Genomic DNA, 57,671 nt, shown 5'->3' with positions numbered 1-57,671 from the left:
CTCATCAAGCCCCATGCCCCGAGCGATAATCTCGGAAACCTTGCTCATGCGTATTACATGGTTACCGGTTTCATTGTCCCGGAATTCCCCTGCCCTGCCAAGCCTGCGCACCACCTCAAGCTGAGTTTCATACAATTCTCTGGTTCTGGTCCTAACCTCGGCTTCCAGGGTTTCCGCCCTTAAAATCTGCCGTTTATAATAATATCTGGTTTCCAGCATATTGCGGATACGAAGAATAATTTCCCAGAAATTAAACGGCTTGGTCAGAAAATCCTTTGCTCCGGCCTGCAGAGCTTCCTGCCTCGTTTTCTGATCCGTCTGCGCGGTAAGAACCAGAATGGGGATGTAATCATCCTGTATCCGGTCGTGCAGCATTCTCATCAATTCAATACCGTTAATATGAGGCATGCGGATATCCAGAAGAAGCAGGTCAAAATCTTCGGCATCATATAAGGCAGGCACTTCGCGCGGATCAACTGTGGAGGTATAATTGGTGTACCCTTCACGCTCCAGCACATTTTCAAGCAGGACTATATTGGTAGGATTATCATCAACAATCAGAATATTGGATTTGCTGAGTTCCTTTTGGTCAACCATGTTTGCTTCCCCAAAAATTATCTATTATTTCCAAAAGGTTATCAGGATTAAAATTTTTAGTCAAACTCGGTACCCCGTCAGCAGGCCCGGTATCACCGTCGGAACGGAGAACCGCAAGGGGCAATGAGGACAGAACGTCTTTCCAATCATCTCCCCATCCTCCATAAAATCGGTCAGTTAAAATACAGATATCCGGCTTCATAAGCTGCACAGCCTTGAGTCCGCTTTCAATATTTCTGCGCACAACCAAAGTGCATGATCCAAAGCCGGTTGTAAGCTTGCGCATTTCCGCAATAGAGTCCTGATCATCATCAATGTAAACAATTGTCAGCCCGTCGTGTTCCTTCTCCACACCATATTGCCCCTCTTCCTCAGAAACTGACGAAACGGGAAGAGACAAAGAAAAGACCGACCCGGCACCTTCCCGGCTCTCAACCCGGATAGATCCGTTCATGGACTCAACCAGTTGTTTTGTTATGGCCAGCCCTACCCCTGTTCCCTCTATGGCAGAGGCTTCATCAATCAACCGGGTAAAGGGATCGAATATTTCATCCAACCGACTCTCAGGAATGCCTATTCCGGTATCCTCCACCTGTAACATGACAAAACCGGAGGACAGCTTTCCGCACACACGAACATCTCCGCCTGCTTTATTGTATTTAACAGCGTTGGACATGAGGTTTAAGACAACCTGCTTCAGACAGGTGCGGTCGGCTTCTACAGACGGAAGTCCGGCCAGTCCGCTGTCAATTGAAACAGAAACATCGCTCTGCACAGCGAACTGTTCCAGCAGAACCATGCATTCCGAAACTATTCCATGGATGGAAACCGGTTCGATACTTACAATCATGTTCCCGGATTCAATTTTGGAAAAATCCAGAACCTTTGTAATCATCTGCATGAGGTGCAGCCCGGCAACCTTGATATGCTCCACTTGAGCGTACTGGTGGCTGCTCAGAAATTTGTCTTTATCGTCGAGCAACAACTCGGAAAACCCGACAATGGCATTGAGCGGAGTCCGCAACTCATGACTCATACGCGACAGAAACTCGGACTTGGCCCGGCTGGCCTTGTCCGCTGCCGCAAGAGCGGTTTTAAGCTGTTCTTCAACATCTACGCGTTCGGTAATATCAACGAAATTTTCAAGCAGATAAAGTTCACCGCCGCGTTGAAGCGGCACAACACTCTTAAGAACGGATTTTCCGTTGGCCAGACGGCGCACAGCATGATCAACAGTATGCCCTAAATCTGTCACCGGACAACGCCCAAGCTCGGCAGGGCATATATACTTATGACAGACAGCCCCGATCGCCTCGCTCCTTTCAACCCCTATAAGCCTTGCCGCAGCTTCATTCATATCTACAATGGTATGGCTGGCGGCATGGATGACAACCACACCTGCCTGCACGCCCTGCAGGACAGCGTTGACATACATCTGCTCTTCTTGAAGCCTGTTCTCCATCTCCAGCCGGGGAGAAATATCCATAAAAGCCTCAAGAACCAAACGCTCTCCGGCAAAACTGATGTGAGTGGCATTTTTAAGAACAGTAATCTCCCGTCCCCGGCAGGTCTTAACCTTTATCTCGGCCACATGATTGGGACTGAGGTCCGCTTCAAAGGGACAGAGCTCCGATTCCGCGGAAAGACAGAAAAGATTGCTGCATTTCCTATGCAGGACGTCATCCGGTCCCTTTGCTTCAAAAAGACGCAGGGCCTCGGAGTTGGTACGAACGACTTCTTTATCGCTATTCACGATAACAACACCTACCGGAATGGAATCCAGTATGGTCTCAATTGTCTGCTTTGTTTCCTCAAGGTTTCTGGTCTTATGCTCCCGGTCATTAAGAATATTCCGCAACTGATGGAATATGCGGAAAAACAGCAGGCCGCCGATTAAAAGGGTAAACCCGAGAAGACCGAAACGGATCATGGAAAAACGCTGAAAGGCTTCCTGTCTGAGATGGGTTAGCTGCTTGATTTCCAGTTGAGTATCGTAAAAAATCTTGCTTGCCGACTCGCGAGCACGCAGGATAAGGGCCTCCACAGTCATCATTTTTATGCTTATGCGGTCCTCAAGTTCTCTGGCATCGGGACCGTTTCCGGCATCTATGAGTTCTCTTTTTCTGGAAGCAATCCACTCCACTTCATCTTTCAAATCAATAATCTTGGGAGTGAGGTCAATAACCTCCATCACGTATCCGTCTTCCGACCCTCGGCTGAAATTGATTTTCTCATCAACATGATCGACGTTATAAAAATTGGCCGGACGGGAATTGACGAATGTTCCGCCGTTATGAAGTATTTTCAGCACTTCAGAGATGCTTTTGATATAATCAAAGACTGCGTCCTGAATTATATCAACGGTACGCACATCTTCCGCTTCGCCGAGCTTGCGCAGGTCCAGTTCTATCATCAGCAGTCTGGAAAGAAGGGCTTTACCGAGTGAAGCTCGGGCCTGCTGATTCTCAATCCGCTCCTGAAAACCGGATACAGCCTTAAAATGAAGATTTTCAACGGCAAAAAAGACCACGAAAGACAACAGGAAAGTAAGACTGAGGTAGACTACTTTCCGTATTACCGTCTTTTCAAACAGGCTCGGCAATCTGCTATTTGACATCATAAAGGCCGTATTTGTTAAATATCTCACGCCCTTTCTCAAGAGTGGCGTATTTCATAAAAGCTTTTGCGATATCCGGGTGCTTTGAAAATCTCAGCAATCCCAACATCAATTTCTTCTTTTGCGCATATCGATCATCAATAGGCAGCACAGACACCGAATCTCTGTTTTCCGGCCATGTGGACGTGGCATACCAGTTGATGACCAGATCGGCCTCTTTATCCTTCAATACACGGATAAGGTCTTTTGAATCAGTTGTCAGTTGCTTGGCATTGCCTACGACCTGCTCAAACAAGCCTCTTTTCACCAGTATCTTCTTTGTCTCGCGCCCTATGCTGCCGCTATCCGGATCACCTATCACCACATAATAGCGGGGATCAGCCAGACTTTCCAACGCGGCAGGGATATTCTTGGGATTGCCTTCCCGTGTCATCATGGCAGCCTTGTTGAACCCGACATGGACAGCCTCGGTAACCAACCCTTCCTGGATGCATGTTTTTATATATGAATCAGAGCCCGGCAGATAAAGATCCCCAAGCTGGTTGGCCTTCAATGACTTGAGAAGATTTCCGGACCCGCCTTTGGTGATATGTATTTTGCAGTTGTATTCTTCCTCAATTATTTTAGCTATTTCAGTCATCGGTTTTATCATGGTGATACCGCAATAAATCAACAGTTCACGTTTATGCGCAGGTTCATTTCCCGCACACGAAACCAGCACCGTCAACAGCACAGCTGCCAAAACGGCTAAAATTGCAATATGTTCACGACAACCGGACAACCTCATTCTCCCTCCCGGGTTTCAACAGCCAAAAAACGGACCTCAACTGGAGGTGCAAATCATTAATAATAAATTTCGCATCCATCAGCAAGAAACACCACCGTGCATGAAGACACAATTCTTTAAATTTCATGAAAGACATCTTCTGTTGCCTTGGTAAACATAAAACATGAACAACATTTTGCGACAGCATTATTGACAAGATACCCAAGTCCGGAGATACTACCGAAAACGTTTGCGGTTTCGTTTGCAGAAACTGATTCATGAACCGGGACAGGAAACGCACTTATGACAAAAGAGCTTCAGGAACACCCTCACAAAAGATTCAATCCCCTTACCGGGGAATGGGTGCTGGTCTCTCCGCACAGGACAAAACGACCCTGGCAGGGCCGTCAGGAAAAGACGACCGGTCCGGAAAAACCGGAATACGATCCGGATTGTTACCTGTGCCCCGGCAATGTTCGCAATACCGGCGACACAAATCCTTCCTACGAAGATATTTTTGTATTCGACAACGATTTCCCCGCCCTGCTGGCCGACTCCATAAACGGTTTTTCCGATGAAGACGGATTGCTTCGCGCGGAACCTGAAAACGGAATATGCCGGGTGGTCTGTTTTTCTCCCCGCCACGACCTGACTCTTTCCCGTATGCAGCCCAAAAACGTCCGCAGGGTTGTCGATGCGTGGTGCGCACAGTTCCGGGAGTTGGGAGCGCGGGATGACATCGGCTATGTCCAGATTTTCGAAAACCGCGGGGATATAATGGGTTGCTCCAATCCCCACCCGCACGGGCAGATCTGGGCTACAGGTTCTGTTCCGGTAATTCCGGCAGCAGAAGATTCAAGACAGCGTGAGTTCATGGAAAACCGCGGCAAGTGTATGCTCTGCCGCTATCTGGAAAAGGAACTGGAATCCGGCGAGCGTATAATTTTCGAGAACGGATCATTTGCGGCACTGGTCCCCTTCTGGGCGGTCTGGCCGTTCGAGACCATGATTCTGCCCAAAACGCATATGGGAACGCTGACCGACATGGACGACCGGCAAAAGGACGACCTTGCCGAAGCTCTCGTACGCATGGGCATACGGTTCGACAATCTGTTTGAAACCTCATTCCCCTACTCCATGGGAATACACCAAAGCCCTGTTGACGGCAGAAACGGAGATCACTGGCACTGGCACATCCACTATTATCCTCCGTTGCTGCGCTCGGCCACTGTGCGCAAATTCATGGTCGGTTTCGAAATGCTGGGCATGCCGCAACGGGATATAACCGCTGAGCAGAGCGCAAAACGCCTGCGCGAAATGCCGGAAACTCATTTCATGGATGGGGAAAACTGATATGCTGCCGGTTGATATTCTGCGCGCACAGCTTGAACAGGGAGACTTCGACCGTGAGTTGTCTCTCATCCATTCCGGTTCAAGGCTCAAGAAATCCGGAAACCGTCTGGAGCGCCTGCTCAAACGCATGGCTGAGACCTTCAGTCCGCAAAAGGCCGGAATCGCCAGTGCTCCAGGCAGAACAGAAATGGGCGGAAATCATACCGACCACAATCATGGCAGGGTGCTTGCTGCCGCAATAAATCTGGACTGTCTGGCTGTTTTCTCGGAAGCCAATTCCTCAGACAAAGACACGGTGACCATCCTTTCCGAAAATTACGAAAGACCCATCATTGTAAATCTTTCGGACACTTCCCCGAGGGAGGAAGAAAAAGAAACCAGCGAGGCCATCGTCCGCGGTGTGGCCGACGGGTTCCGCCGGTCCGGGTTCAAAATTTCCGGATTCAATGCCTGTGTCTCCAGTACGATTCCGGCAGGAACGGGCCTCAGCTCCTCGGCCGCTTTCGAAGTCCTTGTCGGACGTATCTTCAATCATCTTTTCAACAACAGCAGTATCGGCCCTCTGGATATAGCCAGAATTGCCAAACGGGCTGAAAACATCCACTTCGGCAAGCCGTGCGGGTTCATGGATCAGATGGCCTGCTCCTTCGAAGGCATCCTGAGCATAGATTTCAAGAACCCGGATAACCCCGGCATAAAAAGGGTGACACCCGGATTCGGTCAGCATGACTGTACCAACGATTTTTACGGAACAGGCTACCGGCTGTGCGTTCTGAATACAGGGGGCAGCCATGCCGATCTGACCCCGGATTACGCGGCAATCCCCTCTGAGATGACTGCGGCGGCAAACAGCCTTGGGCATACTGAAGCCAGAGGGATCACCACAGCCGAAGTGTTGGACAACATAGACATCATTCGCAAGCAGGCCGGTGACAGGGCTCTGTTACGACTGTTCCATTTCATCGGCGAAGATGAGCGGGCAGTATTACAGGCCGAAGCCCTGCTGTCCGGAGATATGACCGGTTTCCTTCGGCTCGTTGAGGAGTCCGGCAATTCTTCCAGCCACCTGTTGCAGAACTGCTACAGCACTACGGACCCGTCAGCACAACCCATCCCGCTTGCCCTGCATCTGACCGGACTGCTGCTTGATTCCAAGGGAGTAGCCAGAATTCACGGCGGGGGATTTGCGGGAACCATACAGGCATATGTTCACGAATCCTGTTTTGATAAATATCGCAGGACCATGGAAAAAATTTTCGGGACTGGTTCCTTGATTGAACTGATGATTCGACAGCCGGGACATGAATTCCTGACTGCCGGACCGAAGGCAGGCAGATAAGGATGCCACAGATGACCCTGAAAGACCTGGCCAGAAAACTGGGCATATCGCCATCGACAGTTTCGCGGGCCCTGCACAATCATCCTGACATCAGCGACAGGACCAAGCGGCTGGTTATGGATGCTGCGGAAAATACGGTTATCAGCCGAACCCGATTGCCCAGAGCCTGAAAAAACAGCGCAGCAACACCATAGGCGTTATCGTTCCTGAAATCCGGCATCATTTTTTTGCCACCGTCATCAGCGGTATAGAAAACGTTGCCTACGATGCCGGATTCATCATCATAGTCTGCCAGTCCGACGAAACCCTGCAACGCGAAATAACGAATACCAGAGCGCTTGCCGCCAACAGGGTCGCCGGATTGATAATGGCCATTTCACTGGAAACCACGACCTTCGAACACATGAAGGCCGTCATGAAGCAGGGAATTCCATTAGTGCAGTTCGACAGGGTCGTCCCGGAACTGAATACCGGAAAGGTGATTATCGACGATTTCAGGGCGGCATACAAGATCACAAGCCACCTGATCGACTGCGGATACAAGCGCATAGGTTTTCTGGCCGGACGGGAAGGAATCGCACTCAACCAGTTGCGTTTCAACGGCTACATGCAGGCGCTCAAAAATTACGGCATTCCGTACTATCCGGAGCTGCATACGGGTACAGGCGGCTGCAGGGAGGAAGACGGCCGCATTGGAGCCGATATGTATCTGGCCATGGGGAATCCTCCTGACGCAATACTAGCCATCAACGATCCTGTCGCGGTCGGAGCGTTCTGCAGATTCCGTGAAGCCGGTCTGCGCATTCCGGATGATATTGCCCTGGCCGGATTCTCAGGTTCACCGGAATCGGCCCTGATAGATCCCCCACTTACAACCATCAACCAGCCGGCGTTCGAAATGGGACGCACAGCCGCGGCCCTGATATTGAAACAGCTGAACAGCATTGATGAAAATTTCATACCGGAAACAGTCACCCTGAAAACGGAGCTTCTGATGCGGGGCTCAAGCCTCAGGAGGGAACAGGATTGACCGTTTCTGCAGAAAAATGGGGCACGCTGCACGGGGAAGAAATCGATCTTTTCACCATGTGCAACAGAGCCGGGCTCACAGCCAGCATATCCACTTACGGCGCAACGCTGACCGGCCTGAAAATTCCTGCGACAAATGGGCAGACGGATGTGGTGCTGGGATATGAACGGCTGGAAAATTATGTTAACGACAAAACATACTCCGGTGCAACAGTGGGCAGAACTGCCAACCGGATATCCGGTGCATCTTTTGTTCTGGGAGAATACAGCTATCAGTTGGACTGCAATGAGGGGCAAAACAACCTGCACGGGGGTTACAACGGTTTCAGTTACAAGGTCTGGCAAGCCGAACAGCTCGAAAACGGCAATGAACCGGCGTTGCGCATGACCCTCATAAGCCCGGATGGGGAAGGCGGTTTTCCGGGCAATCTACTGGCGCAGATACTGTTCACGCTCATGGAAAACGGACTACGGATTGAATACAGCGCTGTAACGGACAAACCCTGCCCGGTCAGCATGACCTCCCACCCCTATTTCAACCTGAGGGGAGGCCGCGGTGACCTTGGGGGGTACGAATTAAAAATAAGGTCCTCCCGGACACTGAGCCTGGGCGGAAATCTCTTACCGGACGGCAAACTGGTCGATGTTCAGGGTACGGAGGCAGACTTCACTGATTTCGCTCCCATGGACGGAATGAATCAGGACGGTCCGGTCAGGCACGACAGATACTATCCGCTGGATGAGAACGGCTCCGGGATTCCGGCGACAACTGTGCGCTGCCCCGAAAGCGGGCTCGCCATGGAGGTCGAAACCTCCCAGCCGGGACTGCAGTTCTACTCCGGGGACTACATTGCTCAGGGAACCGAGGGCAAAAACGGATGCATCTACGGACCGAGGTCCGGCTTCTGTCTGGAACCGCACGGATATCCGGATGCGCCCAATAAAAAGCAATTTCCCTCCGTGATTCTGAATCCCGGAGAAACATACAGGCATTCAACAGAGTACAGGTTTCTGCGCATCTGAAGCGGAAACCAAAACGATCAAGGCGAGAATGACATGGCAAACGTAGAACTGAAAAACGTGGTCAAGCGGTATGGATCGGTCGAGGTTATCCACGGAGTTGATCTCTCGGTCAGGGACAATGAATTCATCGTTCTGGTCGGCCCTTCCGGTTGCGGAAAATCAACTCTGCTGCGCATGGTGGCCGGTCTTGAAGACTTGAGTGACGGCGACATCAGCATCGGAGAACGGGTGGTCAACACAGTCTCCCCGAAGGACCGCAACGTGGCAATGGTTTTCCAGAACTACGCTCTTTATCCGCACATGACGGTAAGCGAGAACATGGGTTTCTCCTTGAAAATGCACAAGAAGAGCAAGGATGAGATCGAGAAGAGGGTCCATGACGTTGCAAAAATTCTGGAACTCGAACCCTACCTGCACCGCAAGCCTTCGGAACTTTCCGGCGGGCAGAGACAGCGAGTTGCCATGGGCCGGGCAATGGTCCGCAACCCGGACGTATTCCTCTTTGACGAACCGCTCTCCAACCTTGACGCCCAGCTCAGAACCCAGATGCGCATGGAACTGCGCAAAATGCATCTGCAGCTGAAAACTACCACCATCTACGTAACCCACGACCAGATTGAAGCCATGACCCTGGCTGATCGCATAGTTATTCTCAAGGACGGTTACATCCAGCAGGTCGGGACCCCGGTTGAAGTTTTCGAAAAGCCGAACAACGTTTTTGTGGCCAGATTCATAGGCAACCCGCCCATGAATATTCTGGAAGGAAAATGCCGTCTCATTGACGGTAAAAGATTCGTGGTCATCGGCAGCACAAGATTTCCGATACAGGACGGCGTTGCCGCCGGACTTACGGACGGAGCACCGGTTCTTGCCGGAATCCGCCCGGACTCCATTAAGATGGGCCGCAATATAGAAAGACTGCCCAAGGACTGGTGGTGCAGCGGCGAAGTGGTGGTTTCGGAAATACTCGGAGCACACTCGCTGCTGGAAATAGTTATAGACGGCGAAAACGAACTTATCGCCGAGGTCGAAGGCCGGGTTGTGGCCCACCCCGGAGAAACGGTTCCCATCGGATTCGAATTTGACCGAATGGTGCTTTTCGATCCGGAAACGCAAGAAGCGCTTTACTAGGATTTTCAGGTGAAGCGTTGTTCCATAACGGTTCAAGGATAGGATGTTGATTGTTTCAAACAATAGGAGGAATTCATGAAAACATTGGCAAAGTTGTGTCTGGTGGTTGCCGCAGCTTTGCTGCTGGCTGTTCCGCAGGTCTCGCAGGCCAAGGAACTCAGCGGCGATCTCGAAATTTTTTCCTGGTGGGCAGGAGATGAAGGCCCTGCCCTACAGGCCCTGATCAAACAATACAAGGCCGCACACCCCAACGTCAAAATTATTGACGCCACCGTTACCGGCGGTTCCGGGGTCAATGCCAAGGCTGTGCTCAAGACCCGCATGCTCGGTAACGAACCTCCGGACAGCTTTCAGGTTCACGCCGGTCAGGAACTCATCGGAACATGGGTCAAGGCCGACCGCATGGAAGACCTTACCCCCCTGTTCAAAGAACAGGGCTGGATGGAAGTTTTCCCCGAAGGCTTGATCAAACTCATCGGAACAGACAAGGGTATCTGGTCCGTGCCAGTCAACGTACACCGCTCCAATGTAATGTGGTACATCCCCGCCAACCTCAAGAAATGGGGAGTTGAAGTTCCCAAGACCTGGGAAGACTTCCTCAAGATCGCTCCCAAGCTCCAGAAGGAAGGCATTGTTCCCCTGGCTCTGGCTCAGAACTGGACCGCCAACCATCTCTGGGAATCCGTTGCTCTCGCCTCCCTCGGCGCAGACAAATGGGATGCCCTGTGGGCAGGCAAGCTCAAGTTCGACAGCCCGGACGTGGTCAAAGCATGGGCACTTTTCGGCAAAATCCTCAAGTACACCAACTCTGACGCATCATCACTTTCCTGGCAGCAGGCAACCGATATGGTCATAGACGGCCGCGCCGCATTCAATATCATGGGCGACTGGGCCGCAGGCTACATGGTTACCACCAAGAAAATGGTCCCCGGTGAAGATTTCGGATGGTCCGCTTCTCCCGGCAGCACCGGTGAATTCATGTTCCTGGCCGACTCCTTCGGTCTGCCCAAGGGCGCGCCGAACCGTGACAACGCCATTGCATGGCTCGAAATCCTCGGTTCCAAAGCAGGCAGCGATGCATTCAACCCCCTCAAGGGTTCAATCTCCGCCCGCAAGGACTCCGACCTGAGCAAATACAATCCCTACCTGCAGTCCGCAGCCAAGGATTTCAGTCAGGACAGAGTCGTCGGTTCGCTGGCTCACGGCGTAGCTGCCAACGAAACCTTCATGGGCGGCTTTGCACAGGTCATGGAAATGTTCCTCAAGACCAAAAATGCCGGCGCTGCCGCCAAGGCATGCCAGCAGTTGGCTAACAAGGCCCAGATAGGCAAATAAAGAACCAAACCAAAAGACAGACCGAAACAGGCAACCCGGCCGATTTCGGTAGAAAGATGAAAACAGGCCGTGCCGCTCAGGCGGCGCGGCCCCTAAAAGGGGCGGCATATGCGGGAAGCATCAAGAGACAGGATGAAAGCGTTTTTAACCCTTCTGCCTTCCATCATCCTGATCGCGATTTTCGTCTACGGGTTCATAGGCAATACTATCTGGATTTCCATGACAGACTGGGGAGGCTCAGGATCACTGGCCCTGAATCCTCAAATGAACTTCGTGGGGCTGGACAATTACGTGGACCTGTTCACCGGTTTCCTGTCCAGCGGATTCAGACAGGATCTGGTCAACGCTGTTTATTATTCGATAATGCTGCTTGCGGGCGCCATAGGTCTGGGCATGTTCATCGCCATTCTGCTTGACCAGAAACCCAGAGGCGAAGACGTGCTGCGCACAATTTTCCTTTATCCCATGTCTCTGTCCTTCATAGTTTCCGGGACCATCTGGCGCTGGCTGCTGGCCCCGCAGGGCGGAGTGAACGTGCTGCCCACCTATTTCGGTTTTTCCGCACTGAATTTCCAGTGGACATCCTCCACGAAGGCCATACTGGAATTCAACTGGCAGAACCTGTTCCAGATTCTGCTCTATATCGCTTCCTTCATTCTCATACTGGCAGGGTTGTTCGTGCTGAAAAAATCTCCGAACAAGGCCCTTAAACGCTGGCTCGGCCCCGGAGTGGCCATCGGGCTGTTCGCATGGCTCGGCGGAAGCCTGCTGCCGGAAGCACTTTTCATGGAAGAAAACCACGGGTTCAACCTGGCCACGCTTGGAATCATAATCGCCACGGTCTGGCAGTATTCCGGCTACACCATGGCCCTCTATCTGGCCGGTTTCAACGGAATTTCACAGGACCTGCGCGATGCGGCCATGCTGGACGGAGCAAGCCACACCGACTACTACCGTCATGTCGCCATTCCCATGCTCAAGCCCATCACCATCAGCGCGGTGATAATTCTTTCGCACATTTCACTCAAAATGTTCGACATCATTTTCGCCATGACCGGACCGGACAACGCCCAGACCGGGCACCCGGCCCTGAACATGTACATGACCACCTTCCGCGCCAACGACTTCGCAAGGGGCGCGGCCATAGCCATAGTCCTTTTCGTGGTGGCAGCCATGTTCATCGTCCCGTATGTGATAAGCCAGTACAAACAAAGGAACCGAGGTTAGAAAAATGAGTACGGCAACAACAAAGAAGACCGGCATCACACCGGGCTCCATCCTGCTTTACGGCACACTCCTGCTGCTGGCCGTTTTCTTCCTCATGCCCGCATACATGGCACTGGTAACGGCACTGAAACCACCGGCAGACATCAGCCTGCCCACAGCCTGGGAACTGCCGGACAAGTTCAACTGGTCGAGTTTTTCCGATGCACTGGGCCTGCTCAAGCCGAACATAGTAAGCTCGGTAATACTGACCGTGTGCGCCACCGCCCTTTCCACGGTACTAGGCTCACTCAACGGCTATGTTTTCTCCAAATGGAAATTCAAGGGAAGCGAGCTGGTCTTCACCCTGTTCCTTTTCGGCATGTTCATCCCGTATCAGGTAATTCTCATCCCGTTGTTCCAGACCCTGCGGGCGATGAATCTTTACGGCGGACTGCCCGGACTTATTCTCGCGCACGTGGTTTACGGGCTGCCCATAACCTCGCTGATTTTCCGCAACTTCTACGCCCAGATTCCGACCGCCCTGATCGAGTCCGCACGGCTGGACGGAGCCGGATTCTTTTCCATCTATACGCGCATTGTCTTTCCCCTTTCCATTCCCGGATTCGTGGTGACCAGCCTTTGGCAGGTAACCCAGATATGGAACGAATTCCTCTGGGGCATCTGCCTGACCCGCCACGCGGACAACCCCATAACCGTGGGGCTGGCTCAGCTTGCAGGCGGACAGGCAGTCAGTTGGAACCTGCCCATGGCCGGCTCCATCATGGCGGCCGCACCGGTTCTGGCCATTTACATTTTCCTCGGCCGCTACTTCATACGCGGTCTCCTTGCCGGTTCGGTCAAGGAATAGTCCCTTAAGCTACAACGTCAAAAGCCCCGCTATGTGAACATAACGGGGCTTTTGATTGTTTGAATCTAAATTTGATGCGCTTTGCGCTTTTAATAATTTGATTTCGCCGCCGGCGGCCAAAGGCCCATTAACCATTAGGCGAAAAGCTCGCTTTGAGTCTTAGGGATATGGAGAGCAGAGATGTCCGCGACCCTTTGGAATCCCTGATAGTTTAAATTGCTGTATTGAGAGTTGTCACTTTAATCTAAAATTCTGCATAGCCAGGCCGAAAACCAGAAATCCCAAATACAGCTTCTTCAAAGCTTCTTCAAGTATGCGTCAATGCGCTGCTTTACATTACGCTCGATATTCCGGTACCAGAACGCGTAATCGAACTTGTGCAGCACACCCTTCGGGAAATGGCCTATTTCCAGTTTCTCCGGCGGAGTTGTAACCAGAGCCGAGGTCTTTTTATCTACCTTGGCGCCGGTATAGTGCGGAACTTCTTTTTTTACCGTGCCCTTGAAATCATCAAAAAAGACGGCTCCGATGTTGAGTTCCTTGCCCGCAGGAGTTTCATCCGTGGTCCAGTTCAAAGGATTTATGCAGATCGCCCCCGGTCTAAGAACAGGTGAACCGGTCGCTCCGGGAGCCTGAGTATTCCACGAAATGACTACGCCGGTATCATCGGCCTTTTGCGCAGCTTTTATCCAGGGATAATTCTTCAGATCGTCTTTCGTAACCGAGTATCCTATCACATAAGCTGCTACCAACTGTTTCTGCAGTTTAGGATCATGAAAACGGTTCTTCAGCAAATCAAGCATAACCACCGAACCCTGACTGTGAGAAGCCAGAATGAAAGGCCGCCCCTTGTTCAGAAAACTCATGTAGTAATCGAAAGCCCGGTGCACATCGTCCGCACCGATGCGGAAATAGGTATTGAGGGCCATGTCCTCGTTCGGATTCAGACAGGAAAAAGAAACCTGACGGTAGTACGGAGCAAAAAGGTTTGCACTGGAGGAATAAACCCCGGCCTGAGCCTTGAGCAGCCCCTGAACGTCGGCCCGCAACTCCTTATTGAAGATGTCCATATTTTTAGGGCAGGTGCCGGGATAAATGGTGGGATACACATAAAAAACATCCACCGCCTTGTCCGTAACCGTAGGTCTGGATGCCCAGCAGATATCTTTTGAATAATCCGGGCAGGCCGGAATCTCGCAGGGGTTATCTCCGGCAGCCCAGCTTTCGGCGGCCAAAAGCATGCAGAGCAAAACGCAATACCCGGCTTGTCGCAATATCTTCATATTTCCTCCGTTGTAATTCATATGTTGCGGACCATATTATTACCGGAATTAATATAGAAGATAAATGCTAATGTCCAAATTTTTTCAGCCTGATACAATGCGAACTTCCTGTATAGAATCATAAAGTTAAGTTCACAACAGCTATGGCATCCACTCGATGATTTCCTGCGCAGGAATTCGTTTCTTCCACTCCATGAAATCAATAAAATTGCGTACACCGTCACGAAGCACGGCCTGATATACTTCTATGCTCATGATCTTCTGCCCTTCCGGAATTTCATTTTTGATTCCTAAAATGGCAGATCTGGTTTCCGGAGTCAGGCTGGCGCGGATTGCATCCGCAACACGTTCGAAATATCCCGCGTAACGGGAATCAGCATGAATCTGCATCATGTCAATCTGCCAGGTATCGCCGTCAGGGGCATCATACCAGGCATGCCATTCCAGGCATTGATCTTCGGCGTCCAGAAGGTTGGTGTATTCAATGTGACGAACACGAGGGTTCTGCGCCAGACGAGACATGGCTTCGAATCCTGCTGCAATGGAAAACGGATCGGAATAGACATGCATATCGATATCCAGATGACGCATCAAAAGCCCCATACGCATGGAACCGACCAATTCTGCCCGGATGCCGCAATCACTCCAGATATTCAAAATCCCCGTCTCATCAAGAACATGCTGTGCGCGCTGCTGATTGTACGCCGCCAGTTCATCAATACTGCTCATATCCGTCTCCATTTATTTTAAACACGATCATGGAACACGGAAACAGATAAAGCCTTCCTGCAACATATTCAAGGACTGATTAAATCATCAGAATGGAAAATCTCCAATGTCATCAACAGGCTGTTCCAAAGGTTTCTCTTCCGGCTTTCTGGCAAGTTTATGCACGGGATTTCCATTTACATAAATAGCCTTGTACGGCCGCGTTGGGCAGGCATGCTCACACCCTCCACACCCCACGCAAAGAGTCGCGTCAACTTCAGGTATTACAAGCCTGCGGTCGACCCCTCCGACATACGGCACCATATGCACAGCCTTGGTCGGACAATGTTCGGAACAGGCTCCGCAATTGGTATTATCAGTATAGACAACACAGTTCTCACGGATAAATTCAGCCACACCGACTTGAGTACTGTGCTTCTTCTCTTTGTCCAACGGACGAATCGCTCCGCTGGGGCAGACCTCGGAACAGACTGTGCAATCAAAATTGCAATGACCGGAGAGAAATGACATCTGCGGCATCATGATCCCGTTCAAACCATAATCCAGAAATGACGGAACGAGCACCCGTGAGGGACAGGTTGAAACGCACAGATGGCAGGCGGTGCATTGGGAAAGGAATTGCTCTACCCCCATTGATCCGGGAGGAGAAATCGGACTGGTCCTTTTTTCCGGTATCACGGTAGGACGGCTTTGAATTATCCGTTTAACTTGTTGCGCTTCAGCCCTTGAAGCAACAAAACCGAGTCCCAGTGCGGTAAATACAGTCAGAAAATTCCTGCGCCCGGCAGGCGGGACTTCCCGTTCCGAATCCTTCGGAATAGCAAAGGATAACCGCATGGCCTGATCCGGACAGACGGAAAGGCAGTTGTAGCACCCGACACAGCGGGTTGGATCAACGGACTTTTTCCCAATATCAATACAGCCGGACTTGCAGATACGCTCACATGCTCCGCACTCCCGGCACGCGGAAGGAACTATCCGGACGCGGAAGAGCGAATATTTGGATATGAGTCCCAACAGAGTGCCAACCGGACAGATTGAATTGCAATACAGCCGCCCATGCCGCGCACTCAACCAGCCCGCCACCAGCAACATAAGAAAAGCCGTACCCAAAGAAACAATGGATACGGACGGCATCTGAACATGATACACTCCCGGATAGCCGAAAGCTTCAGCCAGATATGCTGTCGCATTATTGATGATGAGGACTACTGGCCGGGCAATGTCGGATAGAATTCTGCCGAAGTTACTGAACGGATCCAGAATATTGAGAGGCAATCCTATGCCGACGGCCGGAAAGATCACGGTCAAGGCAAGGATTCCATAGCGCAATACGTTGTGCGGTGCGGAATACCTGTAGCGCTTTTTAGCGGACCGAAAGCGCCTGATATGAGCAACCCGGCTGAAAGCATCCTGCAATGAACCGAGGGGACAGACAAAGGAACAGTATATACGCCCGAACAGCAGAGTTGCTCCCAGCACAAAAAGAAAACCGGCGGCACCAAGTGCAGCCTCACTTATAAATTTCAGAAATGATGGCACGAACTGCAGGTAAAGCACTTCTTCTGCAATTTTCCTTGCGCCGATCTCCCTGAAATCTAAAAACAGGAATGAAATCGAGACAAGGAACGCAACAGAAATGACCACCCGCGCAGTTTTCAGATACCGGTAAGACATCCTAGCCCAGTTTGATTCGGTTGATGTGCAAGTCCTTGAGCTCCATCCGGCCAAGATTCATTTCCGCCGCCAGACGGATGTGTCTTATTTCAGCAGGCTCAACTCCGAACAGCTTGGCTGCGGCCGCATCTGCGGCAACAGGATCAGTGGAAAGAACCTGCGCCTTCATTGCCATGACATCATTACCGGATATTCCCCTCGGGCCGTTACGCTTCATGACGTTATACGCGTCAACAACCGTCAGGTCCGGTTTGCGAAAGGACGCGAAGTCCGCAATACATTGATGAAGGTCATTGCGATGCCAGTACCAGCGATCCCAGACGACCCCCATGGAGTTTTTCATTCCGGCGGTAATTCTGGTGGAAGAATGGTCTTTGAGCACCGGCACATTGATAAAAACATCGGCATCAAGCAGGGCTTTATGGACCATTGTGCTCTTCAGCCTTTTCGCCTGCGGAACGGAGACCTCCCGATAGTATTCCTGACTGTCGGCTGAAATCACTTTTCCTCCGGCCTGCTCAACCGCTTTTCTGATTCCGCTGTTTATGTAGCATTGCCGCCAGTTATCACAGGTATGGTCAAAGACAACAACTTCGGCAGCTCCGGCCTCAACGCAGTGCTCCACAATCCTGCCGACAAGCAGAGGGTTGGTGTTTGCCCCCAGTTCCGGAGACACATCCCAACCAACATTCGGTTTTACAACAACCCTGCTTCCGCGGGTGACGAAATTCTGCATGCCGCCATAAGCATCGATAGCGGCATCAAACATGACATCGGGCTCACCGCCACGGACGGCGATCAGATCCCAGTGAGTATCTGGTTCGGAGGCAATGGCGGCAGACCAGAAACTGTCCACCCTGCCGAGCGCCAAAGTCGATCCGGCAACTATTCCGCAACTGACAACTTTTTTTATAAAATCGCGCCGATCCATAATGATTCCTCCCTGGTTATTAACCCATGTAGAAACAGTTAACGTTACGATCAACCTAATGCGTCAATACGGCTATATCCATGTTCCCAGCCAGCAGAGCTACGACAATAATTACCTTAATTAAGACCTTCCCACCAGGCGGTAAAATCATTCCCCGAACCGTCAAGATTTACCGGCTCGCCGATCTTCGGGGTAAGGAGATGGAAATCCCTGCCCCTACCGGCCTCAGCCGCCCGTATAAACGGCTCATCCCAGGAATGCGCCGAAATACAAAACCTGCCCACATGGGCAAGGAGCATGTTTTCAGCTCCGAGATCCTCGCAGGCACGCACAGCTTCTTCCGGGGTCATATGAATAAGGGGCCAGCGGGAATCATACTGCCCTCCATCCAATGCTGCCAGATTGAACTTACCGAATTTATTTGCGATGTCCTTGAAATGCGGCCCGTACCCGCTATCGCCGCTCAGAAAAATACGCCGCCCGTCAGCTTCAATGACAAAACCGGCCCAGAGGGTCTTGTTTTTGGAGAATGACCGGCCGGAATAATGTCTGGCCGGAACGGCCGAAACGGAAAGCCCGTTTTCATGATTTACAGTCGTATACCAGTCGACTTCGCGTATTCTATCTTTGGGATATCCCCAGAACTCGAAATATGCTCCGACACCCAGAGGGCAGATTACTTCCCTGACCTTTTGCTTCAGGGCAAGGACAGTATAATAGTCCAGATGGTCCCAATGGTCGTGAGTTATAAGCAGGCAGTCTATTTCCGGCATATCATCCGGGGTATAGAGATCGGTTCCCGGAAAAGTCTTATTCAGGAAGGAAAACGGAGCGGCGTGATCACTGAAAACGGGGTCCACAAGAATACGACTGCCACCCAATTGAATAAAATACGCTGAATGGCCCAGCCAGATAAGAACATCCTTGTTCCGGTCCAGAGCATCCGGACCGGAAAGATCGGTCCGCACAGTCGGAAGAGGCTCTTCCGGGCGCAACCGCTCCTTACTGGAAAACCATCCGTTCACAATAATCTTAATGGTGCTTTGCCCTTCCGCAAGAACCGTTGTCGGAATCTGATTCCTGAATTCTCCGTCAGAATAATTGGGTGACGATTCCAACCGGACAAGTTGATCACCTTCGGGAGTTTTTCCGAATTTTTCCTGATTGAGAATAGCGCATGCGGCCATCGTCAGGCATACGATAATGAGCAAAAACAGCAAAAGCATCCTGTGTCCCCATCTATACATTTTTTCACCACATCCGTTATGATATTTCCGAGTACGCTAATATCTTTTCATACAATACCTGCCGACCCGGATGCATGCGCAATTCTCCATATTTCTTGCCTGATCCTGCGGAAAAGAACTTTTTACGAAGCCAGAAACGTCCTTAGTCCAGGCATTAGGGCAGACACGAAAAATAAAAGCTGCACTATTTCTGCAAAAAAATATTACTTCCCGGAAAGTTCCTTTTCCCTTTCCGCCTCGGCAACGGTTTTAATGAATTTCGCCGGAACTCCGCCCACTATCGTGCCCGGAGCGACATCCTTTGTTACCACCGCTCCAGCCGCGACAATGGCGTCATCCCCGATGGTCACACCCTGCAGGATAGTGGAGCTTGAACCGATCCAGACATTTTTGCCGATTACGATCGGAGCCGGGTAGTTCAGCTGCCGCTTTTCCGGGGCATATCCATGATTGACAGTAGCGAGAACCACTTTGTGTCCGATGAGTGCTCCGTCTTTGATGGTGATCCCACCCTGATCCTGAAAATTGCAGCACGAATTGATAAACACGTTTTTCCCGATATGAATATTTTTCCCGAAATCAGTATAGAACGGTGGAAACACCATAAAAGTCTCGTCTACCTGTTTCCCGATAAGCTCCGACATCAGCTTTCGGGTCTCTTCCGGAGTATGGTATGAGCCATTCAGTTCTGCTGTTATGCGCATGGCTTCATTACTGTACTTCACGAGCAACGTGTGCTCTTCGGAACCGCCCTTTATGGGACTGCCGCTATCAAATATTTCCAGTAGTTGTTCAAGTTCCATTTTATGTCCTCTGCATTTGATCGGATTAAAAAAAGTATGGATACAGGTAGCTATCAACCTTTACCAACAATTTGAAACAGAAAATGCCCCTGAAGATTTTCAAGGGCATTTCCATGTCCGAGCAGACGAAATCCGCCCCGCTTTCACGGGTCCGCAAGAGTCTGCATCAGTATTCTATCCAGCGGCACCCGGAGAACCGCTGAATAGATTACCAGACCTTATGGTCTGAAATATTACAATACATTCTGATCATTAGATAGTAATCAGATGTTCATTATTTTTGATGAGTTCGGTTAAAGGAGCCCCCCAGAACTTCAGTTCAAGATCAAGAGCTTCAAGTTGAGCCTTTACTCCCAACTGATTTGCGCATGCTTCACAAGCGCTGAATTCAACACCGGCTTCTCTGGCATCAGCCATCAGCTGTTGGATATGGACATTTTCTGCTACAAGCTTTGCCGGAGCACCCCAGACAATCACCCGCACCTCGTCCCACCAGCCGTTCTTGATGGCATTGTGCGCATACATCATCACCATCAGTTCAGAAGTAACGGGATCGGCATTTGTCCACAACATATTCAATTTGTTACTCATAAATGTTCCTTCTTTTGGTAAAAACTAAACCAAAGCCCAAATCTCCACCTCATCCATATGTCGGATTTACGTAAAAAAAGACATCACTACCCTGCTTAGTAGTAATTCGGCAGCATGAGAATGGTGCAATGAGAATTTCCCTGCCTGGTTAATCGGAGTAGCAGGGAGCTGATTTTACAGGGGAACTAAAAAAGAAAACATGCAGCAAGTACAATCAACCGGGCAAAATTATGCATAACAACGAGCAACAGCCTTACGCTAGCCTGCTAAACATCATGAAATACATATGAAATATTAATTTTACATGAAGCATTTGAAGATCAGGGCGGCTATATTATTCAGGACACGAAAGATAAAAAAGCAAGAGGATCTAAATCCGGCAATCTATACCGTAACATATTAATTTTTAAATAAAATAATGAGAGAGAAGATGTGCTGCTTTAATCTTATCCACATATCCACCGACAAATCCCACAAAACAAAAAAGCGGTGCCCCGGATAAACCGGGACACCGCCGATCAACGCCTTAATCAAGATCAAAACGGTCTAAATTCATAACCTTATCCCACGCTGCGACAAAATCTCTAATGAACTTTTCCTTTGAATCTTCACAGGCATAAACTTCTGCAATAGCCCTTAGTTGCGAATTAGAACCGAAGAGAAGATCTACCCTCGTACCGGTCCACAGAAGATCGCCGGTGGAACGGCTTCGGCCTTCGAAAACATTGGCATCGGATGTCCCTTTCCACTCCAGGGACATGTCGAGCAGATTAACAAAAAAATCATTACTCAACGTTTCGGGATTTTTGGTAAAGACCCCGTGCTTTGCCTGCTTGAAATTCGAATCAAGCACTCTCAGCCCGCCGATAAGGACTGTCATTTCAGGCGCAGTCAAAGTTAGCAGTTGAGCCCGATCAAGCAACAATTTTTCCGCGGTTACTGCAAACTCGGATTTCAGATAGTTCCTGAACCCATCTGCTACCGGTTCAAGCACAGCAAAAGAGGCGGAATCTGTCTGTTCCTGAGAAGCGTCCATCCTTCCGGGAGTGAAAGGAACCTTAATTTCCCGCCCACCGTTTGCAGCAGCTTTTTCTATCGCCGCACATCCGCCCAAAACAATAAGGTCGGCCAGCGAAACCTTCTTTCCGGCAGAATCCCCGGCATTAAATTCCTTTTGGATATTACCCAATTCACGCAGAACTGTTTCCAGCTTGCCGGGCTCATTGACATCCCAATCCTTCTGCGGAGCAAGACGAATGCGCGCACCGTTTGCGCCGCCCCGCATATCTGAACCGCGAAAAGTGGAAGCAGATGCCCAGGCTGTGAAAACCAACTGCGACACGGACAGCCCGGTAGCCAATATCTTTTTCTTGAGCGTTGATATGTCCTGTCCATCAATCAGCGGATGATCAACCGCTGGAACCGGGTCCTGCCAGATGAGTTCTTCATCCGGAACCAGCGGCCCCAGATATCTGGAACGCGGACCCATATCTCGGTGAGTAAGTTTGAACCAAGCACGGGCAAATGCGTCTGCAAACACATCAGGATTGGCCAGATATCGTCTCGCAATGGGTTCATATACGGGATCGAATCGAAGGGCCAGATCCGCAGTTGTCATCATCGGTCGATGCTTCTTGCCGGGATCATGCGCATCAACAACCATGTCTTCATCATCAACGTCCTTGGCCAGCCACTGATTAGCTCCGGCAGGACTTTTAACCAGTTCCCATTCATATTTAAACAGCACCTTAAGGTATCCGTTATCCCAGGTGGTCGGTCTTGGTTTCCAGGCGCCCTCAATCCCGCTTGAGATGGTATCCCCGGCTTTTCCTCTGCCAAAACTGCTTTTCCATCCGAGCCCCTGCTCTTCGATTGGAGCCGCTTCCGGCTCCGGGCCCACATTGGAGGCATCACCGGCTCCATGGCATTTGCCGAAAGTGTGCCCGCCGGCAACGAGCGCGACAGTTTCTTCGTCATTCATCGCCATGCGGGCAAACGTTTCGCGGACATCGTGTGCAGATGCAACCGGGTCAGGATCACCGTCCGGACCCTCCGGATTAACATATATCAACCCCATCTGTACTGCCGCCAGCGGATTATCCAGATCACGCTCTCCGGAATACCGGCTGTGCGGCTTGTCACTTGTTGCCAGCCACTCTTCTTCTGCACCCCAGTAGATATCCTCTTCGGATTCCCAGATGTCTTCACGTCCACCCGCAAAACCGAACGGCTTCAACCCCATTGATTCAATGGCGCAATTGCCTGCGAAGATCATAAGGTCCGCCCATGAAATGCTGCGGCCGTACTTTTGCTTGATAGGCCAGAGCAACCTGCGCGCCTTATCCAAATTCACATTATCAGGCCAACTGTTCAGCGGAGCCAGACGCTGATTGCCTGTTCCTGCGCCCCCTCGACCGTCTCCCATGCGATACGTACCGGCGCTGTGCCAGGCCATGCGGATAAACAACGGCCCATAATGACCGTAATCAGCGGGCCACCAATCCTGAGAATCGGTCATTAACTTGAACAGATCCTGTTTAAGAGCAGCGAGATCGAGTTTTTTAAACTCGGCGGCGTAGTCAAAATCCTTATCCATCGGGTTGGATTTTGATGAATGCTGATGCAGGATATTAAGATTAATCTGATTAGGCCACCAATCCCTGTTTTGAGTTCCGCCTCCGGCCAGTTGTTTGCCTGTTTTACCTGTCACGGGGCACTTCTCACTGCTCATAACGAATCCTCCCTTTAAAAATATATTTCTTAAAAGAATATCCGAGTTCATAATGTTTGTGTAGCAATTTGTGGATTTAATCAGGCGCAATCAGAATTTATAGCAAATGCGGGAATGCTCCGCCCTTCGCCTGTAATTTTTTTCGGCCTATAAAATCTTTGTGGACGAGACACAGCGATCTTAAATCCAATTTTTTCTGATTTGGTCATGAAAAGCCGAGATGAGGACGTTAAATAGTCTTGAAACCGATTTTATGGCTATTGTGACTATTTATACTGCACAGTTGCTTACTCCCCAAAAACAATATAATAACATTGGCGCATTTATATTTGTGTTCAAAAAAACGATGCTCAGTCAAATACAATTCCCACAAACTCATTCTCAAAATTTATGTCTGAAGAAAAAGAAAAATTTGAAAATTCTGATTATAGGTATATTTCGGATCAACGAGCTCCTGTCAGGATGATTCTGCAATCCGATAAATGTGGTTTCAAACAAAAACCGTTTAACTTATTTGCAGCAGTTTTCACATGGTATGAAAGCGACATAATCGAAGCCACAATTAAAAATCTATATATGCAAGGCGTGGACACCGTTTTTATTATAGACAACTGCAGCCCGGACAACACAATGCAATGCGCTATTGAAGGCGGAGCTGTTTTGTATGATGAAATATATTCAGAAAAATTTTCAGATGAGCTTAAAGCTCAGACAATCACTGAACTTATCAACAATACTGCCAAAAACAGCCTTGTAGACCGATCATGGTGGATATTCTGTGACGCGGATGAATTTCCTTCAGCACCGGGTTATGCAACGATACGCGAAATGATCGCGGATCAGGATGATAATGTTCGGGTCATAGGTGGAACTTTCGCTAACCACTACCCACTTAATCCTCCATATAATGTACCTGGTTTTCATCCAGCTGATTTTCAATTTGAGGCTATCGACAGCGATGGATTTGCCGTTTATTGCAAAATGGCCCATGACAAACATAATATAATCAGATTTGACAGTGACGGGGTAGATATCAAGATAAAGGGAAGCTTTCACAGGTTCATTTCGAACACAAAACTTCTTGAATCCGATCACGCAGTAGTTATTCAACACTTCAATTTCCGGGCCCCTGATCACACCCTGCCGCGATTGGCAAAATTGGCTTTACCCGATGAAAACTGCAAATCCAGATTAGGTGGCAAAGAATATTATGACGCGCTGAAAAAAGGTGAAAATCCGCACATGTCATGGTACATCAGAAGATATTTTGTTGCCAGAGAGATGTATACAGAAAACCGGGACAGTGTTTTCTATAAACACCCGGTTTCCTACAAGCACCTACTCAACATTTTAAATCCCGGTTGCACTCAGACTCAACGATGGTACTCTGAAAATGATTTATTTAAAGCAGTATCATCCAACTACGAAATTGAAGTCTACAACAGCTGGCGTATTTCATATTCAATGGTTAACTCAGACCCAGAAGAATACATTCATATCTATAATTCATTATCCAAAGATGCAAAAACATTCCATCACGTTCATGCAATTAAAAGCTATGCGGCACTGCAACAACCAGAAAAAGCATTCGGTTTGCTCAAAGAAATAGTAAAAACCAACCCTTCAGTATCAATGCCTAAACTTGTGGAGATAGTGAAAAACAATCTTGGCAAGGGCAACGATATAGTGGCAAACTTTTCCGAGTCAACATACTTAAACAACTGACTAAAAGCACTTAAATTCCTCAAAGACCTGTACACGCATTCGAAGCATACTGATCCACACCACAACCAAGAAAGCAAATACTCGCCCACCCCCCCCAACCACAAGACCTCGCACATCGTGCTACTTTTTATAAAATTATCACAACACACCAATACATTCTATTGACTAGTAGCACTTGCGCGGTTAATGAGATATCAGATTAATTATTTACACATCCTGCGGGAAGGGAATTTCTGACCTCAAGGGCGAGTGTGTCGTGTTACGACGTGCCGCCTTTCTGCGTCTGCGTCGCCCTTCCACTCCCCGCTTTCTCTTTTCCTCAGGTAAATGAGGAGGCATAATGCCGTATTCCGTAGCCGTTCGTCTGGCCGAATCGCCAGCCAAGCCGGATTCTGTCGCTCAAAAAATTGTTCAGTGTCAGGGCAACACATTTGTCACCTGTATTCGTCTGGTAGATGGGCGGGTGGACAAAGCATGGAGCACCGGACGCATGATGCGAGACATAAATATGTTGCTGCAAAGAAAAAACGACAGACAAGGACGGCTCTGTTTCGCTCCCAAAGCACACTGTCTATGCAATGACGGCCATACTCTCGCCGCAATAAGGGCCGTTGAAAATTCCGCCGACGTAGTTCTGCCCGAAAGCGCAATCTTAGTGCGCGAATTGATTCAAGACATACGTTTTATTCAGACGCACCTGCAGCATTTCTATCAATTTCACCTTTCCGACTGGGTAAATTTAAAAGCTGCCCTACGCGCCGATCCGGTTAAAACAGCCCGCATGACATCTGTCTGGGGAGAAAATGCAACTCACTTTCGTTCCGTTCAGGACAATCTCCGCCCCCTGGCGGACAAAGAACTGAAATCGGTACATAGTTATGGAGAATACAGCGGCCGGGAAGAATTACACCTGCTGCTTCACGGACATGCTTTTTCATCTGTGCAAGCCGGTTTTTCCCTGCAAAAAGCCTTAAAACTGCTGGGCTGCACCCCGAAGGAGTTCAAAGCCTACCACATAGGAGGGCTCCCCGCCGACTTGAATTTAAACGCAGCAACCGTTGAAGAACTACGCGCCCACCTTGAAGAGTGCCGGGCATTCATCTGTAAAACCTTCCCTTCAGACTTGGCGAGGCTTGCTAAAGCCTATCCACATTTGGTCAGCCTGGGTAAAAATACATCTTTCATGGCGTATGCGAACGAAACAACCTGCAAATTGAAAATTTCAAAGGATCAGACGGCACCATGGGAACTCTCCCGCTACGAAAATCCGGTCGTCCGGGAAGAATGTGAACCACAGTGGAATGACATGGACCGCCGAAACTATCGGCTATCCGCCAAACAGGACAGACCTTTGTTCAGCTGGAATGCCCCCCGTTCTTTTTGGCTGCCTGCCCCGCGCCATAAAAATCTGGCGTGCGAAGTGGGACCGCTGGCACGAGTTCTTTGCGACTTAAGTGCTGAGCAAAGCGTAATGCAGCAGACTTTTTTGCGCGTTTCATGTGACTGTGGAATATCCATTAAAGACATGACTTCCATGATGGGCAGAGTCCTGTCCCGTGGGATAGAGTCCTCCGCTTTGATGGATTCTATTTGCAGCAGCGTGGACAAACTTGAATCTCTTGTAACAACAGAAAACCGGCATCACGTTGATTTCTCCCTACCCGCAGAAGGAACCGGGATAGGCCGTGTAGACGTGCCACGGGGTATTCTTACTCACACCGTACACTGGGATCGGAAACAAATAACCAAGCACGAATATCTGATTCCATCATTATGGAATTTTTCTCCACGCGACAGCAGGGGTGAGCCCGGTCCTTTGGAACACGCCCTTATGGGGACACCGGTATCAAACCCGGAATATCCTGTGGAAATCCTGAGGACTCTACATGAACTGGACCCATGCAACACCTGCTACGTATTGATCGAAGACCATAACACAGGTCTGACAACCGTGACCGCAGCCTAGCCCATAACGCCAAAGGAACTTGGAAGATGAATAGAAAAGATATTCTTGACGCCCTTCTGGATGAATCCGGACAGGAAACTCTGTTTGAAAAGGCGGACCGGGTACGCCGGGATCAGGTTGGAGATACGGCCCAACTACGCGGAGTGGTGCACTTTTCAAACTACTGCCGGTGTAACGACATCTACTGCGGACTCCTGAAGGACAATGACCAGTGTAAACGCTTCCGTATGACCGAAGACCAAATTGTCGAGACAGCCCTGTCCATTGCCGAGGCGGGGCTTAAGACTGTGGTTCTGCAATCTGGAGAAGACCCGCATTTCACTCGATCAACAATCTGCTCCATAGTCGAACGCATCATGGGAAAAGCGGATGTGGCCGTAACCTTGAGCCTGGGACAGCGCTCCCGTGAAGATTACGCCGCCTTCAGAAGCGCCGGTGCCGAGCGTTATCTCATGAAACATGAAACCATGAATTCCGATCTCTATTCACGCATGAGATCAGGCCTCAAACTGGTCGACCGCCTGCGGCTCATCGACACGCTGCGCGAACTCGGTTTTCAGGTCGGCGTGGGGAATATAGTCGGGTTGCCGGGCCAGACACCGGAAGACCTGTGTGAAGACATTCTCTTTTTTCAGGACTTCCAGCCGGACATGATCAACATAGGTCCCTTCATTCCCCATGCCCAGACACCGCTAAAAGATGATCCAGCAGGCGATATGGACCTGATGCTCAGGACTTTCGCGCTTACAAGGATAGTCACGGGCAACTCGCATATAGCCGCAGCAAACACAGTTGCCACACTGGACCCGGACAACGGGCAATTCAAGGCACTCACCAAGGGCGGAGCCAATGTTGTGATGCCAAATTGCAATCCGTTTTTAAAAAGCAAGACAGACAAAATCGAATATGAATTCCAGATTACCACCCACAAGCGCTATGTTTCCGTGGATGAAGCGAGAAACGTGCTGGCTCGGGCCGGAAGGACGGAAAACCATACCAAAGGCCATTCACTCAAACTGCAAGGAGCAACACTTTGATCAAGGTAGCCATTTACGGCAAGGGCGGCATAGGCAAGTCGACAGTAACCTCCGGCATTTCAGCCGCGCTGGGACTGAACGGTCATAACGTCATGCAACTGGGTTGTGACCCCAAAACAGACTCGACCATCAACCTGCTTGGAGGCACTCCCCCGCCGCCCATCCTGCAATACCTTCAGGAGCATGGAAAACCGGAAACCCTGGACGCCATCGCCCAGAAAGGTTTCGGCAATGTCACCTGCATGGAGATAGGCGGTCCCACTCCGGGCGTGGGCTGTTTCGGCCGGGGAATGCTTACAGCTTTCGACCTGCTTGATGAAATGAACGCCTACGATATCTACAAACCGGATGTGGTCCTCTATGACATTCTGGCCGATGTCGTATGCGGAGGAATTGCCGTACCAATGCGCGAAGGATTCGCAGACAAGGTCTGTATTGTCACTTCCGGAGAAAAAATGGCCCTGCTGGCCGCCGAAAACATCATTCTGGCCCTTCGCAACTTCGCGGACCGCAACTACGCCGAACTTGGCGGGCTGATCCTCAACTGCCGGGACATGGCCGATGAAGTGGAACGGGTGAAGGAATTCGCCCACAGGATGGATACCTCCATTATCGGCGTCATCCCTCGGGATACGACTATTCACAAATTTGAGGAGGAAGGAAAAACCATCGTGGAAGGAGACAGGACCCAGCCTACTTCGGAACGTTTTTTTGATCTGGCCCGGACCATCATTAATTTCGCCGAATAACCGGATATTATCAAGGCACCGCCAACACAGGAGAACAGATATGAATTTGGATGACACCCGGATAAGGGTGGAACAGCTTCGGGAAAAATCAGATTTCCCTTTTGCACCGCTTGAGGGCGTCGGCCCGAACCTGGCCGGATGGGGCGTGATTGAGACCTGCCTGTTGCTTCCTCAGTCCGTGGCAATCATGATCGGCCCCTCGGCCTGCCTGCGCCATTCCGCATTCATGGCCCACGCAAGGGGATTCACCGAACGTTTCCACATGCTCTGCCTGTCGGAACTGGATATGTCCATGGGCAACCATTTACCCAAAGTGGAACAGGGCATGGCGGATATTCTCTCGCGCCGGGAAGAAAAAGTCGCCTTTCTCATTGTCGGCTGTCCGGACTACATACTCGGCACGGATTTTACCGGAGTAATAAAACGGCTGGAAAAATCCACCGGCAAACGGATCATTCTCGGAGCCATGGCGCCAATCACCATCGGGCTCAAGGAATCTCCGTTCACTTCAGCCTATACTTCCTTTTATGAATTTCTCAAACACGAAGAGCGCAACCCGGAGGAAAACCGGATCAATCTGCTCGGAACCTTCATGCCATTGTCCGATTCCGGGGAATTCTATCAGGTTCTTTCAGCCGCAGGATTAAATGACGTAGTCCAGATTCCGCTTTGCCCGGACCTGGAAACCTTCTCCCGCATGGCCCATGCGCGGGCTTCGGTGGTACTTCATCCTCTGGCCAACGGATTAAGCGGAAAGCTGGAAAGTGAAATGGACATCCCCACCTGCTTTGCACCCACCTCGTATGGTTTTTCGACCATCAAAAAACAATATGAACTTGTCGGCGATGCGGTGGGCAAAGAACTGTATGTGGATGAAATTGCGGCCGATGCCCAAAAAGCCGCTCAACCGATGCTGGATAAACTGCGCAGTAAATCAGTCGCGGTCGGATGCAGCATCAACGGCAGCCCCTTCGAACTGACCCTCTTTCTTGTGGAGAACGGCATCAATGTTGATACCATGTTTGCGCGGGGAACCATCAAGCCCTATGAATGGAAATTAATTGAACAGCTACGCACGATCAAACCGGATATTCAGGTCTACAACGCCTCACATCCAGCCCTGTGCGGACAGACCTCCACCTTCGACCACATCGATGTGGCCTACGGAGTTGATGCAGGTATATTCTGCACCAATGCGGTCAACGTCCCCCTCTCGCGCTATCAGGAACAGAAATACGGCTATGAAGCCACCGGCTGGATGCTGGAACAAACCTGCGAAGCAATGGAAAATCCGGTCGACAACTACGATTGGATCTACGCCCACGATTTTCTTATATAAGGATCAGATATGCAAGAATATCATCACCTTCTCCCCTTAGCCACAGGCTATTTCGGGGCCAGTTCGGCATTATACGATTTCGAAGGACTTGTTGTTGTATACGGACCGGCCGGCGGAGCATGGCACATAAACATCGAAGATGAGCCGCGATGGTACAGGGGCCCGGCCACAGTAGTGGGCGCAGGACTTCTGGAAATGGACGTCATCCTTGGAAACGACAACAAATTCATCGACAATATCGTGGATACGGCCAAAGGGCTGAACTCCAGGTTCGTGGCTCTGACCGGAACCCCGATCTCCGAAATAATCGGAACCGATCTCAAAGGTTTTGCCCGGACAATAGAATCACGCATCGACATACCCGTGTTCATGGTGCCTACGGCCGGTTCGGAACCGTATCCCGAAGGTGCGTCCAAAGCATTCCTCTCTCTTGCCGACAGATTCATGGACCCGGATACACCCAAAATTTCCGGCGGCATCAACATTCTGGGGGCTATCCACCTTTCCACCGGCAAGGAGACGCATTTCCAGCCACTGACAGATATACTGAGCGAAAATAATTACAAGATAGTCGGGAACTTCTCGGGCTCGCTACCGGAACAGAACGACCCGCTTGAAGGAATCCGCAAAGCCCCCGGCGCCGAAATTAACGCCGTTGTATCCACAAGCGGACTGGATCTGGCAAACCGCATGTTTAAGGATTATGGAATTCCCTTTGTAGTGGGTATGCCGGTGGGGCTGGCAGGGTGTAACGCATTTATGGACATACTTGAGGGAGACACCCCCATCCCATCCAAAATAAGTGAATACACCAAATACAAGCACGCCGTGATTATAGGCGAACCGGTGCTCAGCTACGGGATAAAATACTCTTTAGCCCATGATTTCGGAATGGACAGAGTGGACGTGGTTTCCGTCACCCCAAGTGGAGCGCTCTTTCTCGACTACGAAGGGTGCAGGGGAACGCTGGTCGAGCAAGGTCCGGGCGACCTCAGCACCGATGATGAAAAACAGATAGAAAAGCTGATGAACGATCCGGACGTGGATTTAATTATAGCCGACCCGTGCTACCGTTCCATGCTTGCAGGGGACACCTCATTCATTCCGGTTCCCCACACTGCCATGAGTGCAAGAATTCATTGGGATATGGAATATGAATACCTGGCGGACAAAGGATATGAGTATCTGGCTTCACGCCTGTTGGAAGACTAAAAACATACACCCTTATAGTATCGGAGCAAGTCTTTAACGACTTGCTCCGATACAGAAAACATATCGCTTCCATGATAAATTTTTCTGCTCAACAGTAATGCCTTCACTATCACATATGATTTAATCAAACAGCACCGCAGCTTGAGCCGCACCGGAAATAAAATCGAATTTATCTACTCTTTCGGTCAGCTATTACCACTTCACCGAATCTGTTCCTGTATACAGCATATTATGCTATGCACCTTCTAATTGGTTAGTATTTATGCTGATCAGAATAACCGAGACAAATCACGGGAGATATCATGGCTAATTTTTTATTTGTGCTGAGTAAAGATGACAATGAAGCTGCAACCAGATGCTTTCAATTCGCTAAGATCGCTCACAGTAAAGGGCATCATGTGGATATGTTCTTCATTGACGGCGGCGTAGAATGGGCGGTCACAGGCAGGGATTTGACCCGGAAGACAACTACAGGAGATTGTCCTCAGGATTATCTGCCTTACCTGATCGAGAATGAAGTGAAGACGGGCATTTGTACTCCGTGCGCCAACAACCGCAATTTAGACGAAGCTACATTTCATTCAAACATGCAGTTGGACGGCGGCCCCCACCTCATCGACATGGCGGCAGATGCAAAAGTATTCAATTTCTAATTTCAGGAAATACCCTTGGATCACCGGTTCAAGGGTATTTACCCCTCAGTACATGGGCGAAATGAACAGAGGGACTACCTGTAAATCCAAACATACACCGGACGGCGACTTAACCTTAGAGACTCACGGCCACCACAAAAGATACCGTTACACCTGAAGGAACTGAATTATCTGGTCCTAGGCATTTCACTTCAGTTCTGCCGTCAGCAAATAAAAATCCAGCCCCTCAGGACTGGATTAATTTCTAAAAACAAAATTATCAGAAATGGTCGTAAACCAATCAACGGCCTAACCTCAGTGTGTTTTTTTGTGAAAGAATATGCTGGATTACAAAATCCTTTCCATTCGGAATATAGTCCTCAACCCATTTTTTTGCCCCGGCAACATCACCGGCCAGGACCATCGCGGTCATATGCTTGTGGTTGGCGATTTCATTTTGAGTATCATCCCGGTCATTTTCAATGCAGGCGATGATAACCTGCAAAGTCCGCATCAGGCTCTCTTCCAGGTCAGCAAGTTTTATACTCCCGGTCAACCCGACCAACGCCCTGTGATAATTAATATGTGCGTTGGCAATCGTAACCGGATCATCAAGTTCACCTACAGCCTCATACGCCTTGGTCTTTTCCACCAAATCGGCCAGCAGTCGTTCTGAGGCAGTCGGAATGCTCTCGCAGGCCTTGATCTCCAGGATATGGCGGGTCAAAAATATATCTTCAATTTCATCCAAATCCAATTTGCGGACGGAAGCTCCTTTATTTGGGAGATGCGCCACCAGTTCTTCCATGGATAATATACGCAGCGCTTCTCTCACAGAGCCTCTGGAAACCCCAAGGGAACGGGAAAGAGCTACTTCCTTCAGCTGATCACCGGGCAAAAAAGTTCCGTCAAAAATAGCCCTCCTCAATGAGGCGGCCACTTTTGCCACACTGCTTATTCCAGTTTGTTTACTCTGATCGGTTGTCATAAAAGCTCTATATTTTATTCATTGATTCCCAGATAATATTCCCCCGGGAAATTGACTTATCCACAATAGGGGCACCGATTGCTGTACCCAACTGATTTGGATGCTCACAATTAAAAATAGTGATATCACCCCGTTTGCCGACATCCAGTGAACCACGATCCCTATTTTTACCAAGGGCATAGGCTGCATTCAATGTGGCCCCGACAATTGCTTCCGCCGGAGTGAATTTAAACCACGAACAGGCTGCCGCAATGGTTAAAGGCAACGATGTAGCCTGAAACGATGAGCAGTAATCTGTTGCTACAGCGACAGGAACATTATTCCTGATGAACAACCGTCCATTGGCTTTGCGCTCATCAAGATAAAACTGCTCTGCAACCGGCAGAAGGACCGCAACGGTATCTGTCGCCCCGACAGAAAAGATTTCTTCATCCGGGGTATAAGTCAGATGATCCGCAGAAAGAGCATGCCCCTCAACAGCCGTACGCCAACCACGAGAATCGGAAGAGGCGTCAGCGTGCACATGCACTGGTAAGCCGAAAGAGGATGAAATTTCAATAAGTTCTTTGGCTTGGGAAGCTGAAAAATCACCATTCTCACAGGACAGATCCTGCGACTCGGCTATACCCTGCTCCGCTACGGCAGGCAGCATTTCCTTTTTGACCGATTCAACGAACTCGGCAGTGCTGCGACCATCCTGCGGCGCTATATGCGCACCTAGAAAGGTAACTACAATGTCCATCGGAGTCTGTTGCGCAGCCTCTTTGAGAAGCCTTAAGAGCCTCAGTTCTCCTTCTTTATCAAGACCGTAGCCTGATTTTACTTCAAGGGTTGTAACTCCACCGGCGGCAATCTGATTAAAAGCACGCACAGTATTGCTGATCAGCTCTTCATCCGAGGCCTTACGGGTATTCACGATTGTGGACCATATTCCGCCGCCCTCGGCACGGATATCCTTTCCGCTTGCCCCTTCAAGCCTGCGAACATATTCCCAATGCCTGTTGCCTGCAAATATCGGGTGCGAATGGCACTCAACAAGGCCCGGAAGGACCGTCTTCCCTGTCGCGTCCAGCAGTTCGGTATCATCTCCATACTTTTTCAAAATTTCAGCAGTGGTCCCGACTGATACGATTTCACCTTCGCGGATAGCAACAGCCCCACCCCGAATTATATCAAGTTCACCCTGAGCCTTTCCGGCTCTCGGTCTGTTTCTATCAGATATGCATACCAGACTGGCTGCATTGATAATGGTAAGGTTACCGTTCATTACACTCTCTTAATTTGATTCAATAACTTCACGCACTCAAATGGAGATCAATCAATTGATGCTGCTCATAACATTTTATATCAGTTCCTGGAGAACCCGCGCAGTTATGCTTAAAGCGCCCAACGTTGTTATACCGGAAACTTCATGCACGAGTTTGCGCTGGCTTTCAGTAAACCCCATATCATCCATAAGAATAAAATCGGCTCCGCTGTTCTTTGCCCCCTCGGCAGCCAGAGCAAGAACATCGTTGCCGTCATAAGGTGAAGCGGCTGAAGTCGAAACTTCAGCCGCATAGGGAGCCCACTGAGCAGGTGCCGCGCTCATATCCGATTGCGGCCCGACAATGCATAAATGCCCGTTTGCGGCAATTGATTCTACTACGGACCGAATTATGACTATCGGCTCGATAATTCCGGGTACGGCCTTTTTCAGATCAGGGAACTGCCCCGAACACAGCAGGAAAAAATAATCGCACTGTTTTTCTAAAAATTCTGCAGCATCAACAAGTCTTGGCAATAAATATTTTTTGGCAACATAAACGCCGTTAACAATGCTGTTTTCACCATGCATACAGGTCTCAATGCCGGCCTCTCCCTCAACCGGAGCAAGGCTCTTTATTTCCTGAGCGGAAAGCCCATCCAGTGCCCCCCGCTGACAAACCTGAATATCATCTCCCAGTATGGAACGCAGTGAAGGCTCAACATCAACACGCGGCGATTGCCCCAGCGTAACTAACCCCAATTTATATCTTTTACTCATAACCGACTTTTAAAAGTTCCTTACCTAAAAAACAGGGGAAACACTTCATGACGAAGTGTTTCCCCTGCATAATTTTTTAGAACCTATTTAGGTGATTCGCCATTGATAAGCGGTTTAGCCAGTGCACCGGAGTCTGCACCCCATTTTTTGAGAATGCTCATATAAGTTCCGTCAGCAAAAACTTTTTCAAGTGCTGCGAAAACTGCATCACGCAATTGGGTATTATCCTTGCTGAAAGCAATTCCGTAAGGATTGGACTCAAGGAGAGGACCGACAGCTACATAGGCATTGTTCTGCTGAATATTGACCCAGCCGAGAGCTTCAGGACTCAGAGCTGATGCCTGAGCACGTCCCTGAACCATCTGCATACGAGCAGAGCCTGCGGAATCTACAGCCATGATGTTGATTCCTGCTTTTCCCTTGGCAACAAGATTTTCCTTGCTCCATCTCTGCATGGTTGTGAGGTAATCGGTTGAAGCGGACACAGCCAGAGTTTTACCGCTGAGGTCTTCCAGACTTTTGATCTGACCTGCGAGAGCTTTTGGAACAAAGCACTGTGTTCCGGAGTTGAAATAGTCGATAAAATCGAGAGTCTTTCTACGCACAGCACTGTCGGACATGCCGGAGATAACCATATCGACCCTTTTGGTGTTGATAGAGTTTATCAACTGGTCAAACTGCTGGTCGTCATACTGGACTTTAACACCAAGCTCCTTGGCAATGGCATCGGCAATTTCCACATCGATACCCACCAATTTACCGGACTCAGGGTCCTGATACTCCATGGGGGCGAAAATACCGTTAATACCGATGACGATTTTACCACTGGACTTGATTGAATCAGGCAACATATCATGAAGACCGGAAGCAAAGCATATTCCAGACAAACTCAGAGCCAGCAGACATACTGATGCAGCAATAATTTTTTTAAGCAATGTCATTTCCTCATACATTTACCATTGCTGGTGTTGAATATTACAAACAAACATACGAGTTAAGAGTTACTGAAAATCTCTAATGACCGAGTCAGGTGAGTATCATTCGGACCTTCCAGTAGATTCTAATTCCGTATCAACCTTGTCTTATTTTATCTCAATAAAGACAGGAGCTAGGCTATAGCTCCTATGAAAGCCCTGGTCCGCTCATTTTTAGGATTGCCGAAGACCTCTTCCGGTGTGCCGGACTCCAGAACATATCCGTCATCCATAAAGACGACTTTGCTGGCAACGTTTTTGGCGAACTCCATTTCGTGTGTGACTACGACCATGGTCATACCGCTCCCGGCAAGGTCGCGCATAACATTAAGCACTTCCCCGACCAGTTCTGGGTCAAGTGCGCTTGTGGGTTCATCAAACAGCATCAGGGCCGGTTCCATTGCCAGTGAACGGGCAATCGCCACGCGTTGCTGCTGTCCACCGGAAAGCTGTTTCGGGAAGCGGTCCGCCCAATCCCTCAAACCGACCTTTTCCAGCAGGCCATAAGCACGCTCTTTCATCTTTGCGGGATTTTTTCCCTGCACGTAAACCGGCCCTTCAATAATATTTTCAAGAACAGTCATGTGCGGGAAAAGATTGAAATTCTGAAAGACCATGCCGATTTTACCACGCATGCGGCAGAGCTGTTTTTCGTTCTGCTCATAGAGCTTGCCGTTGCGCTCAGTCATTCCTACAAGCTCGTTATCAACGTAAATGCGTCCGGCATTGATTTTTTCCAAGTGATTGATGCAGCGCAGAAGAGTACTCTTTCCTGACCCGGAAGGTCCGAGCAGACAGAGCACATCCCCTTTATGAACTTCCATATCAATGCCTTTTAAAATTTCATGCGCGCCGTATGACTTATGGACATTCTGGATTCGGAGCATGGGATTGGAATCTGACATAATTATGCTCCCATCTGTTTTTTAGGTAGAATGTATGAAATTAAAATATCAAACAAATTCTTGTTACTGGAAAAATTGTGGCCGCGATTGAAATAGCGTTCAATACCCATCTGAAGAACACTCAGGATCGTGACGACAATCAGATACCATCCGGTTGCGACAATCAGCAGCTCCATAACCTTGGCATTCACAAAATATATAAGCTGCGCACGGTGCAAAAGTTCGGTGAAGGCAATCGCGCTGGCCATTGATGATGTTTTCAGCAGCCCGATAAATTCATTGCCCACAGGCGGGATAATTACCCGCATGGCCTGCGGCAGAACAATGCGGCGCATGGCAAGCAGACGGGTCATTCCAAGTGTGGTCGCAGCGTCAAGCTGCCCTTTGTCCACGGAAAGAATACCGCTTCGCACAATCTCGGTCAGATAAGCTCCTTCATTCAGTCCAAGGCCGAACAGAGCCGCCATAAACGGGGTCATCACATCAACCATACGGTATTCGGCAAAGCCGAGGTTGATGACAGGAAAAATCAGCGCAAGGTTAAACCAGATAAGCAGTTGCAGATAAACCGGAGTTCCACGGAAAAGCCAGACGTACAGCCCTGCAAACCAGCGCATGACCGGATTTTCCGATAAACGCATAACGGCAAAAACAACGCCGAGAATTATTCCCACGAACATGGAGCAGACAGTTATCAGAATAGTATTGCCGAGGCCGGAGATCAGTGAAGGAGAAAAAAAGAACTTGCCCACAACAGGCCAGTCTATCTGCCCGACCATGAAAGCATGAACAATAACTCCGAATATGATGATGAGAACCGCACCCGAAAACCAGCGGCCATAATGCCGCAGTGGAATAATTTCGTCCGTATTTTTCATTATTACCCTAAAAATTCAGAAGTTTTTGTCAAAACAGAGATAAGAAACAAGCAGCAGTATCAATGAAAGAAGAATACTATCTGCAACATTGTTCGACAATTTTTGTAGGACAATATTTGCATTCCATTTTTTTAGTTGTCAACTATTAAGTGAGCGAGGGAAATGAAGGGTAAAAAATGTATTTCTTGAGAAAAGCCACATAAACATTGAATCCAATACTCTCAGTCGGATAGGTCAATATTGGAATTTACATTTGCATTTCATCATATGTAACTGTTATCAATTTTTGGCTCTGATTCAACTACTATATAGAGGGAAACTATGTCCTTATATGTATCCGCAGAAGATTCAGCAGACAATCCTGAATTCTCATGGGACGGAAAATTTAAAAACCAGACATTTGAAAAAGACTTTTCTGCCGAAACTTGGCCGGATAAGCGAAATAGACTTGGAATCATCGGAGGGGTTGGCGGACTGGCCTACGGCCTTGCCGGAATCGGGACATGGGTCGATCTCGGTGCTACCCCAATTGTTAAAGGCTTGACCATTGCCCGTTTGCTTGTCTCCCTTGCCGGTATTTTTCTTTTCTTTGCATCCCGCAGGCAAACCAGCTCTGAAACAATGAATAAGCTATGGCTGGCTTTCTTTTGTCCGCTTGGAATCTATGAAACAGTTGAGGCTGTTCTGCTATATACTCCGAATCTCGAATTCAGTGTCCCGTTTACACTGCTAATCATTTTTTTGATGTACCTGCTTATCCCACAGGACCTTAAAACAATACTCTGGACTTCCTCACTGGCTTCTATTCTATACGTAGTGGCCCTTGCTTCGTTTACTGTTCCCAAGTGGACCAATTGTATTCAACTTGCTCTATTTTTCATTTTTGCCAATATATTAGGAGCATATCTGTTACTTACCAGATTAAAAAGTGAACGGCTGCGTTTTGCGGCACTTCAGAAAGTCCAAAAGCTGAATATCCAACTACAGGAAGAGATCAGTCAAAAAAAAGAGATAAACTCCAAGCTTGAACAACTGGCAATTACTGATGAATTGACCGGCATTTTCAACCGCCGCCATTTCATGTGCTGCGCCGAGAAAGAGCAAGACCGTTTCAAACGCTATGGAAACACCTATTGCCTGCTGATGTTCGATATTGATAATTTCAAATCAGTTAATGACACCCACGGACACTATGTTGGCGACAGGGTCCTGACAGTAGTTGCCCAGACTTTGAATTCAATGCGCCGAACCAACGATATCTTCGGACGTCTGGGCGGGGAGGAATTCAGCATGCTGCTGCCTCAGACCGAGCTTGAGCAGGGGCTCAGATTGGCAGAACGAATGCGGGAAGCGATAAGCGAATTACAATTTGATGTGCCTGTTAAACAAATAACGATCAGTATCGGGCTGAGCGAGATAGGAAAGGACGGATATTCATTTGAGGAAGTTCTCCACCAGGCTGACGAAGCTTTATACAAGGCGAAGGAACTTGGCAGGAATCAAACTCAATTATTTGCGAATAAAGATAAAAAAATGGCATCACAGGGGTAATGATTCATACCTGACCAGACAATCCAGAGAAGTGCTGAAAATCAAACTATAATAATGAAATAAATCTTGCCTCCCCTCCCATACAAAGAAAGAGAGGCTGTTTTCTTAGCGAGGAAAAGAACCGTTGTTGATGTCTATACAGGTGCCGTTGATATATTCCGGGCAATCTGTTGCCAGCCAGTACATGGCTTCGGCGACTTCTTCGGGATGACCGAAACGTCCGCTATAAACAACGGATTTAATCTGGTTGCGGCGTTCAATTGGAATAGTATGAAGCATATCCGTTTCAATGGGTCCGGGGGCTACAGCATTAATCACGATGCCGTGAGGCCCCAGAATCCTGGCGAAACTTTTGGTCGCGTTGATCAGGCCGGCTTTAGTGATGCCGTACCAGACATCGGGGTGGCCAATCTGTCCGGCAATGGATGCGTTGTTAACAATGCGCCCACGTTTGCGTTCAATCATTGACCTGGAAACCTCCGTGATCATGGCCACCGGAGCTTCTATGTTGATTTTCAAGATATCATGGACAGCCTGTTCAGTATATTGATCGTAGGGTGTCGCGAACATGATTCCGGCATTGTTAACCAGAACGTCTATGTCAGGCAGGTCTGCAACAAGCTCCGGAATTCCGGACACATTTTTGAAGTCATAAGCAACAGTCGTTACCTGCGGATGGTTGTTGAACGTGAAACTGGAAAAATCGCGGGCAACAACAATGACATTCGCCCCGTTTTCGATGAATCTTCCGGTAAGCTCAAGGCCGATTCCCTTGTTGCCTCCAGTTATAAGAACATTCTTGTTCTGCATGTTACTTCCTTTGGTTACAATTACATATAATCAATCACATCGCGTGTACTTCATTGAAAATTGTCGTCAACAGTCCTCAATCACGCATATTTCTGGCCAATTCCATAAAATCTAATAAGGTAGGCGAAAGGATTCTATTCTTATGCCAAACCATAATGACCTCTATAGTAAGCTTGTTGGGCCAGTCCAACTCAACAATATGCTTTTTCAATAATTCGTCTTGAATCGAAATTCTTGGCAACACTGCAATACAATCATTTTCTTTAATATAATTTTTGATAGCCTCAACACTTGTAGATTCTATAACTGAAGAAGGTTTAACTATATCTAAATTTAACATCTGCTTCAAAAGCAAGCCATGACCACACCCAGCTTTCGGTAATAACACGGTCTGTCCATTCAAGTCCGAAATATCAACATCAATTTTACTAGATAAATAAGAATCAGCTCTTGTCACAATTACAAAATCTTCAACCAGAACGATCTCTGAATGCAGATTAATAGAATCAATATGCTTAGAAAATATAAACGCAAAATCAACTGACTCAGTACGCAATTCATTTTCCAGCCCACTTTGGGAACAATTGGAAATATCAAAATTTACAAATGGATGGAGACTCAGGTATTTATTTAACACACCAGGCAAATAAGTTGATGCCACAGCTTCAGGCACAAGCAGACGAATGGTTCCTACCGGGCTTAATTTATTAGAAATATTAGCACGAGCTTCTTCCTCTATGGATAGCATTTTATTTGCATAAAACAACATTGTTTCGCCGGCATCAGTCAACACAATCTTTTTATGAATCCTTTTGAACAAAAGCTCTCCGAGCTCATCTTCAAGGCTTTTGACCTGAGCAGAAACAGTCGATTGAGCAAGATTCAAGGCTTCGGCAGCTTTGTTGAAATTCAACATTACTGCCGCCATTCTGAATGTCTTGATTTTACATAAATCCATAACCCTCTCCTTAATCGGACTTCTCGATTAAACCTATCAAGCATTTTCGTTGGACACAACAAACAAGATTTTGCAATACCACAATCCTTGGAAGTCACAAAATGCCCACGCAATTATTCTTAGCTATTTTCACATGTAACAATAAACTTTGCACAAAACTAAAACGAGTTTAATTAATGCCTTACGACATTCTTCAGATATGGGGTGGATTGTTTTATCTGCTTAACAAATTTTTCTTTTCAAGAGCGGAAAGGAGTTCAAAGGAATTCAATCGAAAATCATGGCGCATAAGATCATGGGTAGTTTATCTGGCAGGACTACCCGCATGGATTATAGTATTCGTATCAGAACACAACTGGATTGCAGCTTCGGTTGAATCTGGCGGTGCCCCGGCCATGATTTCAGGATTGATCATTGCCTGGAGAGGTCATGGAGCAGAACCCAAATGGTTAAATATACTTGCAAAAGCATCTGTTGCCGTCGGCCTTGGAATAAGTCTGTATGAATATGGAGGGCTCACAGACACAACCCAATTACTGGAACTAGGCATAGCAGCAGGATTTCTACTCGGAACATATATGATGGCCCAGGACGATCAGCAAGGGTACTTATGGCTTATGCTCGGAAATGTATCCTGTGCAGCTTTAATGGGACTACAAGGTTTTTATATACTTATGGCACAGCAACTAATATCGTTGATTTTCGTAATAGATGCATTTCTGATACGCCGGAAAATAATCGGGCATCGCGGAATAAAGGATCAGGCTTGATCTTGCAATCCGGGAAAATATGGCAAGATCAGATATTGCCAGTATTACTTTAGCCTGTTTCAAATAATATCCTTGAAGTATTGTGCTGTAACTGATTGCAGTTCTCCACTTTCTGCAATTTCATTTAAAACCCGTTGAACAATTTTCACGGCTTCCGGATCTGCGTGTTTGGAGAAAACCAAGTAATGTGAATAGGTATAAAATACTACAGGTAAAATCTTTACTTTTTTACCCCACCCTCCATGCCGTATTGTGTTAATAAGGCCAAGATCATGGAAATATATAAACCGGCCTCTTCCCTTGTCCAATTTCATCAGGTTCTGCGAAAGAGTTGTAGCTCCTGCATCTATGACAAGACCGCCCTGTTTAGTTAAAAATTTCTCGGAAGAAGTCCCGTGATTTGTCAAAATTTTCCCATTTCCCTTAAGCCTCCGGATGTCATTGAAACTTTTAATTTCTACATAATCATCACGGCGCATAGCAAGCACATGTCTAATTCTGTATAGCGGAGGATCCAAATAAATAAATTGGTTTTCTCGCGAGGGGGTACGGGTCATCCCTAAAAAGACATCTATCACCCCATTATACAAATCATGTTTTATCCGGCTAAATTTAACCAACTCAGGAGGAGCATCAAACTTGATATTCGGCGCTTTTTCTTCAATCAGTTTTATAATTTCAGAACACAATCCACGGACAACACAGACATTATCCACATTTTCAATATAATACTTGGGAAAACCGTCCTGATAATATGTTTTCAACGTAAATGCCGAAGCATAAATCGGAATAAAAATTACTACCATGACCGCAACGATTGACAAGTTGACTATCTTAAACATCTTCGTCTCCCTTTACACAATTCGAACTATGGTCATGAAGTAAAAACCCGGCACACCTTTAAGCAATTAAACTACCAAAATAACACCTTGACTACAAAAACCATAATCTAAAAATAATCAATTATATTTCAATAAGTTCATGAGCAATTGGGTGCCAAGATGTGTTTGATTTTTTATATTTGATAATAAAATTTATAGCTCTATGAATTTGCAAATTAAGCTGTATACCTCTGGTGCCGAAGGATTCAGTTCTCAGGCTGTAAGATTAAAAACACCCCGAAACCCACAGAATCTATTAAATGCCTAGGTTCTCGACATATTACATCAGCAAAATCCAGGCTCTATCCAGCCTACCCCATTAAACAATTGATAGTAATCGTTAGTATTCTGGACATCGTCGATTAATTTTGTTTTATTGGCTTTGTTTGAATACTCACCCATCCACCAAATGGATCAAATTATTTTGAGAGGTGACTGAAAAAATTCACACAAGATGAGATACAGGAAACACTGCAGTTTAAACTGGCGAATCGCTAAAATTAAGCATTAATTATTCAACATGCGAACAAAAACCATCCCATTTAAAACAAGTATCAGCTGTACTCTATGGATATTATTGCTATTTGCAACAAATGTTCATGCTGATAAGGGCTTAATGGTTTTCTCAACACAGGTCCAAAAAGGAGTTTACTATAAACACGTATCTCTGATTTTGAGCGAAGCTTTCAGAAGACTTGGCTATAGATTCCAATTAGAATCCTACCCTAGCAAACGTGCATTGAAAAATTCTAATTCCGGTGCTGTCGACGGGGAGGCTCTCAGGGTCGCGGGAATCGAAAAAACATACACAAACCTGATCAGGGTTCCTGAAGCCCTGCTGACAGGAGAAGGCTACGCCTATTCTACCAAAGAGATCGAAATTCCTAACGGCTGGGAAGACCTAAGAGGACATAGAGTGGCGGCAATCAGAGGTCTCTGGGCTTTTAAAAAAGCAGCCAGGTACGCAGCGCAATTTTATGAGGTGGATTCACAGACAAGTCTACTTCGTTTTCTCCTTAAGGGCAGGGCTGATATTATTCTTGATGGCCCCGCAATAGACCGTTTTTTAGTTAAGGAAGAATTCCGCACCAAGGGCATACGAAAACTAAAACCGGCACTAACCTCACTGCCATTTTACGCCTACCTTAATTGTAAGCATGAAGCCCTTGTAATTCCTCTGGCAAAGACATTACAGGAAATGAAATTGGATGGGACCTATGCTTCAATCATGAAATAGCTTACCCTGACACCTTTGCGAAAAACGTAATACGCAAATCTGAACGAAAGCAGTCAAAACAGGATTTGAAAAATTATACGCATTTATTTTTCTGTAATTCCGGGCAAATTTGAAGCGGAATAAACCGTCTCCAACAGGATTCCGTCCGGTCGGGCCAAATCAGGTTGTTCCAGCCCGGGTTCCAGTGTGGTTATCACGGCTCCGCCAATAATTTTGCGGCCTAATTTCCCATTTGTCTTCGTCTTCAATCCCCAGACAGAGTGAAAAACAACAGGCTCTCCATTGCGCTGGCCTATGTAGAGCATGATATGTCCGGGCTTGCGGATAAGGGTCAGAAAAGGAGTGCTCTGGCTGATGATGCTCTTTTTTTTCTCATCCCTGTCCATGCCTTCCAATGAAAACAATTGGCCTACCTTGACCTGCTGGCTTGAATTGCGGGGAAGATAGATACCAAAACCGGCCATGAGATCCATCGTGGAGGATGAACAGTCGCGGTCTTGATACAGACCGCCCCATCCGTACTGGCGACCGAGCATGTTGTTGATAATCATGCTGAAGTTAGCGGGCGTAGCAGGAATTGGCATGACATCCACTACCTCGGGACGAAGGGCCGCTGTAGCAAGAACAGCGTTGCCATTCCGGTCACGGACGGGGATATGAAAGTAAATACGTCTGCTTCCCGGGCGGGCCGGGGCATACGGCAAAATGGTCCCTACGTTCGCGGTGAATTGGTAGCTACCGTCAAGCTTCGCCACCGGAACTTCATCCTGAATGACCGCTCCGTACAGTCCGGAACGGAAGGTCTTTGCAAAGTCCTCATCCACCCAGCCGATATCTGTCACCGGCACCCAGCCGAAGGCGAAACGAGATTCCACCATGACCCACGCGCCGTCCGCGCTCATATGGCTTGCGTAAAGCGGTGTTCCCGCAAGGACAAGGGAGTTCTGCATGTAATCGAAGGGAAAACCTTCGCCTGCTTCGGCAAAGTCGTAAAAGGCGGGACGAAGGGTCGGCAGCACACGCATGCTGGTGTTGGTAACGGCAATGGCCCGTCTCGACATGGAAGGATAGCTATCCATGCATGAAAGCTGCTCCATTCTGAGCATCCAGCCCGGCGAACGGGGCAACGTGTTTTCCCCATATATTTTTTTAGGGCCATAGACCCTTATTCCCCAAAAAACATCTTCTGCGGAGTGAACAGGCTCTGACTGATCCCATGGGCCGAAATGGGCGGCAAGAAACCGATGGTATGCAGCATCCTGTTCCGGCTGAGAAATAAGCCGGGTGTCTGGAACAAGGTCGTTAAAGGCTCCGGCATCCTGCGGCAGATTTGACAGGTCGCCGATGGGGATGTTGGTTCTGCTGAAACATCCCGCAACCAGCAGGGTACAAAAAAGAGATATAAGTAATCGTTTCATGGCCCACTCCGAAGTTACACAATCACTGAACAATCCAACCTGTTTGCCATGAAATGTCAACGGATTACCCTCCCGTGAGATTGTTAATTCAACTATACTCTGACTTGTACCAACCACAGCGGGAACTTGTTGTCGGAGCACAGAAACAGTGGATAAATGCCAAAACATTTCCGTGCGCGCAAAAATGTGGTTGGCCACTCAAAAAAACGTAAATCATGACGACTCACGAACTGGTGAGGGGCAAAAAAGATACGATAAATCTGCTCCAAAGCTGTTTAACCATAGTTTAAGAGCTTCTGGATATTCCTTTCGTGAAATGAAAATCATAAAAATCAATAATTCTGACAACATTAATCTTGAGTATTGTACTTCTGACTAATATGACAGGAGCAGCAATCATCAAAGAAGTAATCCATGACACTTTCTTTATCAGAAATCGCTACGTTGCGCAGGAACTAATACACAGAAGCGCTGCATCAGCAAATCTCCTTCAATTTCATATTATTAAATAATTCTGAAAATTGAAGGTTATCCTGATTGGTTTAATTTGGTCACTGGGGGTTGGTGATTTTTTGGGGTGATTCTGTGAATTATGTCGGGGGGGGGTGGATTATTTGGATCGTTGCGGTGGCTTCGATTTCTTCGGTTGACCGAAAATGTAAAATAATCATAATCTGATTTTATTGCTATAAAGAATGATCAAACACATGATATTTAAAGTAAAAGACAAAACGCATCTATATAATTAAACATTACAGCATCTTTAAAGAGGAACACTTTAATGCCTAAAGAAGACATTTTAAACAACCAATTTGAAGCGATAAGAGTATTACAAAAATCTATACAATTAAGCAAAAACATACTTCAAGACTACAACTGCATACAACACAACAAATACAACCTATCTTCTATACCAGATAAAGACAATATAATTAGCGCAAACTCGCAAATAATAAACGCACTTATTTATCAATTATCTACATTAATATCTGATAAAGCATGGTTTAACAACATTAATAAGAACAATATAAGATATAATACAATAAACAATGATTTTTTAATATCTAATTTACATGTATCTGACGATTTTTTGCAACTCATATCTTTGAAAAACTCTACTGTACTTGGAACATGGGGAAAATATAAATGCATATTACCTAAAATACAACAACCTTATAACCCAGAAAACACAGACATGTTGTTATTTATTGCGCACTGCAACCTACACAACAATATAAATAGGGGTAAAATTTTAACGGAAGCAATTAAGAATTATAGAAAAATGCTATTTAAATCTGGAATAAAAGAAATAGTAATTTACTCAGCAAATGAAACTGTGAGTTACGAAGATATTGCCTATGCACACCCCAAACACCCTCAACACAAACATTGGAGCCCTGCAACAACAGTATTTTTTTTCAAAAAAATATATAATAAATTCCCAAACTCTATCGTACTGACACATCCATATATTGCAAGTCTCTTACTTGATAACAACCTCTTTTTCAATTTTGACGCTTCACTCGTAATAGATGACAAAAAATTAGTTTTGAAATCTTTTTCTCAAATTTTAAACTACCTCAACAATAAGAACTGAATTAACAACTTACATCACAAACAAGATACTGGACCGCACTGGCACACCACTTCTATTTCTTCAATGGTCCTCGGCGATGACTTGGTTAAAAACAAGACCTGAAAGCTTATCCTGCTCTGGTCCAGTTTATCCTGCATCGCGAGTAAGCACATGGTGAAGAGATCGTGGAGTCGCCCTTCTACGCTCTGTCCTTCGCCTTCAAGTCCTTTCGGTGGTGTGATGTATCTTTCGTACAAGGTCACTGACACCGCTACTGGAACCTTGAAACCGGTTCCCTTAGACTGTTCGGTCACATCGATTAAATTTCCGTCTTCAATCGCCTGTTTCCGAGTATAGGAATAGATCATCCGAAACAGTGGATCGCAGTTAATTACCATCAGTAAATCTCCTTCAATTTCATATTGTTAAATAATACTGAAAATTGAAGGTTACCCTGATTGGTTTGATTTGGTCACTGGGGGTTGGTGATTTTTTGGGGTGATTCTGGGGATCAGTGTTGGGGATGTGTTCTGGTGGAGTTGAATAAAGTCGATGCAAATTGCTTGTAATGCTCTGAGATAATTTAATATATCTACTACAATTAAACTTAGCAAATGCTTTTAACGCTCCAATAAAATTATTCTTTGACTACAACTCGCAGGTATGATTAGAGTTTCCTTGACTGCAAAACTATTATTCTAAATATTCAATACTCGCACGAGGTTCACATATGGGCACAATACGAAGAGAAGTTCGCGACAATTACCTGAGTCGTTTTCCACATGAAGAAAGAATGCTGACACCTTTCCTGAGTGGTTTTTTTGTCACTTGGGCTAGAGAGCGAGTTGAATACAATACCTCTTTAAAAGTATTTTTTTTGTCCCCTGAAGATCACTTCAAAGAATCATACGGCTTTGATAACGAACTAATGCTTGTATATGCACCATATCAGCGCATGGAACCAAGAACCTTGCAAGCAATAGAGCAAATTTTTTCACAATCACCAGCAAAAGGACGTGTAGAAACACTAAATTATTTTTTAGTGTCAGACGCAGACAATGTTAGAGAGTGGCTTGATGACTATACATCATCTAGGCAAGAATCTAGAATCATAGTTTCCTTCACAAAGGATGAATTAGAAGAAAGTCGTGGAGACCCTTGGTATATCAGGAACAAATTGAATGAACAATTTTTTGGTAGAGATTTATTCAATTATTCTCTACCGTTAGTCGAAGACACTTATTTCTTTGGACGCCAACAGTTAGTCATGGAGTATATTGATGCGGTAAAAAGAAAAGAGAATAAAGCAATTTTTGGATTAAGAAAAACAGGCAAAACTTCTTTTCTTTTTAAAATTAGACGCCTCATTGAAGGCGAAAGATTCTCACTTGTGATTTATATTGATTGTAAATTGCCTGATGTGAGAAAATCGCATTGGTATGAGCTACTAGGAGATATTGCTGAACAAATAGCAACTAAACTCGACATTGAAAATGACTATGTATTTGATGACAGAAAAGCTTCAAGGTCGTTTTTAGAGTTAATAAAAAAAGCAAGAGAAATCGACAAACAAATTTGTATAATGTTTGATGAAATTGAGTTTATTTCTTTTGTTGCAAAAATTGACAAGCATTGGCATGAAGAATTTTTAGATTTTTGGCAGACAATGTGGTCATGTCAAAGTCAGGTAAAAAACTTCTCTTTTATAATCTCTGGTGTAAACCCCTCTGTTGTTGAGATAAACACAGTTTCAGGAGTTCAGAACCCACTCTTTGGAATTGTAACTCATAAATATTTGACAGGATTTTCGTCTGAAGAAGTAAGAATCATGATTAAACGCTTAGGCAAGCGTATGGGGATAAGATTTACACATGAAGCAATTGATGATGTACATGAGTGGTACGGTGGACACCCTTTATTGACAAGGCTTTGCTGTAGTTGGCTCAACACAATCATCTCGCAAAGTGAACAAAAACCAATTTCAATATCTCGTGAAATATTCAAAAACACAAAAGATCGATGTGACTCAGAATTAGTTTTCTATTGTGACCATGTTGTTTCAGAATTGAAAGAATTTTATCCTGACGAATATACTATGCTTGAATTGTTATCAAGCAATCAGATGGTCGATTTCATAGATCTTGCTGAAGGCGAAACATATATTAAACATTTAAAAAACTATGGTATTTTAAAAGAAGAAAACCAAGAATACTTACCGATGATACCAGTCGTCTGCAAATACGTTGGCACTGAGCTTGCGCGTAGGGAAAAACGTCAACTGGTTTTCAAAATCATTGAAACTAAACATAGAGAATCTTGGCTCAAAAGACGTGTTGAAGAGATCAAATCAGATATTAGAATGCTTGAGAGAATTATCTCAAATCTCAACGGCACAATTCTTTTTGGAGTAAATTCATTTCCTGAAGCTGATCGGTTTTCTAATGTTACAGTAGCTGAAAACATCGACAGTTTCACTGCTTTTATTAATGTCTGCTACAGGTGCTTTGTCGAATCTATAGATATTTACGGAAGATCAATTAATAAACAAAAATACTTTTGGGAAGAAGTAAAGACCACTTACCCTAACTTATTCCATGTATTGCACAAGATCAGAGTATATAGACATGAAAGAGACCACTTACAATTAAATAACAATGTAAGTGAACAATTAATTACCTTTTTAGACAACGATTTAGAAGGGAAAAATCCATCACAAGTTGAAGATTTTTACTTCGTATTACAACAACGCATCTTAGATTCGTTTTTGTACGAACTCCAAATTGTAATTAATAAATTAAGCTAGTTACACCAAACAAACCTCACAACAATATTATACTTATAACAACAATCACAATACCACCAGCCCACCCCCGGTTGACACCAAAGGTTGGCAGCACCCCAAAAAAACCGCAAATAAACGCAGAAAAGGGTTAACTCAGAAAATGAGTTAACCCTTTAATATTATACTAGTTTTGTACTAGATGGTGACCCCGGCAGGAATCGAACCTGCGGCACCAGGATTAGGAATCCTGTGCTCTATCCTACTGAGCTACGGGGCCACGCTGAAACTGTGGTCAGGCGAATGAACAATCGCTGTTTAACGCCTGAGGGGAGAATACATATACAACACTCTTAGCCATTGCAAGCATTTTATCAACCTTTTCCCGTATTTTTTGAGCACTCAGAACACCGAAAGTCCACCAAAAACCTTAAGTTGTCTATTCGGAAAAATCATCTTGTGCCATAGCTTGACACAATAGATTATTCATGACAGAAACCTTGCAGCTTAACACTGTTAAGCTTTGGGAGAAAAGTATGAATACCAAAACAATAGCAACACAGCAGCAACCTTTGCGCATGCTGATACTGGATGCAGCCCGCAAGCTTTTTGCCGAGCACGGCTACGCTCAGGTTTCAATGCGTAAACTGGCGACAACCATCGGATATTCGCCGACTACCATCTACCACCACTTCAAAGACAAAAAAGAATTATTTCTATGCCTGACCGAGGAGACCTACCGGGATTTCCTTCAGCATATCAATAAAATAATATCTCTCACAACTTCTCCCAGAGACGCACTCAAACAGATTCTGCACACCCTTGTGGACATGGGACTGCAAAACCCGAACGCTTACCGAGTCGGTTTCATGATGGAAAGCGACCTGTGGAAAGACCAGAATGATCATTTCCAGCACAATCCGCTGGGTAGAACTATGTATGACCGCATCAGTACCTGCGTCCGCAAATGCATGCCGGACAACGCCCGGGAAGAAGACATCATCGTGGCAACACATTCCGTGCTGGCCGCAACGCACGGGCTGACCTCGCTCCTGATAACATATCCGTCTTTCGAGTGGGGACCGCAGGATAAACTGAAAAAACAGGTTATAGATTCCGCAGTTGACGCCATCGGCAGACTGCCATACTAAATCAAACTTTTCGCGCGAAAACCGAACAAGACCGTCTGCACGTATACGATAAGGATTTAAACATGAATAAAAGAAGCGCCGCCAGAAGCCAAAGCAAAGCAAAGAACAGCCACGTTGTATCGCTCCTTCAGCCTAAAGACGCACTGAAAAAACTCATGAAAAGGTTCCGCTCCCTGCAGGCACCGGACGGATACTGGGTTTTCGCCCTTGAAGCCGATGTAACCATTCCTTCCGAATACATCATGTTCAACCGTTTTCTCGGCCGCGAAATGGATAAGGGCCTTGCCGAACGGCTGGGCAACTACATTCGCGCAAAACAGATGCCCGATGGAGGCTGGCCGCTGCACGATCTGGACGGACCGGCAAACATAAGCGCATCCGTAAAGGCATACATGGCCCTGAAGATGCTGGGGGATGACCAAAACGCGGAACACATGGTCCGGGCCAGACGTATTATTCTGGCCAAGGGCGGCGCGGAAACATCCAACGTGTTCACCCGCATCTGCCTTGCCACATTCGGACAGATTCCCTGGCACTGCCCGCCGGCCATGCCCGTGGAAATCGTGCTTCTGCCGGAATGGTTCTTTTTCCACCTGAACAAGGTTTCGTACTGGTCCCGCTCGGTTATTTATCCCCTGCTGATCATCTACGCCAAACGCCCGGTGTGCAGGCTGCGGCCGGAAGAGGCGGTGCCGGAACTTTTCTGCAAACCGGCCGAGGAACACATACATATAGATAAGTACCGCGACAAAGGCTGGCGCAAAAACGCATTCATACTTCTGGACCGCATCCTCAAGCGGACGATGCATCTGATTCCGTCCGGCATCAACAAAAAGGCTATGAAATTCGCGGAAAAATGGACCCGCGAACATATGTCCGGCCGCGGCGGCATAGGCGCCATCTATCCGGCCATGGCCAACGCGGTAACCGCTCTGCACCTGCTGGGCTATGATGAATCGGACCCGGACTACGCACGCGGCCTGCAAGCCGTGGACGACCTCATGATTGATAAATTTCACGTGCCCGAGAAATCACCGTGGGAGCATACCGTTGTTTCAGCCGGACGCGACCTGTCCGCAGCCCCGGAACTCGATATTTCACCGGAACAGGGAACTGCAGGCAATACCAGACAGGCTTTGTGCCAACCCTGCAACTCGCCCATATGGGACACCTGCCTGGCTCTTTCGGCAATGATGGAAGCCGGTGAGGAGCAGAAAAGCCAGTCAACACAACAGGCTGTAGACTGGCTCTGGGGCCAGCAGATTTTCTTCAAGGGAGATTGGAAATCCAAGGCCCCTGCCCTTGCTGGCGGAGGATGGGCCTTCCAGTTCGAAAACACATTCTACCCTGATCTGGACGACACGGCCATGGTGCTTATGGCCTTCTGCCGGGCCGGGGAGCTCGAAAGAAAGGACCGGCGTGAAAATTTCGTAAAGGGTGTCAACTGGCTGATCGGCATGCAGTCCTCCAACGGAGGCTGGGCGGCCTTCGACATAGACAACTGCGCCGAGTACCTGAATGACATACCCTTTGCCGACCACGGCGCACTGCTGGACCCGCCCACATCGGACTTGACGGCCAGAGTAATAGAACTGCTGGGAGTAATCGGTTATGACAAAAGCTTCAGGCCGATAAAAGAAGGCATCGAATTCCTCAAACGCGAACAGGAAGACGAAGGCTGCTGGTTCGGTCGCTGGGGAGTCAACTATATTTATGGTACGTGGTCCGTACTCTGCGGGCTTCGCCAGGCAGGAGAGGACATGAACTCATCCTATGTCTGCAAGGCTGTTGAATGGCTTGAAAAACACCAGAACAAAGACGGCGGGTGGGGTGAAAGCTGCCTGAGCTACAATGACCGCAACTACGCAGGCCTTGGCGAATCCACCGCTTCCCAGACATCGTGGGCGCTGCTGGGCCTGATGGCCGCCGGACGGGTGCACAGTGTGGCAGTCAGCCGTGGTATCCGCTATCTGCTGGACACACAGAAAGAAGACGGCAGCTGGGATGAAAAATATTTCACCGGAACCGGTTTCCCGCGCGTGTTCTACCTGCGCTATCACGGATACTCGCAATATTTTCCCATGTGGGCCTTAGGTGTCTACCAGCGTTTTTCAGCCGAAGAAGACACCAGGCAGATAATGATGCGCCGCAAAAAGCCTCTCGATCTCGGGAGGAAATGGTAACATGTCAGGAAACTCGTTTCTGATTGAGAACAGGGTCCCGGCATACGAAACAGGCCCTGATGACCGCATGCACTGCCACTGGCTGATGTGTCGTCTTCAGGAAGCCGCGACAGCCCACGCGGACAGTCTGGGATTCGGCATTGCGGACATGGCGGCCAGAAACAGCTTCTGGGTACTGACTTCACTGCGCATAGAAGTTGAAGAACTCCCTTTGCGTGAAAAGAAATTCGCACTGGAAACATGGTCCCGCGGGGCTAAAAAACTCCGTGCCTTCCGCGATTTCTGCGGCTGTGACGCATCAGGCAGGGAGATAATCCGCGCCTCATCAGAATGGATGGTTCTGGACTCAGCAACACGAAAACCGGTGCTGGTAGACAAAGCACTTAACCTTAAGGCGCAGGACAAAACGGTTTTTCCAGATGCAATGAAAAGGTTGAGGCCGGGAACTCCGGAAAGGGAAATAAGAACCCTGAAAGTGGGCTACAGTTCGCTGGATGCCAATGGACACGTTAACAATACAGAGTACCTGCGCTGGTCTCTGGACAGCCTGCGCCCGCTCGGATTCGACCAGAACAAAGTCAAATCCATACGCATAGCCTTTCTTTCTGAAGTATTTGAGGGCAACGTGATAAAACTCATGGACTGCGAAAGCCGGGACGGAGGCTTTGAACTGCTCGGAATAAATGAAACCGAGGACAGAGCGGCTTTCGCACTGCAGATCAAATAAATCCTTATTATTCAAAACATGAATTCAAGGCTCAGGACATAAAACCAATGTCCTGAGCCTTTTTGTGTAGGACAATCTGCACCTTCGGTAACTGTAACGCCCTACGCAATAGAAACCAGAGATGGAATTATACAAAGACTGAATAAAGATTGATTAATTGTATAACAAAGATTAAAAGCTCAGCTTAAGACAAATTATGCCGAAATAATTAAATCCAGACATGCACTGGACAGAGGCAGAAAATCAGAATTCTCGTTCACACTGAAAAATTCACACTCAATACTCAAACAGGAGAACCCATGAAAAAATTCAAAATACTTGTCATCTGTGCATTCGTCACGGCTTTCATAACTGCAAATCAGATTCCTGCCCAGGCCGGAAATGACGGTCGCATGGCCGCTGCATACGAATTGATAGATCAGGCAGGACTGATAGATAAATTTATTATCACATGTGATATGATGACATCGAAGCTGGCCGACCAAATGTTCAAAAACGACCCCAAAACCGCTCCATACAGTGATGTTCTTGCAGGGGCGCTTAAGGAAGCGATAAATGAAACTTTAGCCGAACCACAGGTGCAAACCGAACTTAAACAAATGTTTGCCACAATCTACATGGAAGAATTTAACGAGAAGGAATTAAAAGACATTGCCGCTTTCTATAAAACCCCTACCGGCAAAAAAAGTTTGGAAAAATTACCAGCTGTAATTGTAAAATCACAGCAAAGAGGACAGCAGTTTGCCGCAAGGATTATAAAAGCGTCCTTGGAAGAAAAACTTACCGCCAAGCTGGAACAATTACAGAAAGAAGGGAAAATTCCCGCGAAAAAAGACAAGAAACAATAGTCATAAACAATCACCGTCAAAGGCCTGTGAGATAAAACTTCACAGGTCTTTAACGGAGCTCGCAATAATTATCATAAATATCACTGTTGACAATCATGACGACACCGGGAAATTGTTTGTGCGTGTCGAAAACGTTCAGTTCAGCTTTATTTACAATTCCCTCCCCGCAAGGCCGCGAATGCCTTGACTTCTCAAATATAGTCGGATAAAAATACCGCCTTTCGTGCATTAAAAACAATGTGCGCGATTTCTGGCGCTTAAATATTTTTTTTCACCTGAAATCAATAATTACTGCCGATTGGAATGACCCTTCGGCCCTGTTTTGTCAGGTGGACACAATTGAAACGGCCGCCCTCTCGGGGACGGACACAAATTTTCCGCAAAGAGAGATAAGGATATGCAAGTTGCAGGTAAAGAACTTGAGGTTCAGCAGGGTGCGCTTTGCGGCGAGGTTCTCCGGGAGGCCTTGTCCAAAAAGCAGTTCAAGAACGTTGTAGTCGCCAAATGCGGTGACACTCTTCTTGACCTGACCGCCACCGTGCCTGCCGACTGTACCGTCCTTGAACCGGTCATGGGTGACTCTGACGAAGGACTTGCCGTCATCCGCCATTCCACTGCCCACCTTATGGCTGAAGCGGTAAAAAAACTTTTTCCCGCAGCCAAGGTAACTATCGGACCGGCGATAGCAAACGGTTTTTACTACGATTTTGACTACGAACGCCCCTTCACTCCCGAAGATCTGGAAGCGATTGAAGCGGAAATGCTGCGCCGAGTAGGTGCGGACGAAGAATTTTCCTGCGAAGTTCTCTCCAGCGGAGATGCCATCAGCAAATTCGGAGGTATGGGCGAAGACTACAAGGTTGAACTGATCAACGACCTGGGTGCGGACGTAGTATCCGTATACACCAACGGTGATTTTTCAGACCTCTGCCGCGGTCCCCACGTAGCCCGCACCGGGATGATCAAGGCATTCAAACTGCTTTCCGTAGCCGGTGCATACTGGCGCGGGGATGAACACCGCCAGCAGTTGCAGCGCATCTACGGCACGGCTTTCGCCGACCCCAAGGCGCTGAAAAAACACCTGAACCAGCTTGAAGAAGCCAAAAAACGCGACCACCGCAAACTCGGCACTCAGCTGGACCTGTTCTCCGTAAGCCCCGAAGTCGGAGCCGGAATGATCATCTGGCATCCCAAAGGCGCGCTCATCCGCGCTATCATCGAAGACTTCGAGCGTAAGGAACACCTCAAACGCGGCTACCAGTTCGTACAGGGCCCGCTCATTCTCAAGAGAGAACTCTGGGAACGCTCCGGTCACTACGACAACTACCGCGAAAACATGTATTTCACTGAGATTGATGAGCAGTCATACGGCATCAAGCCCATGAACTGCCTCTCTCACATGCTGGTATTCAAATCCAGACTTCGCAGCTACCGCGACATGCCCCAGCGCTATTTTGAACTGGGGGTCGTGCATCGCCACGAGAAATCCGGCGTTCTGCACGGGCTGCTGCGCGTGCGCTCCTTCACTCAGGATGACGCGCACCTCATCTGCCGCCCTGACCAGCTCAGGGACGAAATTATCGGAGTTGCTAAATTCGTCGGCGATGTAATGAACCTGTTCGGATTTGAATATGAAGCCGAAATCAGCACCAGGCCGGAAAAGGCCATCGGTTCTGACGAGGATTGGGAAAGAGCTACAAACGCTCTCACTGACGCACTCAATGAAATGGGACTGGAATATTCCATCAATGAGGGCGACGGTGCTTTCTACGGACCGAAAATCGACATCATCATAAAAGATGCACTTGAACGTCGCTGGCAATGTGCTACAATCCAGTGTGATTTTACCTTGCCAGATCGGTTCGACTTGAGCTATGTGGGCGAGGATGGTGAACGTCACAGACCTGTAATGTTGCATCGGGTCATTCTGGGATCCATCGAACGCTTCATCGGTGTTCTGCTTGAACATACCGGCGGAGCACTGCCTGCCTGGCTTTCCCCCGTTCAGGCAAAAATACTCACAGTCACCGACGCACAGAATGAATTTGCACAAAAAGTCTTGCACTTTCTGCAGGAAAAAGGCATTCGTGCCGAGGTCGACGACCGAAATGAAAAACTGGGCTACAAAGTACGGGAGGCCCAGCTTGAAAAAATCCCGTTCATGTTGGTAGTTGGCGACAAAGAAGTCGCAGCGGAATCGGTCAACGTAAGGGCCCGCGACGGGGAAGACCCCGGACTCAAGTCTCTTGATGATGCGGCAGAGCTTATTTCGACCGCCATTGATGAACCATTCAAACGCGGAGGCATGAGCTATAGCTTTTCAGAGAGACGGTAGGCGTCCCCAACGGGATGACGGTGCCCGCCGAAACGAGCGCATTCGAGTTCCTCAGGTCAGGGTTATTGACGATGAGGGTAACCAGTTGGGAGTTATTCCGACTAAGCAAGCCCTTGAATTAGCACAGGACCGAGGTCTTGATCTGGTAGAGGTTGCAGAAAAGGCAGATCCGCCTGTTTGCAAGATAATGGACTATGGCAAGTTCAAGTATCAGCAGCAGAAGCGCAAGCAGGAAGCCAAAAAGAAACAGACTGTAATTCAGATCAAGGAAGTCAAGTTTCGACCCAAGACAGACGAGCACGATTACCTGACTAAGCTCAAGCACATCCGCCGGTTCCTGGAAGGCGGTGACAGGTGCAAGGTCACGATTTTTTTCAGGGGCCGTGAAATTGTCCACAAGGACAGAGGCCTGGCAGTTCTGGAACGGGTCAAAGAGGATACTCAGGATATCTCCAAAATGGAGCAGGCCCCCAGGTCTGAAGGCCGCACCATGAACATGATGCTGGCCCCTGTGAAAAAATAAAGGTCTTTTCCGGCGTACTGCCGGAATTTCCCAAGGAGGATAAAAATGCCCAAGATGAAAACAAGAAGAGGCGCAGCCAAGCGTTTCACCAAGACCGGCAGCGGCAAATTCAAACGTCGTCGTCAGGGTCTGCGTCACATTCTTACCAAGAAAAACGCAAAACGTAAGAGCAGACTGGGTCAGAGCTCCACCGTCGACAGTGCCAATATCGGCCAGGTCAGACGTATGCTCCCCTAC

At 47.8% G+C, this 57,671-nt stretch carries 50 protein-coding genes and 1 tRNA gene (2 of these 51 cut by a window edge); 28 read left to right on the top strand and 23 right to left on the bottom strand.

Features of this window, described 5'->3' with window-relative positions; translation table 11 throughout:
- The 3 genes in view from ACKU4E_RS02105 to ACKU4E_RS02095 are tightly spaced (each overlapping or abutting the next) and all read right to left on the bottom strand, a layout consistent with a single transcriptional unit that may run on beyond the window.
- Positions 1-597 carry the 5' portion of an HD domain-containing phosphohydrolase gene (locus ACKU4E_RS02105; protein WP_320169437.1) on the bottom strand. It extends 465 nt beyond the left edge of the window, so only the first 597 of its 1,062 coding nucleotides appear in the window; its start codon is at positions 595-597; its stop codon lies beyond the left edge, outside the window.
- Positions 590-3,214, bottom strand: a complete 2,625-nt coding sequence (locus tag ACKU4E_RS02100) for a PAS domain-containing sensor histidine kinase (RefSeq protein WP_320169436.1) — start codon at positions 3,212-3,214, stop codon at positions 590-592. Before ACKU4E_RS02100 ends, ACKU4E_RS02105 begins: the two co-directional genes overlap by 8 nt.
- A complete protein-coding gene (locus tag ACKU4E_RS02095) occupies positions 3,204-4,001 on the bottom strand; it encodes a substrate-binding domain-containing protein (RefSeq protein ID WP_320169435.1) in 798 nt (265 codons plus the stop codon). The genes ACKU4E_RS02100 and ACKU4E_RS02095 overlap by 11 nt, the downstream gene beginning before the upstream one ends.
- 282 nt (positions 4,002-4,283) lie before the next feature.
- On the opposite strand from ACKU4E_RS02095, the gene ACKU4E_RS02090 reads away from it, so the two are divergent.
- From ACKU4E_RS02090 to ACKU4E_RS02050, 9 genes are all read left to right on the top strand, one after another.
- A complete protein-coding gene (locus ACKU4E_RS02090; RefSeq protein WP_320169434.1) occupies positions 4,284-5,333 on the top strand; it encodes a UDP-glucose--hexose-1-phosphate uridylyltransferase in 1,050 nt (349 codons plus the stop codon).
- 1 nt (position 5,334) lies between these two features.
- Positions 5,335-6,672 carry a galactokinase family protein gene (locus ACKU4E_RS02085; RefSeq protein WP_320169433.1) on the top strand — a complete coding sequence of 446 codons (1,338 nt, stop codon included), beginning with the start codon at positions 5,335-5,337 and terminating at the stop codon, positions 6,670-6,672.
- Positions 6,673-6,683: 11 nt separating this feature from the next.
- A complete protein-coding gene (locus tag ACKU4E_RS02080) occupies positions 6,684-6,842 on the top strand; it encodes a LacI family DNA-binding transcriptional regulator (protein WP_320169432.1) in 159 nt (52 codons plus the stop codon).
- A complete protein-coding gene (locus ACKU4E_RS02075; protein ID WP_320172606.1) occupies positions 6,827-7,702 on the top strand; it encodes a LacI family DNA-binding transcriptional regulator in 876 nt (291 codons plus the stop codon). The genes ACKU4E_RS02080 and ACKU4E_RS02075 overlap by 16 nt, the downstream gene beginning before the upstream one ends.
- The gene (locus tag ACKU4E_RS02070) at positions 7,699-8,724 is read left to right on the top strand and encodes an aldose epimerase family protein (RefSeq protein ID WP_320169431.1); all 1,026 of its coding nucleotides are present in this window, start codon (positions 7,699-7,701) and stop codon (positions 8,722-8,724) included. Before ACKU4E_RS02075 ends, ACKU4E_RS02070 begins: the two co-directional genes overlap by 4 nt.
- 33 nt (positions 8,725-8,757) lie before the next feature.
- Positions 8,758-9,855, top strand: a complete 1,098-nt coding sequence (locus ACKU4E_RS02065; RefSeq protein ID WP_320169430.1) for a sn-glycerol-3-phosphate ABC transporter ATP-binding protein UgpC — start codon at positions 8,758-8,760, stop codon at positions 9,853-9,855.
- A gap of 75 nt (positions 9,856-9,930) precedes the next feature.
- Positions 9,931-11,190: an extracellular solute-binding protein gene (locus ACKU4E_RS02060; protein WP_320169429.1), complete on the top strand. Its 1,260-nt coding sequence runs from the start codon at positions 9,931-9,933 to the stop codon at positions 11,188-11,190.
- 132 nt (positions 11,191-11,322) lie between these two features.
- A complete protein-coding gene (locus ACKU4E_RS02055; protein ID WP_320169428.1) occupies positions 11,323-12,417 on the top strand; it encodes a sugar ABC transporter permease in 1,095 nt (364 codons plus the stop codon).
- Between the two features lie 4 nt (positions 12,418-12,421).
- Positions 12,422-13,264 (top strand): carbohydrate ABC transporter permease, encoded by an 843-nt coding sequence (locus ACKU4E_RS02050; RefSeq protein WP_320169427.1) that lies wholly within the window; start codon positions 12,422-12,424, stop codon positions 13,262-13,264.
- Positions 13,265-13,560: 296 nt separating this feature from the next.
- On the opposite strand, the gene ACKU4E_RS02045 is transcribed toward ACKU4E_RS02050, so the two are convergent.
- The 8 genes from ACKU4E_RS02045 to katG all read right to left on the bottom strand — a co-directional run bounded on the left by ACKU4E_RS02045 (position 13,561) and on the right by katG (position 23,256).
- Positions 13,561-14,547 carry a DUF3089 domain-containing protein gene (locus tag ACKU4E_RS02045; RefSeq protein ID WP_320169426.1) on the bottom strand — a complete coding sequence of 329 codons (987 nt, stop codon included), beginning with the start codon at positions 14,545-14,547 and terminating at the stop codon, positions 13,561-13,563.
- A 141-nt stretch (positions 14,548-14,688) separates the two neighbouring features.
- A complete protein-coding gene (locus ACKU4E_RS02040) occupies positions 14,689-15,276 on the bottom strand; it encodes a hypothetical protein (protein ID WP_320169425.1) in 588 nt (195 codons plus the stop codon).
- An 87-nt stretch (positions 15,277-15,363) separates the two neighbouring features.
- Positions 15,364-16,953, bottom strand: coding sequence for a 4Fe-4S binding protein (locus tag ACKU4E_RS02035; RefSeq protein ID WP_320169424.1), 1,590 nt, complete (start codon positions 16,951-16,953; stop codon positions 15,364-15,366).
- A gap of 1 nt (position 16,954) precedes the next feature.
- Positions 16,955-17,884 (bottom strand): DUF362 domain-containing protein, encoded by a 930-nt coding sequence (locus ACKU4E_RS02030; RefSeq protein WP_320169423.1) that lies wholly within the window; start codon positions 17,882-17,884, stop codon positions 16,955-16,957.
- A 116-nt stretch (positions 17,885-18,000) separates the two neighbouring features.
- The gene (locus tag ACKU4E_RS02025) at positions 18,001-19,110 is read right to left on the bottom strand and encodes an MBL fold metallo-hydrolase (RefSeq protein WP_320169422.1); all 1,110 of its coding nucleotides are present in this window, start codon (positions 19,108-19,110) and stop codon (positions 18,001-18,003) included.
- 224 nt (positions 19,111-19,334) lie between these two features.
- Entirely contained in the window at positions 19,335-19,934 is a 600-nt protein-coding gene (locus ACKU4E_RS02020) for a DapH/DapD/GlmU-related protein (protein ID WP_320169421.1), read from the bottom strand.
- Between the two features lie 252 nt (positions 19,935-20,186).
- A complete protein-coding gene (locus ACKU4E_RS02015) occupies positions 20,187-20,525 on the bottom strand; it encodes a DsrE family protein (RefSeq protein WP_320169420.1) in 339 nt (112 codons plus the stop codon).
- Positions 20,526-21,051: 526 nt separating this feature from the next.
- Positions 21,052-23,256 (bottom strand): catalase/peroxidase HPI, encoded by a 2,205-nt coding sequence (katG, locus tag ACKU4E_RS02010; protein ID WP_320169419.1) that lies wholly within the window; start codon positions 23,254-23,256, stop codon positions 21,052-21,054.
- A 390-nt stretch (positions 23,257-23,646) separates the two neighbouring features.
- On the opposite strand from katG, the gene ACKU4E_RS02005 reads away from it, so the two are divergent.
- The 7 genes from ACKU4E_RS02005 to ACKU4E_RS01975 all read left to right on the top strand — a co-directional run bounded on the left by ACKU4E_RS02005 (position 23,647) and on the right by ACKU4E_RS01975 (position 31,937).
- Entirely contained in the window at positions 23,647-24,981 is a 1,335-nt protein-coding gene (locus ACKU4E_RS02005; RefSeq protein WP_320169418.1) for a glycosyltransferase family 2 protein, read from the top strand.
- Positions 24,982-25,321: 340 nt separating this feature from the next.
- Positions 25,322-26,947 carry a nickel-dependent hydrogenase large subunit gene (locus ACKU4E_RS02000; protein WP_320169417.1) on the top strand — a complete coding sequence of 542 codons (1,626 nt, stop codon included), beginning with the start codon at positions 25,322-25,324 and terminating at the stop codon, positions 26,945-26,947.
- A 26-nt stretch (positions 26,948-26,973) separates the two neighbouring features.
- Positions 26,974-27,984, top strand: a complete 1,011-nt coding sequence (hydE, locus tag ACKU4E_RS01995; protein WP_320169416.1) for a [FeFe] hydrogenase H-cluster radical SAM maturase HydE — start codon at positions 26,974-26,976, stop codon at positions 27,982-27,984.
- Positions 27,981-28,733: a nitrogen fixation protein NifH gene (locus ACKU4E_RS01990; protein WP_320169415.1), complete on the top strand. Its 753-nt coding sequence runs from the start codon at positions 27,981-27,983 to the stop codon at positions 28,731-28,733. The genes hydE and ACKU4E_RS01990 overlap by 4 nt, the downstream gene beginning before the upstream one ends.
- Before the next feature lie 40 nt (positions 28,734-28,773).
- The gene (locus ACKU4E_RS01985) at positions 28,774-30,072 is read left to right on the top strand and encodes a nitrogenase component 1 (protein WP_320169414.1); all 1,299 of its coding nucleotides are present in this window, start codon (positions 28,774-28,776) and stop codon (positions 30,070-30,072) included.
- 9 nt (positions 30,073-30,081) lie between these two features.
- A complete protein-coding gene (locus ACKU4E_RS01980) occupies positions 30,082-31,284 on the top strand; it encodes a nitrogenase component 1 (protein WP_320169413.1) in 1,203 nt (400 codons plus the stop codon).
- Between the two features lie 302 nt (positions 31,285-31,586).
- Positions 31,587-31,937, top strand: a complete 351-nt coding sequence (locus ACKU4E_RS01975; protein WP_320169412.1) for a DsrE family protein — start codon at positions 31,587-31,589, stop codon at positions 31,935-31,937.
- 280 nt (positions 31,938-32,217) lie between these two features.
- Here ACKU4E_RS01975 and ACKU4E_RS01970 read toward each other — a convergent pair whose 3' ends face one another.
- The 6 genes from ACKU4E_RS01970 to ACKU4E_RS01945 form a co-directional block, all read right to left on the bottom strand.
- A complete protein-coding gene (locus ACKU4E_RS01970) occupies positions 32,218-32,904 on the bottom strand; it encodes a GntR family transcriptional regulator (RefSeq protein ID WP_320169411.1) in 687 nt (228 codons plus the stop codon).
- Positions 32,905-32,911: 7 nt separating this feature from the next.
- Positions 32,912-34,171: an imidazolonepropionase gene (hutI, locus tag ACKU4E_RS01965; protein WP_320169410.1), complete on the bottom strand. Its 1,260-nt coding sequence runs from the start codon at positions 34,169-34,171 to the stop codon at positions 32,912-32,914.
- 75 nt (positions 34,172-34,246) lie between these two features.
- A complete protein-coding gene (locus ACKU4E_RS01960; RefSeq protein WP_320169409.1) occupies positions 34,247-34,930 on the bottom strand; it encodes an AroM family protein in 684 nt (227 codons plus the stop codon).
- Positions 34,931-35,013: 83 nt separating this feature from the next.
- Positions 35,014-35,871: an ABC transporter substrate-binding protein gene (locus ACKU4E_RS01955; RefSeq protein ID WP_320172605.1), complete on the bottom strand. Its 858-nt coding sequence runs from the start codon at positions 35,869-35,871 to the stop codon at positions 35,014-35,016.
- Positions 35,872-36,038: 167 nt separating this feature from the next.
- Positions 36,039-36,809 (bottom strand): amino acid ABC transporter ATP-binding protein, encoded by a 771-nt coding sequence (locus ACKU4E_RS01950; protein ID WP_320169408.1) that lies wholly within the window; start codon positions 36,807-36,809, stop codon positions 36,039-36,041.
- A 2-nt stretch (positions 36,810-36,811) separates the two neighbouring features.
- Positions 36,812-37,687, bottom strand: a complete 876-nt coding sequence (locus tag ACKU4E_RS01945) for an amino acid ABC transporter permease (RefSeq protein WP_320169407.1) — start codon at positions 37,685-37,687, stop codon at positions 36,812-36,814.
- Between the two features lie 321 nt (positions 37,688-38,008).
- Here ACKU4E_RS01945 and ACKU4E_RS01940 point away from each other — a divergent pair, with 321 nt between their 5' ends.
- Positions 38,009-39,238: a GGDEF domain-containing protein gene (locus ACKU4E_RS01940; protein ID WP_320169406.1), complete on the top strand. Its 1,230-nt coding sequence runs from the start codon at positions 38,009-38,011 to the stop codon at positions 39,236-39,238.
- Positions 39,239-39,343: 105 nt separating this feature from the next.
- On the opposite strand, the gene ACKU4E_RS01935 is transcribed toward ACKU4E_RS01940, so the two are convergent.
- Together ACKU4E_RS01935 and ACKU4E_RS01930 are read right to left on the bottom strand one after the other, a co-directional pair.
- Positions 39,344-40,048 carry an SDR family oxidoreductase gene (locus ACKU4E_RS01935; protein ID WP_320169405.1) on the bottom strand — a complete coding sequence of 235 codons (705 nt, stop codon included), beginning with the start codon at positions 40,046-40,048 and terminating at the stop codon, positions 39,344-39,346.
- A gap of 76 nt (positions 40,049-40,124) precedes the next feature.
- Positions 40,125-41,006, bottom strand: coding sequence for a LysR family transcriptional regulator (locus ACKU4E_RS01930; RefSeq protein ID WP_320169404.1), 882 nt, complete (start codon positions 41,004-41,006; stop codon positions 40,125-40,127).
- A 176-nt stretch (positions 41,007-41,182) separates the two neighbouring features.
- Here ACKU4E_RS01930 and ACKU4E_RS01925 point away from each other — a divergent pair, with 176 nt between their 5' ends.
- Entirely contained in the window at positions 41,183-41,776 is a 594-nt protein-coding gene (locus tag ACKU4E_RS01925) for a hypothetical protein (protein ID WP_320169403.1), read from the top strand.
- A 59-nt stretch (positions 41,777-41,835) separates the two neighbouring features.
- Here the strand turns inward: ACKU4E_RS01925 and ACKU4E_RS01920 are convergent, their stop codons facing one another.
- The gene (locus ACKU4E_RS01920) at positions 41,836-42,618 is read right to left on the bottom strand and encodes an ABC transporter substrate-binding protein (RefSeq protein ID WP_320169402.1); all 783 of its coding nucleotides are present in this window, start codon (positions 42,616-42,618) and stop codon (positions 41,836-41,838) included.
- A 655-nt stretch (positions 42,619-43,273) separates the two neighbouring features.
- Between ACKU4E_RS01920 and ACKU4E_RS01915 the strand changes: the two genes are divergently transcribed.
- On the top strand, positions 43,274-43,894 hold the full coding sequence (locus ACKU4E_RS01915) for a transporter substrate-binding domain-containing protein (RefSeq protein ID WP_320169401.1): 621 nt from the start codon (positions 43,274-43,276) through the stop codon (positions 43,892-43,894).
- Positions 43,895-43,977: 83 nt separating this feature from the next.
- Here ACKU4E_RS01915 and ACKU4E_RS01910 read toward each other — a convergent pair whose 3' ends face one another.
- Positions 43,978-45,312, bottom strand: coding sequence for an SH3 domain-containing protein (locus ACKU4E_RS01910; RefSeq protein ID WP_320169400.1), 1,335 nt, complete (start codon positions 45,310-45,312; stop codon positions 43,978-43,980).
- A gap of 781 nt (positions 45,313-46,093) precedes the next feature.
- Here ACKU4E_RS01910 and ACKU4E_RS01905 point away from each other — a divergent pair.
- Positions 46,094-46,909, top strand: coding sequence for a hypothetical protein (locus tag ACKU4E_RS01905; RefSeq protein ID WP_320169399.1), 816 nt, complete (start codon positions 46,094-46,096; stop codon positions 46,907-46,909).
- Between the two features lie 14 nt (positions 46,910-46,923).
- On the opposite strand, the gene ACKU4E_RS01900 is transcribed toward ACKU4E_RS01905, so the two are convergent.
- The gene (locus ACKU4E_RS01900) at positions 46,924-47,286 is read right to left on the bottom strand and encodes a DUF6573 family protein (RefSeq protein WP_320169398.1); all 363 of its coding nucleotides are present in this window, start codon (positions 47,284-47,286) and stop codon (positions 46,924-46,926) included.
- A 332-nt stretch (positions 47,287-47,618) separates the two neighbouring features.
- Between ACKU4E_RS01900 and ACKU4E_RS01895 the strand changes: the two genes are divergently transcribed.
- Complete coding sequence (locus ACKU4E_RS01895; RefSeq protein WP_320169397.1) at positions 47,619-49,691, top strand: hypothetical protein; 2,073 nt, start codon at positions 47,619-47,621, stop codon at positions 49,689-49,691.
- 179 nt (positions 49,692-49,870) lie between these two features.
- On the opposite strand, the gene ACKU4E_RS01890 is transcribed toward ACKU4E_RS01895, so the two are convergent.
- Positions 49,871-49,947: transfer RNA gene (locus ACKU4E_RS01890), tRNA-Arg, on the bottom strand.
- A gap of 256 nt (positions 49,948-50,203) precedes the next feature.
- Here ACKU4E_RS01890 and ACKU4E_RS01885 point away from each other — a divergent pair.
- The 7 genes from ACKU4E_RS01885 to rpmI form a co-directional block, all read left to right on the top strand.
- Positions 50,204-50,818, top strand: coding sequence for a TetR/AcrR family transcriptional regulator (locus ACKU4E_RS01885; protein ID WP_320169396.1), 615 nt, complete (start codon positions 50,204-50,206; stop codon positions 50,816-50,818).
- A gap of 62 nt (positions 50,819-50,880) precedes the next feature.
- Positions 50,881-53,001, top strand: a complete 2,121-nt coding sequence (gene shc / locus ACKU4E_RS01880) for a squalene--hopene cyclase (protein WP_320169395.1) — start codon at positions 50,881-50,883, stop codon at positions 52,999-53,001.
- Position 53,002: 1 nt separating this feature from the next.
- Positions 53,003-53,728, top strand: a complete 726-nt coding sequence (locus ACKU4E_RS01875) for an acyl-ACP thioesterase domain-containing protein (RefSeq protein ID WP_320169394.1) — start codon at positions 53,003-53,005, stop codon at positions 53,726-53,728.
- A gap of 299 nt (positions 53,729-54,027) precedes the next feature.
- Entirely contained in the window at positions 54,028-54,576 is a 549-nt protein-coding gene (locus tag ACKU4E_RS01870) for a DUF2059 domain-containing protein (RefSeq protein ID WP_320169393.1), read from the top strand.
- Between the two features lie 397 nt (positions 54,577-54,973).
- Positions 54,974-56,911 (top strand): threonine--tRNA ligase, encoded by a 1,938-nt coding sequence (thrS, locus tag ACKU4E_RS01865; protein WP_320169392.1) that lies wholly within the window; start codon positions 54,974-54,976, stop codon positions 56,909-56,911.
- Positions 56,889-57,434: a translation initiation factor IF-3 gene (gene infC / locus ACKU4E_RS01860; RefSeq protein ID WP_320172604.1), complete on the top strand. Its 546-nt coding sequence runs from the start codon at positions 56,889-56,891 to the stop codon at positions 57,432-57,434. Before thrS ends, infC begins: the two co-directional genes overlap by 23 nt.
- A gap of 45 nt (positions 57,435-57,479) precedes the next feature.
- A protein-coding gene (gene rpmI, locus ACKU4E_RS01855; RefSeq protein ID WP_320169391.1) for a 50S ribosomal protein L35 crosses the window boundary here: on the top strand, positions 57,480-57,671 show its 5' portion. Its footprint extends 6 nt past the window's final position; only the first 192 of its 198 coding nucleotides appear in the window; it begins with the start codon at positions 57,480-57,482; its stop codon lies beyond the right edge, outside the window.

Source organism: Maridesulfovibrio sp. (assembly GCF_963677005.1).
In the GTDB taxonomy this organism is placed as follows: domain Bacteria; phylum Desulfobacterota; class Desulfovibrionia; order Desulfovibrionales; family Desulfovibrionaceae; genus Maridesulfovibrio.
The sequence above is the reverse complement of the archived record's forward strand: the minus strand, read 5'-3'. Positions and strand labels throughout refer to the sequence as shown.

Coding starts and splice junctions, on each gene's coding strand:
- ACKU4E_RS01945 (WP_320169407.1), bottom strand. CDS start 37,687: ATGAAAAATACGGACGAAATTATTCCACTGCGGCATTATGGCCGCTGG.
- ACKU4E_RS01925 (WP_320169403.1), top strand. CDS start 41,183: ATGCCTTACGACATTCTTCAGATATGGGGTGGATTGTTTTATCTGCTT.
- ACKU4E_RS01935 (WP_320169405.1), bottom strand. CDS start 40,048: ATGCAGAACAAGAATGTTCTTATAACTGGAGGCAACAAGGGAATCGGC.
- ACKU4E_RS02090 (WP_320169434.1), top strand. CDS start 4,284: ATGACAAAAGAGCTTCAGGAACACCCTCACAAAAGATTCAATCCCCTT.
- ACKU4E_RS01970 (WP_320169411.1), bottom strand. CDS start 32,904: ATGACAACCGATCAGAGTAAACAAACTGGAATAAGCAGTGTGGCAAAA.
- ACKU4E_RS02060 (WP_320169429.1), top strand. CDS start 9,931: ATGAAAACATTGGCAAAGTTGTGTCTGGTGGTTGCCGCAGCTTTGCTG.
- ACKU4E_RS02045 (WP_320169426.1), bottom strand. CDS start 14,547: ATGAAGATATTGCGACAAGCCGGGTATTGCGTTTTGCTCTGCATGCTT.
- ACKU4E_RS01905 (WP_320169399.1), top strand. CDS start 46,094: ATGCCTAAAGAAGACATTTTAAACAACCAATTTGAAGCGATAAGAGTA.
- ACKU4E_RS01885 (WP_320169396.1), top strand. CDS start 50,204: ATGAATACCAAAACAATAGCAACACAGCAGCAACCTTTGCGCATGCTG.
- hydE (WP_320169416.1), top strand. CDS start 26,974: ATGAATAGAAAAGATATTCTTGACGCCCTTCTGGATGAATCCGGACAG.
- ACKU4E_RS01940 (WP_320169406.1), top strand. CDS start 38,009: ATGTCCTTATATGTATCCGCAGAAGATTCAGCAGACAATCCTGAATTC.
- ACKU4E_RS01985 (WP_320169414.1), top strand. CDS start 28,774: ATGAATTTGGATGACACCCGGATAAGGGTGGAACAGCTTCGGGAAAAA.
- ACKU4E_RS02030 (WP_320169423.1), bottom strand. CDS start 17,884: ATGGATCGGCGCGATTTTATAAAAAAAGTTGTCAGTTGCGGAATAGTT.
- ACKU4E_RS01895 (WP_320169397.1), top strand. CDS start 47,619: ATGGGCACAATACGAAGAGAAGTTCGCGACAATTACCTGAGTCGTTTT.
- ACKU4E_RS01980 (WP_320169413.1), top strand. CDS start 30,082: ATGCAAGAATATCATCACCTTCTCCCCTTAGCCACAGGCTATTTCGGG.
- ACKU4E_RS02100 (WP_320169436.1), bottom strand. CDS start 3,214: ATGTCAAATAGCAGATTGCCGAGCCTGTTTGAAAAGACGGTAATACGG.
- thrS (WP_320169392.1), top strand. CDS start 54,974: ATGCAAGTTGCAGGTAAAGAACTTGAGGTTCAGCAGGGTGCGCTTTGC.
- ACKU4E_RS01950 (WP_320169408.1), bottom strand. CDS start 36,809: ATGTCAGATTCCAATCCCATGCTCCGAATCCAGAATGTCCATAAGTCA.
- ACKU4E_RS02005 (WP_320169418.1), top strand. CDS start 23,647: ATGTCTGAAGAAAAAGAAAAATTTGAAAATTCTGATTATAGGTATATT.
- ACKU4E_RS02040 (WP_320169425.1), bottom strand. CDS start 15,276: ATGAGCAGTATTGATGAACTGGCGGCGTACAATCAGCAGCGCGCACAG.
- ACKU4E_RS02065 (WP_320169430.1), top strand. CDS start 8,758: ATGGCAAACGTAGAACTGAAAAACGTGGTCAAGCGGTATGGATCGGTC.
- ACKU4E_RS02055 (WP_320169428.1), top strand. CDS start 11,323: ATGAAAGCGTTTTTAACCCTTCTGCCTTCCATCATCCTGATCGCGATT.
- katG (WP_320169419.1), bottom strand. CDS start 23,256: ATGAGCAGTGAGAAGTGCCCCGTGACAGGTAAAACAGGCAAACAACTG.
- ACKU4E_RS02020 (WP_320169421.1), bottom strand. CDS start 19,934: ATGGAACTTGAACAACTACTGGAAATATTTGATAGCGGCAGTCCCATA.
- ACKU4E_RS02000 (WP_320169417.1), top strand. CDS start 25,322: ATGCCGTATTCCGTAGCCGTTCGTCTGGCCGAATCGCCAGCCAAGCCG.
- shc (WP_320169395.1), top strand. CDS start 50,881: ATGAATAAAAGAAGCGCCGCCAGAAGCCAAAGCAAAGCAAAGAACAGC.
- ACKU4E_RS02080 (WP_320169432.1), top strand. CDS start 6,684: ATGACCCTGAAAGACCTGGCCAGAAAACTGGGCATATCGCCATCGACA.
- ACKU4E_RS02015 (WP_320169420.1), bottom strand. CDS start 20,525: ATGAGTAACAAATTGAATATGTTGTGGACAAATGCCGATCCCGTTACT.
- ACKU4E_RS01870 (WP_320169393.1), top strand. CDS start 54,028: ATGAAAAAATTCAAAATACTTGTCATCTGTGCATTCGTCACGGCTTTC.
- ACKU4E_RS01920 (WP_320169402.1), bottom strand. CDS start 42,618: ATGTTTAAGATAGTCAACTTGTCAATCGTTGCGGTCATGGTAGTAATT.
- ACKU4E_RS01960 (WP_320169409.1), bottom strand. CDS start 34,930: ATGAGTAAAAGATATAAATTGGGGTTAGTTACGCTGGGGCAATCGCCG.
- ACKU4E_RS01915 (WP_320169401.1), top strand. CDS start 43,274: ATGGTTTTCTCAACACAGGTCCAAAAAGGAGTTTACTATAAACACGTA.
- ACKU4E_RS01900 (WP_320169398.1), bottom strand. CDS start 47,286: ATGGTAATTAACTGCGATCCACTGTTTCGGATGATCTATTCCTATACT.
- ACKU4E_RS01975 (WP_320169412.1), top strand. CDS start 31,587: ATGGCTAATTTTTTATTTGTGCTGAGTAAAGATGACAATGAAGCTGCA.
- hutI (WP_320169410.1), bottom strand. CDS start 34,171: ATGAACGGTAACCTTACCATTATCAATGCAGCCAGTCTGGTATGCATA.
- ACKU4E_RS01955 (WP_320172605.1), bottom strand. CDS start 35,871: ATGACATTGCTTAAAAAAATTATTGCTGCATCAGTATGTCTGCTGGCT.
- ACKU4E_RS02050 (WP_320169427.1), top strand. CDS start 12,422: ATGAGTACGGCAACAACAAAGAAGACCGGCATCACACCGGGCTCCATC.
- ACKU4E_RS02035 (WP_320169424.1), bottom strand. CDS start 16,953: ATGTCTTACCGGTATCTGAAAACTGCGCGGGTGGTCATTTCTGTTGCG.
- ACKU4E_RS01875 (WP_320169394.1), top strand. CDS start 53,003: ATGTCAGGAAACTCGTTTCTGATTGAGAACAGGGTCCCGGCATACGAA.
- ACKU4E_RS02085 (WP_320169433.1), top strand. CDS start 5,335: ATGCTGCCGGTTGATATTCTGCGCGCACAGCTTGAACAGGGAGACTTC.
- ACKU4E_RS01910 (WP_320169400.1), bottom strand. CDS start 45,312: ATGAAACGATTACTTATATCTCTTTTTTGTACCCTGCTGGTTGCGGGA.
- ACKU4E_RS02095 (WP_320169435.1), bottom strand. CDS start 4,001: ATGAGGTTGTCCGGTTGTCGTGAACATATTGCAATTTTAGCCGTTTTG.
- ACKU4E_RS02025 (WP_320169422.1), bottom strand. CDS start 19,110: ATGCTTTTGCTGTTTTTGCTCATTATCGTATGCCTGACGATGGCCGCA.
- ACKU4E_RS01930 (WP_320169404.1), bottom strand. CDS start 41,006: ATGGATTTATGTAAAATCAAGACATTCAGAATGGCGGCAGTAATGTTG.